The sequence below is a fragment of the Streptomyces sp. NPDC044061 genome, assembly GCF_056434305.1.
Map to the genome: position 1 here is coordinate 457,009 of NZ_JBWKFL010000004.1, position 45,396 is coordinate 502,404.

General features: G+C 71.5%; 35 protein-coding genes and 2 rRNA genes (1 of these 37 only partly in view). 19 read left to right on the forward strand and 18 right to left on the reverse strand.

The genetic code is table 11. The features are described 5' to 3' along the window. Nucleotides 1-245: the 3' portion of a bifunctional glycosyltransferase/CDP-glycerol:glycerophosphate glycerophosphotransferase gene (locus AC07CM_RS09290; RefSeq protein WP_478875709.1), read on the forward strand. Its footprint begins 1,978 nt before the window's first position; 245 of the gene's 2,223 nt are visible here — the last part of the coding sequence; its start codon lies off the left edge, out of view; its stop codon occupies nt 243-245. A gap of 30 nt (nt 246-275) precedes the next feature. Here the strand turns inward: AC07CM_RS09290 and AC07CM_RS09295 are convergent, their stop codons facing one another. After that, nucleotides 276-689, reverse strand: a complete 414-nt coding sequence (locus tag AC07CM_RS09295; RefSeq protein ID WP_478875710.1) for an organic hydroperoxide resistance protein — start codon at nt 687-689, stop codon at nt 276-278. A 111-nt stretch (nt 690-800) separates the two neighbouring features. On the opposite strand from AC07CM_RS09295, the gene AC07CM_RS09300 reads away from it, so the two are divergent. Beyond that, nucleotides 801-1,280 (forward strand): MarR family winged helix-turn-helix transcriptional regulator, encoded by a 480-nt coding sequence (locus tag AC07CM_RS09300; RefSeq protein ID WP_478875756.1) that lies wholly within the window; start codon nt 801-803, stop codon nt 1,278-1,280. Here the strand turns inward: AC07CM_RS09300 and AC07CM_RS09305 are convergent. Next, entirely contained in the window at nt 1,228-2,829 is a 1,602-nt protein-coding gene (locus AC07CM_RS09305) for a glycosyltransferase family 39 protein (RefSeq protein WP_478875757.1), read from the reverse strand. The genes AC07CM_RS09300 and AC07CM_RS09305 overlap by 53 nt on opposite strands. A gap of 280 nt (nt 2,830-3,109) precedes the next feature. On the opposite strand from AC07CM_RS09305, the gene AC07CM_RS09310 reads away from it, so the two are divergent. From AC07CM_RS09310 to AC07CM_RS09325, 4 genes are read left to right on the forward strand one after another with little or no spacing between them, the layout of a single operon-like run. Then, entirely contained in the window at nt 3,110-4,381 is a 1,272-nt protein-coding gene (locus AC07CM_RS09310) for a glycosyltransferase 87 family protein (protein ID WP_478875711.1), read from the forward strand. 43 nt (nt 4,382-4,424) lie between these two features. Further along, nucleotides 4,425-6,035, forward strand: coding sequence for a glycosyltransferase family 2 protein (locus AC07CM_RS09315; RefSeq protein WP_478875758.1), 1,611 nt, complete (start codon nt 4,425-4,427; stop codon nt 6,033-6,035). A gap of 60 nt (nt 6,036-6,095) precedes the next feature. Beyond that, on the forward strand, nt 6,096-7,076 hold the full coding sequence (galE, locus tag AC07CM_RS09320; RefSeq protein WP_478875712.1) for a UDP-glucose 4-epimerase GalE: 981 nt from the start codon (nt 6,096-6,098) through the stop codon (nt 7,074-7,076). Between the two features lie 9 nt (nt 7,077-7,085). Beyond that, on the forward strand, nt 7,086-8,042 hold the full coding sequence (locus AC07CM_RS09325) for an ADP-ribosylglycohydrolase family protein (RefSeq protein WP_478875713.1): 957 nt from the start codon (nt 7,086-7,088) through the stop codon (nt 8,040-8,042). A 64-nt stretch (nt 8,043-8,106) separates the two neighbouring features. On the opposite strand, the gene AC07CM_RS09330 is transcribed toward AC07CM_RS09325, so the two are convergent. After that, nucleotides 8,107-8,733 (reverse strand): TetR/AcrR family transcriptional regulator, encoded by a 627-nt coding sequence (locus tag AC07CM_RS09330; RefSeq protein WP_478875714.1) that lies wholly within the window; start codon nt 8,731-8,733, stop codon nt 8,107-8,109. Between the two features lie 202 nt (nt 8,734-8,935). Between AC07CM_RS09330 and AC07CM_RS09335 the strand changes: the two genes are divergently transcribed. The 4 genes from AC07CM_RS09335 (at nt 8,936) to AC07CM_RS09350 (ending at nt 14,673) form a co-directional block, all read left to right on the forward strand. Continuing rightward, complete coding sequence (locus tag AC07CM_RS09335) at nt 8,936-9,850, forward strand: ABC transporter permease (RefSeq protein ID WP_478875715.1); 915 nt, start codon at nt 8,936-8,938, stop codon at nt 9,848-9,850. Beyond that, the gene (locus AC07CM_RS09340; protein ID WP_478875716.1) at nt 9,843-10,715 is read left to right on the forward strand and encodes an ABC transporter ATP-binding protein; all 873 of its coding nucleotides are present in this window, start codon (nt 9,843-9,845) and stop codon (nt 10,713-10,715) included. Before AC07CM_RS09335 ends, AC07CM_RS09340 begins: the two co-directional genes overlap by 8 nt. Nucleotides 10,716-10,816: 101 nt before the next feature. After that, nucleotides 10,817-13,012 carry a CDP-glycerol glycerophosphotransferase family protein gene (locus AC07CM_RS09345; RefSeq protein ID WP_478875717.1) on the forward strand — a complete coding sequence of 732 codons (2,196 nt, stop codon included), beginning with the start codon at nt 10,817-10,819 and terminating at the stop codon, nt 13,010-13,012. Then, on the forward strand, nt 13,009-14,673 hold the full coding sequence (locus AC07CM_RS09350; RefSeq protein WP_478875718.1) for a glycosyltransferase family 2 protein: 1,665 nt from the start codon (nt 13,009-13,011) through the stop codon (nt 14,671-14,673). The genes AC07CM_RS09345 and AC07CM_RS09350 overlap by 4 nt, the downstream gene beginning before the upstream one ends. A gap of 212 nt (nt 14,674-14,885) precedes the next feature. Here AC07CM_RS09350 and AC07CM_RS09355 read toward each other — a convergent pair whose 3' ends face one another. The 3 genes from AC07CM_RS09355 to AC07CM_RS09365 form a co-directional block, all read right to left on the reverse strand. Beyond that, the gene (locus AC07CM_RS09355) at nt 14,886-16,361 is read right to left on the reverse strand and encodes a hypothetical protein (RefSeq protein ID WP_478875719.1); all 1,476 of its coding nucleotides are present in this window, start codon (nt 16,359-16,361) and stop codon (nt 14,886-14,888) included. Beyond that, nucleotides 16,342-16,818, reverse strand: a complete 477-nt coding sequence (locus AC07CM_RS09360) for a GtrA family protein (protein WP_478875720.1) — start codon at nt 16,816-16,818, stop codon at nt 16,342-16,344. Before AC07CM_RS09360 ends, AC07CM_RS09355 begins: the two co-directional genes overlap by 20 nt. 132 nt (nt 16,819-16,950) lie before the next feature. Next, the gene (locus AC07CM_RS09365; RefSeq protein ID WP_478875721.1) at nt 16,951-21,888 is read right to left on the reverse strand and encodes an NAD-glutamate dehydrogenase; all 4,938 of its coding nucleotides are present in this window, start codon (nt 21,886-21,888) and stop codon (nt 16,951-16,953) included. Nucleotides 21,889-22,511: 623 nt separating this feature from the next. Between AC07CM_RS09365 and AC07CM_RS09370 the strand changes: the two genes are divergently transcribed. After that, nucleotides 22,512-23,078, forward strand: a complete 567-nt coding sequence (locus tag AC07CM_RS09370; protein ID WP_478875722.1) for a DJ-1/PfpI family protein — start codon at nt 22,512-22,514, stop codon at nt 23,076-23,078. Between the two features lie 46 nt (nt 23,079-23,124). Here AC07CM_RS09370 and AC07CM_RS09375 read toward each other — a convergent pair whose 3' ends face one another. Together AC07CM_RS09375 and AC07CM_RS09380 are read right to left on the reverse strand one after the other, a co-directional pair. Further along, nucleotides 23,125-23,793 (reverse strand): HAD family hydrolase, encoded by a 669-nt coding sequence (locus AC07CM_RS09375; protein ID WP_478875723.1) that lies wholly within the window; start codon nt 23,791-23,793, stop codon nt 23,125-23,127. A gap of 67 nt (nt 23,794-23,860) precedes the next feature. Then, a complete protein-coding gene (locus AC07CM_RS09380; RefSeq protein ID WP_478875724.1) occupies nt 23,861-24,373 on the reverse strand; it encodes a DUF6912 family protein in 513 nt (170 codons plus the stop codon). A gap of 291 nt (nt 24,374-24,664) precedes the next feature. Between AC07CM_RS09380 and AC07CM_RS09385 the strand changes: the two genes are divergently transcribed. Beyond that, entirely contained in the window at nt 24,665-25,141 is a 477-nt protein-coding gene (locus AC07CM_RS09385; RefSeq protein ID WP_478875725.1) for an Rv3235 family protein, read from the forward strand. A gap of 144 nt (nt 25,142-25,285) precedes the next feature. On the opposite strand, the gene secA is transcribed toward AC07CM_RS09385, so the two are convergent. Beyond that, nucleotides 25,286-28,096 carry a preprotein translocase subunit SecA gene (secA, locus tag AC07CM_RS09390; RefSeq protein ID WP_478875726.1) on the reverse strand — a complete coding sequence of 937 codons (2,811 nt, stop codon included), beginning with the start codon at nt 28,094-28,096 and terminating at the stop codon, nt 25,286-25,288. Between the two features lie 251 nt (nt 28,097-28,347). Here secA and AC07CM_RS09395 point away from each other — a divergent pair, with 251 nt between their 5' ends. Continuing rightward, nucleotides 28,348-28,917: a GNAT family N-acetyltransferase gene (locus AC07CM_RS09395; RefSeq protein ID WP_478875727.1), complete on the forward strand. Its 570-nt coding sequence runs from the start codon at nt 28,348-28,350 to the stop codon at nt 28,915-28,917. Nucleotides 28,918-28,978: 61 nt separating this feature from the next. Next, nucleotides 28,979-30,154, forward strand: coding sequence for a winged helix-turn-helix domain-containing protein (locus tag AC07CM_RS09400; RefSeq protein WP_478875728.1), 1,176 nt, complete (start codon nt 28,979-28,981; stop codon nt 30,152-30,154). A 3-nt stretch (nt 30,155-30,157) separates the two neighbouring features. Here AC07CM_RS09400 and AC07CM_RS09405 read toward each other — a convergent pair whose 3' ends face one another. From AC07CM_RS09405 to mtnA, 7 genes are all read right to left on the reverse strand, one after another. Continuing rightward, on the reverse strand, nt 30,158-30,904 hold the full coding sequence (locus AC07CM_RS09405) for a response regulator (protein WP_478875729.1): 747 nt from the start codon (nt 30,902-30,904) through the stop codon (nt 30,158-30,160). Between the two features lie 202 nt (nt 30,905-31,106). After that, nucleotides 31,107-31,799, reverse strand: a complete 693-nt coding sequence (gene hpf, locus AC07CM_RS09410) for a ribosome hibernation-promoting factor, HPF/YfiA family (protein WP_478875759.1) — start codon at nt 31,797-31,799, stop codon at nt 31,107-31,109. Between the two features lie 314 nt (nt 31,800-32,113). Beyond that, entirely contained in the window at nt 32,114-32,983 is an 870-nt protein-coding gene (locus AC07CM_RS09415) for a ComF family protein (RefSeq protein ID WP_478875730.1), read from the reverse strand. A gap of 168 nt (nt 32,984-33,151) precedes the next feature. Next, the gene (locus AC07CM_RS09420) at nt 33,152-34,984 is read right to left on the reverse strand and encodes an LpqB family beta-propeller domain-containing protein (protein WP_478875731.1); all 1,833 of its coding nucleotides are present in this window, start codon (nt 34,982-34,984) and stop codon (nt 33,152-33,154) included. Beyond that, nucleotides 34,974-37,064, reverse strand: coding sequence for an MtrAB system histidine kinase MtrB (gene mtrB / locus AC07CM_RS09425; RefSeq protein ID WP_478875732.1), 2,091 nt, complete (start codon nt 37,062-37,064; stop codon nt 34,974-34,976). The genes AC07CM_RS09420 and mtrB overlap by 11 nt, the downstream gene beginning before the upstream one ends. 1 nt (nt 37,065) lies before the next feature. Next, nucleotides 37,066-37,755: a two-component system response regulator MtrA gene (gene mtrA / locus AC07CM_RS09430; RefSeq protein ID WP_478875733.1), complete on the reverse strand. Its 690-nt coding sequence runs from the start codon at nt 37,753-37,755 to the stop codon at nt 37,066-37,068. Between the two features lie 189 nt (nt 37,756-37,944). Beyond that, nucleotides 37,945-39,087, reverse strand: coding sequence for an S-methyl-5-thioribose-1-phosphate isomerase (gene mtnA, locus AC07CM_RS09435; RefSeq protein WP_478875734.1), 1,143 nt, complete (start codon nt 39,085-39,087; stop codon nt 37,945-37,947). Nucleotides 39,088-39,227: 140 nt separating this feature from the next. Between mtnA and AC07CM_RS09440 the strand changes: the two genes are divergently transcribed. From AC07CM_RS09440 to AC07CM_RS09460, 5 genes are read left to right on the forward strand one after another with little or no spacing between them, the layout of a single operon-like run. Continuing rightward, nucleotides 39,228-40,619: a DUF7847 domain-containing protein gene (locus tag AC07CM_RS09440; RefSeq protein WP_478875735.1), complete on the forward strand. Its 1,392-nt coding sequence runs from the start codon at nt 39,228-39,230 to the stop codon at nt 40,617-40,619. A gap of 4 nt (nt 40,620-40,623) precedes the next feature. Next, a complete protein-coding gene (locus AC07CM_RS09445) occupies nt 40,624-41,406 on the forward strand; it encodes a DUF4129 domain-containing protein (protein WP_478875736.1) in 783 nt (260 codons plus the stop codon). Continuing rightward, nucleotides 41,403-42,599 carry a DUF4350 domain-containing protein gene (locus AC07CM_RS09450; protein WP_478875737.1) on the forward strand — a complete coding sequence of 399 codons (1,197 nt, stop codon included), beginning with the start codon at nt 41,403-41,405 and terminating at the stop codon, nt 42,597-42,599. Before AC07CM_RS09445 ends, AC07CM_RS09450 begins: the two co-directional genes overlap by 4 nt. After that, the gene (locus tag AC07CM_RS09455; protein WP_478875760.1) at nt 42,599-43,588 is read left to right on the forward strand and encodes an AAA family ATPase; all 990 of its coding nucleotides are present in this window, start codon (nt 42,599-42,601) and stop codon (nt 43,586-43,588) included. The genes AC07CM_RS09450 and AC07CM_RS09455 overlap by 1 nt, the downstream gene beginning before the upstream one ends. Then, entirely contained in the window at nt 43,588-44,898 is a 1,311-nt protein-coding gene (locus AC07CM_RS09460; RefSeq protein ID WP_478875738.1) for a DUF58 domain-containing protein, read from the forward strand. Before AC07CM_RS09455 ends, AC07CM_RS09460 begins: the two co-directional genes overlap by 1 nt. A gap of 86 nt (nt 44,899-44,984) precedes the next feature. On the opposite strand, the gene rrf is transcribed toward AC07CM_RS09460, so the two are convergent. Next, a 5S ribosomal RNA gene (gene rrf / locus AC07CM_RS09465) occupies nt 44,985-45,101 on the reverse strand. A gap of 82 nt (nt 45,102-45,183) precedes the next feature. Further along, a 23S ribosomal RNA gene (locus tag AC07CM_RS09470) occupies nt 45,184-45,396 on the reverse strand; the annotation flags it as partial.

Here is a 45,396-nt window from a genome sequence, read left to right on the forward strand (position 1 = left end):
CGGGCCATGTCTCCCGTTCCTACCGGGAACTGGCCTGGCTCTTCGCCTCCGGGGCCTGGCGGGACGAGGAGGCGGCGCGGCTGCGGGCGGACTTCCGGGAGCGGTTCTGCGAGTTCGACGACGGCCGTGCCGCCGAGCGCGTCGTACGGACGTTGCTGCTCGGCGAGTCGATGCCCGCCGCCGGGCAGGGGGCCGTGCGCATCCCCGGCCAGAACGTCGGAGGTGACCTGCTGGCCCCGACGTGAGGCCGTGCAGGTCACCAGCGACCCAGGGTCCTACTCGATGACGAGGTCGACCTCGATGTTGCCGCGGGTGGCGTTGGAGTACGGGCAGACCTGGTGGGCGGTCTCGACCAGCTTGCGACCGGTCGCCTCGTCCACGGTTTCGGGCAGCTCGACGCGCAGCGTCACCTTCAGGCCGAAGCCCTCGCCCTGCTTGCCGATGCCGACCTCGGCGGTCACGGCCGCGTCGCTGACGTCCACCTTGGCCTGCCGGCCGACGAGACCGAGGGCACTGCCGAAGCAGGCGGCGTAGCCGGCGGCGAAGAGCTGCTCGGGGTTGGTGCCCTCGCCGTTGCCGCCCAGCTCCACCGGCGGGGCCAGCTTGAGGTCGATCCTGCCGTCGGAGGAGACGGCACGACCGTCGCGGCCGTGGGTGGCGGTGGCGACAGCGGTGTACAGCGCGTCCATGGAAGACCATCCCTCTCGGGTGTGCGGTTCGTTGTGAGCACAATTAGAGCACACAATTAAGTTGCGTACAACTTAATGGCCCACCAGAGCTATCCTGGGGTCATGACCGCCATGCCGACCCCCGGCGCACCCGAGACGGACTGGCTCCGCCTGGACCGCCAGATCTGCTTCTCCCTGCACGCCGCGTCCCGCGCCTTCAACGGCGTCTACCGGGTGCTCCTCAAGGACCTCGGGCTCACCTACCCGCAGTACCTGGTGATGCTGGTGCTGTGGGAGCGGGACGATCTGCCGGTCAAGAAGCTCGGCGAGCAGCTGCGCCTGGACTCGGGCACGCTGTCCCCACTGGTCAAGCGGCTGGAGGGGGCCGGTCTCGTCCGGCGTGAGCGCAGCGCGCAGGACGAGCGCTCGGTGCGGGTGCGGCTGACCGAGGAGGGCGCGGCGCTGCGCGAGCGGGCCCTCGAGGTGCCGCGCCGCATCGCGGCGGCCACGGGCTTCGAGCTGGCGGAGATCGGCGAGCTGCGGGACCGCCTCGACCGGCTCACCTCGGCGCTGGACTCGGCGGCGCTTGAAGAGGCTCAGGGCTGCGGCTGACGGTGGACCGGCGGACGTAGAGCCGCACGGTCACATCGCCCTGCACGGCCTCCTGTTCGAGTACGAAGTCCCGTGCGAGGACCACGAGTTTGGCCTGCTCGGTGGGGCTGCCCACGCGCCAGCGCCCGGCGAGCAGATCCCGGTCGGCCACCACCCACACCCGCTCGAGGCCGTCCACCCGGCGGTACAGGGTCCGCGCATCGACCTCCCGCCCGTACAGGCTTCCGGACTCGGACGCCGACTCCGCCAGCGCCACGTCCCGCACCCCGCGGAACGCCCCCGGATACGTGAGCGCCGTGCCGCGCGCCTGCGACGGCAGGAAGAGCACGTCACCCCCGGGCCGCAGGGTCCGCCCGGCAACCCGGGAGACGGCCGCGAGGTCGTCGGGGCGGCGGGCCGGGTCGCGGTCGTCGCGGAGGATCGGGAACTGCTGGGCGAGGGCGAGGAGGACGACGACGACACCGGCGAGCGGAAGCACGAGGGAGCCGCTTCTGCCGGAGGCCGACGGCAGCCGAGGGCGCGTGGGCGACACGCCGCGAGGGCGAGCGGACGCACCGTCACCCACACCGCGCCCACCACCCCACAGACGCCCCACGCCCCCCGCCACCCGCTCCACCCCGGCCGCCCCCACATGATGGCGAGCGGACACACCGCGGCCACCGGCCCGCAGGTGTCCCGCCCACACCGCCAACCGGTCCGCCCCGGCCGCCACCAGCAGCGGTGCGCCCGACAGGGCGTACAGCACGTACCGGTCGACGTACAGCGGCGAGAGCTGCGACACCAGCATCAACGCGACCGGCGGCACCACCGCCAGCGGCAGGGCGACCCCCGCGCAGGTCAGCTCCCCTCGCCGCCCCACCAACTCCACGAGCCCCATCACGGCCAGTCCGAGGCACGGCCAGTACACGCCGTTCGTCGGTCCCAGGAACGTGCGCAGCAGGCCGAGCGCCGTCTGGGGCGTCGGCTCCCGCAACCACGCCACCTGTGCCGACTGGGCACGCGAGACGACGATCATCGGCACCAGCGCCAGTCCCACCGCACCCGCCGTACACGCCCAGCCGCGCCACACCCGCGCCCCCACCCGGGCCGACGCCAGCGAGAGCGCGTGGGCGAGCAGCAGCAGGACCGCGAACTCGTGCAGCCAGCAGGTGAGGCCGAGGACGAGGCCGTAGGCCCACCAGGAACCTCCCCGCACGGCCCGTACGAACAGCAGCGTCGCGCCGGCGGCGCCGGCCGCGACGAGCGCGTAGGACCGGCCCTCCTGCGCGTAGTGGCCCGCCATCGGTGTGACCGCGTACAGCAGCCCGGCCCACAGTCCCGTGCGCGGCCGGACCAGCCGGGTACCGAGCGCGGCCACGAGGCCCGCGGTCAGCGCCGCCGCGCACACGGACGGGAGCCTGAGGACGACCTCGCCGGGGCGGACGGCGAGGACGACGTGCATGAGGAGGTAGTAGAGGCCGTGCACCGCGTCCACGCGGTGCAGCAGCCGCCAGATCTGCGGCACCGTGCGGCGCGCGACCTGGAAGGTGACGGCCTCGTCCCGCCACATCCCGCCGCGGTCCAGCCCCCAGAGCCCCAGCGTGAACGCCGTCAGAGCGGGCACGCACACGGCGAGAGTCCGCCGAACGCGCCACGGCTCCGGGCCCACCCCGCCGGGCGTTACGCCGATCGGTGCAACGGCCGGCGCTCCGGCCGTCCTGCGCGACCGCGGTTTCACAAGAGGCCTGAGGTTCACCACGGCCCGATCTTTTGCGATTAGCCAATATTTGTCGTTGATTGACGGCGTATCAGCACAAAAACACCATCCGCGCGGATTAGGCTCCCACGCGATGAACCGTCTCCGTGTCACCCCCGGCCCGGTCCTCGCTCTCACCGCCGTATGGCTCGCCACCCGTGCCCTGATGACGTGGCTGCTCACGCACGACAGTTCGCCCCTGCTGGGCGGGGGTTCGGTGCCGCGCGAGGTGTGGCGGCTCTACTTCCACTGGTACGGCGTCCTCTCCCGCGGCGCGTTCCCGGCGCACGACAGCACCTGGCAGTACCCCCCGGGCGCTGGCGCGGTGCTGCTGGCGCCGGGCCTGCTGCCGTGGTTGACGTACTTTCAGGCGTTCGTGGTGCTGACGCTGGCCGCGGACGCACTGATCGCGGTGACCCTGTTCCGCGCGGGGACACGCCCCGGGCACAGTCTGCTCGGCGCTGCCCTGTGGACCGGCGGTCTGCCGCTGCTGCTGCATCTGCCGCTCGCCCGGTACGACGTGCAGGTGACCGCGCTGGCCGTGGTCTCCCTGCTGACCCTGGCGCGCTCCCCGCGCGCGGCCGGTGTTCTGGGAGGCCTGGGCGCGCTGGTGAAGGTGTGGCCGGCGCTGGTGCTGCTGGGCACGCCCCGGGGGCCCACGACGCGGAGGTCGTGGGGGTGGGCGGCGGCCGCCGGGGGCGGCTGTTTCGCACTCCTCGCGGTGTCGTTCAACAATCCGCTGGCCTTCCTGTGGCAGCAGGGCGGCCGGGGCGTGCAGATCGAGTCGTTCGGCGGTACGGCGCTCAACCTGGCCCGGCACCTGGGCTGGTCCGGCCGGCCCCGCTACCAGTACGGCGCGATCGAGCTGGTCGGCCCGCACGTGCACGCCGTAGCCGCCGCCTCCCTCGCGCTCACGGCGGCCGCGTTCGCACTGCTGGTGCTGTGGAGGCTGCGGGCCCGGCACTGGAGCCCGGCCACGCCGTACGACGCCGCGCTGGCCGCGGTGCTGCTGTTCACGGCCACCAGCCGGGTCATCAGCCCGCAGTACATGATCTGGCTGCTCGGGCTGGCCGCCGTGTGCCTGACCTCGCGGCACACCAGCCAGCGCCCGGTGGCGGTGCTGATCCTCGCGGCGTGCGCGCTGAGTTCCGTGGCGTTCCCGATGTTCTACCGCGACGTGGTCGCCGGTACCTGGACCGGCTGTCTGCTGATGCTGGCCCGCAACGGCCTGCTGGCGGCCGCCGCGGCGCTGTCCCTGGTCCTGCTGTGGCGTTCCGCGCGGCCGCCGTCCGCGAGGCCCGTGCGCGCGAGGCAACCGCGACCGGATTCCGACCGGATTCCAGATCGAGCGCTAAGCATCTCTTAACAGGGTATTACCGAATATTCCTACGCTCCGGCCCGTGGACCCCATGCATCCAGACCCACGAGACCCGCGTCCGACGCCTCAGGTCGGTGTCGTCGTGATCGGCTACAACGACATCGAACACGTGGCCGACGCCGTGCGCTCGGCGCTCGGCCAGGGAGCCGCCGTCGGCGAGGTGATCGCCGTCGACGACTGCTCGACAGACGGCACCGGCGAACTGCTGGCCCGCCTGGCCGCCGACGAGCCCAGACTGCGGGTGCTGCGCCGGGACGTCAACAGCGGCGGCTGCGGCAGCCCGCGCAACACCGGGATCGACGCGGTGACGATGCCGTACGTGATGTTCCTCGACAGCGACGACGTGCTGCCTCCCGGCGCGGTGGACGCGCTGCTGACAGCGGCCACGGAGGCGCGCGCCGAGGTCGCGAGCGGCCTGTGCGTGCGCCGGGAACTGCCGTCCGGGCGCGAACAGCCCTGGCAGGCCCCCCTCTACACGGCGCGCACCGTCCTCGCGCGCCCCGCCCAGCGCCCCCGCCTGGTCCACGACACGCTGTGCGTCAACAAGCTGTACCGCACCGGCTTCCTGCGCGAGCACGGCATCCGCTTTCCCGAAGGGCGCTTCCTGTACGAGGACTTCGTCTTCACCGCGCGCGTGCTCGCCGCCACGCCGCGCATCGCCCTCGTGCCGGAGCGCGTGTACGTCTGGCACGTGCGCCGGTCGGCCGAGCAGTTGTCGCTCTCCCTGGACCGCGAGCGCATCGACAACTGGAAGGCGCGCACCGGCGCGTGCGCCCTGGCGTACGACATCCTGCTGGGCGCCGGACAGAAGGAGCTGGCGCGGGAGGCCCGGGCGAAGTTCCTCGACCACGAGGTGCGCATGTACGCGCGCGAGCTGGGGTTGCGTGACGCGGGGTACCGGCGCGCGTGGTGGGCGCACACGCGGGAGTACCTCGCGCGCTACGACGCCGCCGACTGGGAGCGGAACCCGACGGCGCCCGGCCGGCTGCTGGGGCGGGTCGTCCTGGAGTCCCTCGAGCCGTGCGACCTCCCCCGCCTGAAGGAGCTGGCCGCCCGCCCGGCCCGGCTGCTCCCGCCCTACGCCCGCACTCCCGACGGCACACCCGTCTGGTCCGCCGACCTCCCCCAGGTGGGCCTCGCCCCTCTCCTGACCCGCCCCACGGCGGTCCTGCCCCTCGCGGTGGACGCGGAACTGCGGCCACGCGCGCGCGACACCCGGCTGCGCCTGCGGCTGCACGAGCTGTACGGGCGGATGGCGGAGGCCGGGCCGCGGGAGGTGGATGTGCGGTGGCAGTCCCGGGAGCACGAGCGCACGGTGCAGCGCGCGTCGTCGGCGTTCACGCCCTCGGGCGCGGACCTGTGGACGGCGGAGGTGCCGGTCGACCTGGCCGCGCTCGGCGCGGGCACCTGGGACCTGCGCCTGACCGTGCGTTTCGCGGACGGCACGGCCCGGGACGTCACGGCGCACGCCCTCACGGGCGCCGGCCGCCTGCGCCGGCACGCCACGGCGAGCGCCCGGCACGGCGTGCTGCTGGCCCAGCCGTACGCCACCCACTCCGGCGCGCTGGCACTGCGCATGGCGGCCGGGATGCGCGGAGTCCTGGCAGTGGCCCGCGGACGGCTGCGCCGCCTGCTTCACTGAGAACCACGGGGAGAACGAAGCCACCGGCCACCAGGCCGACTGACGAGGGGACGGCCGTACATGACCTGGCTGATCACGGGCGGCGCCGGATACATCGGGGCACACGTCGTGCGCGCCATGACCGAGGCGGGCGAGCGGACCGTGGTCTACGACGACCTGTCCACGGGCGTCGCGGAGCGGGTGCCGGACGAGGTGCCGCTGGTGCGTGGCTCGACCCTGGACGCCGAGAACGTGGCGCGGACCCTCGCCGAGCACGAGGTGACCGGGGTGGTCCACCTGGCGGCGAAGAAGCAGGTGGGCGAGTCCGTGGACCGCCCGCTGGAGTACTACCGGGAGAACGTGGAGGGCCTGCGCGTCCTGCTGGAGGCGGTGACGCAGGCGGACATCCCCGCCTTCGTCTTCTCCTCCTCCGCCGCGGTCTACGGCATGCCGGACGTGGACCTCGTGACCGAGGAGACGCCCTGTCTCCCCATGTCCCCCTATGGCGAGACCAAGCTGGCCGGCGAGTGGCTGGTCCGGGCGACGGGCCGGGCGACGGGCCTCGCCACGGCTTCGCTGCGCTACTTCAACGTGGCGGGCGCGGCCACTCCCGCCCTGGCCGACACGGGCGTGGCCAACATCGTCCCGATGGTCTTCGAGAAGCTCACCGAGGGCGCGTCCGCCCGCATCTTCGGCGACGACTACCCGACCCCCGACGGCACCTGTGTACGCGACTACATCCACGTGGTCGACCTGGCCGAGGCCCATGTGACGGTGGCCCGCGCCCTGCGCTCGTCCCCCGGCCGCGACCTGACCCTCAACATCGGCCGCGGCGAGGGCGTCTCGGTCCGCGAGATGATCGACCACATCAACGCGGTCACCGGCTACAACCGCCCCCCGACGGTCACTCCCCGCCGCCCCGGCGACCCCGCCCGCGTCGTCGCCTCGGCCGAACGCATCGCCACCGAACTGGGCTGGCAGGCCAAGCACGACGTCCAGGACATGATCGCCTCGGCCTGGGAGGGCTGGGTACGACTGCACCCGGAGGCGGCGCGGTCGTAGGCTCCGCGGATGACCACTCCCCCGCTCGTCGAGCGCGCCGTGGGCGCCGTGCTCGGATCCGCCGTCGGTGACGCCCTGGGGGCACCCTTCGAGTTCGGCCCGGAGGGCGCCTTCTCGGCCCGGTTCCCGCGGCCCGGGCACGGTGGCGAGATGTGCGGGGGCGGCGGCTGGGAGCCGGGCGAGGCGACGGACGACACGCAAATGGCGGTCCTGGTCGCCGAGTCGCTGCTGGAGCGGGTCGGCCTGGATCTGCCCGACGTGTTCCGGCGCTTCCAGCGCTGGGCGGCGGCCGATCCGAAGGACATCGGCCTGCAGACGGAGGCGGTACTGACCAGCGGCGACCCCTGGGACACCGCGGCCGCCCTGCACTTCCAGGTCAGCCAACGGGCGGCCGGGAACGGCGCGTTGATGCGGGCGGCCCCCTCGGCGGTGTACTTCGCCCCCGAGGGCCGACAGGCCACCATGCGGGCTGCCCGCCGCCTCTCCGCGCTCACCCACGGCGACCGCGCGGCATGGGAGGGCACGGCGATCCTGCACGAGCTGATCCGGGCCGCCCTGTCCGGGGACGACCCGCTGACCGCCGTGCCGGACACCCTGACGGCGCTCCACCCCGGCCACCGGGACCGCTACGCGACCGTCCTCACCCCCGAGTGGCATCCGGACCTGGCCACGGAGTTCAACGGCGCGGTGTGGCCCTGCCTGGGCTCGGCGGTGTGGGCCCTGCGATCGACGGGGAGCTTCGAGGAGGCCGTCCGCGCCGCGATCGGCCTCGGCGGCGACACGGACACGGTGGCGGCGGTCACCGGGGCGTTGGCCGGGGCGGTGTACGGGATCGGCGCGATACCGGAGCGGTGGACCGAACCGCTGCACGTGCCCCTGCCGGGCTCCGGCGGACGGGTGCTGCGCGCCGGGGAACTGATCGAACTGGCGAAGCGGCTGCTCGGCCCGGGAGCCGTCCGCGGGTAGTACGTGGCCGGTCGCGTAGTTCCCCGCGCCCCTGGGGTGCTGCGGCGCCGTCGGCCGAAAGGCCTCACAGCGCCTTGAGGGCGCCCGCCGCGGCCCGGGCCAGGTCGTCCAGGTAGCCCTTGGGGAGCTTCGGGGAGCGGATCACCACCGAGCGCCAGTACAGGGGGCCGGAGATCAGGTCCAGGGCCAGGTCGGGGTCGACCCCGGCCCGTACCTCGCCCCGCTTCTCCGCCGCCGCCACGATCTTGCTGGCGACCCCTTCCTGGCCGTCCCGCAGCGCCTTCTGCATCGCCTCCGCGATGTCCGGGTTGCGGGCCGCCTCCGCCTGGAGGTCGGGAATGATCTGGGAGGCCACGGGGTGGCGCAGGGCGCGCGACGTCACCTCGTACAGGAGTCGCAGATCCCCCTCCAGGGACCCCGTGTCCGGCACCGGCAGCCCCAGTACCGCCATCGCGGACACCACGTCCAGCACCAGATGCAGCTTGGACCGCCACCGCCGGTACACCGCCGTCTTGCCGACGCCCGCCCGCCGCGCGATCCCCTCGATGGACATCCGCGCGTACCCGACGGCCGCCAGTTCCTCGAAGACGGCCGCGCGGATGGCCTCGGTCACGTCCTCCCGGAGCACGGCGGCCCCGGCGGGGGCCCGTCGGCGCGCGCGCTTCGGGGCCTCGTCGGCGTTCGTCGTCATGCCACCCAGCATAGGGCGTTACGACGAAACGGTTGCGTTCCGACGGTCGATGGTTCTACGCTCACGATGCGACGATACGGTCCCGTCCCGACGTAAGAGAACGTGAAGAGAAGCGTAAGGAAACACCGGGCGACGGACGGGGACCGCACAGACCCGGCGGCAGCCGGACGCACCCCCCTCCCCACGAGCGAAAGCAGCGGATGTGAGCCAGGTCCTCCACACACCGCCCCCGACCCAGGTCCCGGCCGACGACGACCTCGCGGCGCTGGCCGCCCGGCACGGTCTCTCGGTCAGCGGCGCCCGCCCCTCCCTGCCGGAGTACGTCCGCCAGCTGTGGGACCGGCGCCACTTCATCACCGCCTTCGCCACCGCCAAACTCACCGCGCAGTACAGCCAGGCGAAGCTCGGCCAGGTCTGGCAGGTCATGACCCCGCTGCTGAACGCGGCGGTCTACTACTTCATCTTCGGCGTGCTGCTCGGCACCAAGCACAACGTGCCGGACTACGTGCCGTTCCTGGTCACGGGCGTGTTCATCTGGACCTTCACACAGAGCTCGATCATGGCGGGCACCCGCGCGATCTCCGGCAACCTCGGCCTGGTCCGCGCGCTGCACTTCCCGCGCGCCGCCCTGCCGATCTCCTTCGCGCTCCAGCAGCTCCAGCAGCTGCTGTTCTCGATGGCCGCGCTGATCGTCATCCTGCTCTGCTTCGGCGTGCCGGTCGCCGTCTCCTGGGTGCTGGCGATCCCCGCCCTCGTCCTGCAGTTCACGTTCAACATCGGCGTGTCGATGATCATGGCGCGGATGGGCGCGAAGACCCCGGACATCGCGCAGCTGATGCCGTTCGTGCTGCGCACGTGGATGTACGTGTCCGGCGTGATGTGGAGCATCGACAAGCTCACCAAGAAGGACCATCTGCCGCACATCGTCACCATCCTGCTGGAGACCAACCCGGCCGCGGTCTACATCGACCTGATGCGGTACGCGCTGATCGACAGCTTCCACGCCCACCAGCTGCCCCCGCACGTGTGGGTGGCGGCCACCGGCTGGGCCGTGCTCGCCGGCATCGGCGGCTTCATCTACTTCTGGAAGGCTGAGGAGACGTACGGCCGTGGCTGAGCAGACCCCCGAGAAGACCGGCGAGAACATCCCCACCGTCATCGCCGACCGCGTCGACATCGTCTACCGGGTGAACGGCACCGGTGCCGGCCGCGGCACCGCCACCGCCGCCCTCAACCGCATCCTGCGCCGCAAGCAGGCCGAGAAGGCGGCCGGCGTACGCAAGGTGCACGCGGTGAAGAGCGTTTCGTTTGTCGCCTATAAGGGTGAAGCGATCGGACTCATCGGAACCAATGGTTCCGGCAAGTCGACTCTCCTCAAGGCGGTGGCCGGACTGCTCCCGGTGGAGAACGGACACATCTACACCGACGGCCAGCCCTCCCTGCTCGGCGTCAACGCGGCCCTGATGAACGACCTGACCGGCGAGCGCAACGTCCACCTCGGCGGCCTGGCCATGGGCATGTCCCGGGAGCAGGTCAAGGAGCGTTACCAGGACATCGTCGACTTCTCCGGGATCAACGAGAAGGGCGATTTCATCACGCTCCCGATGCGGACGTACTCCTCCGGCATGGCCGCCCGCCTGCGCTTCTCCATCGCGGCCGCCAAGGACCACGACGTGCTGCTGATCGACGAGGCCCTCGCCACCGGCGACCGCTCCTTCCAGAAGCGCTCCGAGGAGCGGATCCGCGAGCTGCGCCGGCACGCGGGTACGGTCTTCCTGGTCAGTCACAACAACAAGTCGATCCGCGACACCTGCGAGCGGGTGCTGTGGTTGGAGCGGGGCGAGCTGCGCATGGACGGGCCGACCGAGGACGTCCTGAAGGAGTACGAGGCCTTCACCGGCGACAAGACCGACAAGGTGAAGAAGCCCGCCAAGAAGGCGGCGCCGGACCCCGGAGCACCGAAGGTCCCGCTTCCCTCTTGAGGCTGTTCTTACCTCGGCCGAGGTTATCCCTTTCACCCATCTAGTGACAGTATGTTAAGAAAGGTCCCCCTCGAGACGACGAGTCGAAGGAGTTCCCTGCGATGCCCCAACTGAGCGTCATCGTCTACGGACCGAACACCCAGGGGCATCTGACGGAACTCCTCGACGCGCTGGAGACCCGCCCGCTCCCGGACGTCGAGGTGATCGTCGCAGCGGTCGGCGACTGGGCGCGGGAGACGGCCGAGGGCCACGCGCCCGAGACGGTCGTGGTGCCGCTGCCGGAGGGCACCGGTGACGCGGCGGCCCGAACGGCGGGGGCCGCGCGGGCGTCCGGCCGCTGGCTGCACTTCGTGCACGCCAAGGACGGCCTGCCCGCCGGGGCGACCCGGCTGATCGCCGAGCGGGCCGCCGAACTGGACGACACGGTCGACGTCCTCCTCTTCGACCACGTCACCACCACCTGGCAGACCGCCGCCGCCCCCTCCCGCGACGGCCGTTTCCTGGCCGGCGCCGGCCGCGCCGTCCAAGCCCTCGGCGACGCCGCCGACCTGCTGCGGCTCACCCCGCTGCTCGGCACCCGCGCCCTGCGCGCCGGGTTCTGGCGGGCGCACGAGGAACGGCTCACCACCGACGACGAGCCGCACGCCGCCTACGCGGCCCTGCTGTACGCCGACCGGGTCGCCTGCCTGAACCAGGTGGCGTACGAACACCGCACGCTGCGCCCGGAGAGTCTGCCGCCCCGCGCGCCCGAGGGCCGGTTCGCGCTCATCGACCGCTACGAGTCCCTGCTCCCGCTCGCCAAGGACAGCCGCGCCGCCCGCACCGTCATGTACGACCTGATGGTCCGCGACCTGGTGCGCACCTTCGCCGGGGAGAGCCTGCCCGACCCGGTGGCCCGCGAGTTCTTCCGCCGGGCCTCGCTGGCGGCGGTCCGCTGGCGCCCCGACGACCACCAGCGCCCGGCGGGCCTCGAGGGCGTCCGGCACGCCCTGCTCGAAGAGGGCGCGTACACCAAGTACCGCGCCTTTCAGGCCGCCAACCGCACCCGCCGCGCGGCCAGGAAGGCCGTACGGACCCGGAAGCGGCAGGTCGGCGCCAAGCTGCGCGAGCAGCAGTACCACAGGGCGCTCAGCCGCCCGGTCGACCCCGAACTGGCCGTCTTCGCCTCCTACTGGGAGCGCGGGGTGTCCTGCAACCCGGCCGCGATCGCCGCCAAGCTCGCCGAACTGGCCCCGCACATCCACAGGGTGTGGGTGGTGAACAAGGAGAACGCGGCCCTCCTGCCACCGGGCACGGACCACGTGATCCCCGGGACCCGCCGCTACTGGGAGACACTGGCCACCGCCAAGTACCTGACGAACAACGTCAACTTCCCCAACGCGGTGGTCAAACGCCCGGACGCGATCCACCTCCAGACCCACCACGGCACCCCGCTCAAGCGCATGGGACTGGACCAGATGGACCACCCGGCCGCCGCCAAGGGCCTGGACTTCGCCGCCCTGCTGGCCCGCGTCGACAAGTGGGACTACAGCGTCAGCGCCAACAGCCACACCACCCGGATGTGGGAGCGCGCCTACCCGGCCCGCTACACCTCCCTGGACTACGGCTATCCGCGCAACGACGTCTTCTACACCGCCACGGCGGCCGACGTCCGCGCGGCCCGCGAGCGCCTCGGCATCGCCCCCGGCAGAACCGCCGTCCTCTACGCCCCCACCCACCGCGACTACGAGGCCGGCTTCACCCCCCGCCTCGACCTGGCCGCCCTCGCCGACCGCCTCGGCGAGGACACCGTCCTGCTGGTCCGCGCGCACTACTTCTACGGCGGCGCCGCCTCCCCGCTGACGGGGCTGCGCCGTTCCGGCCGGATCATCGACGTCTCCTCCTACGACCCGGTCGAGGAACTCTGCCTGGCCGCCGACGCGCTGGTCACGGACTACTCGTCGATCATGTTCGACTACGCCAACCTGGACCGCCCGATCGTCGTCTACGCCGACGACTGGGAGACCTACCGGACCACCCGAGGCGTCTACTTCGACCTGATGGCCGAGGCACCGGGCCGGGTCGCCCGCAGCCAGGACGAACTGGCGGAGATCTTCACCTCCGGTGCCTGGCGCGACGAGAGCGCGGCGAAGGCACGGGCCGCCTTCCGCCGCCGGTTCTGCGAGTACGACGACGGGCGCGCCGCCGAACGGGTGGTACGACGGGTCTTCCTCGGCGAACCCGAGGAGGCGCTGCCGCCGGTGATCCCGCTCGAGGATCGCACCCCCGCCCCGACCCCCGAGGAGGCCACGGCATGACGACCCCCGACGTGACGGTCACGGTCATCGTCTTCAACGACGCGGCCCGGCTGCCCCGGGCGGTCGCTTCCCTGCGCGCCCAGACCCACGCCAACATCGAGATCGTCATCAGCGACGACCACTCCACCGACGAAACCCCCGAGGTGGCACGGAAGTTGGCCGCCCAGGACCAGCGCATCCGCTATCTGCGCCTGCCGGAGAACAGCGGCGGCTGCAGCGCCCCGCGCAACCGGGCCATCGAGATCGCCCGGGCGCCGTACCTGATGTTTCTGGACAGCGACGACGAACTACCGCCGCGGGCCGTCGAGTTGCTGCTGGCCGCGCACCGCGAGCGCGAGGTGGACTTCACCATGGGCGCGGTACGGCGGGTACGGGTGGACAACGGGCGGCGCTCGACCTGGATGCCGCACCTGGTCACCGAGCAGCGCACGCTCGACGGCATCGAGGCCGACCCGCGGCTGCTCTTCGAGCACCTGTCGACCAGCAAGATGTACGCCCGCGCGTTCCTCGACCGCCACCAGCTCCGCTTCCCCGAGGGCATCCACTACGAGGACCAGCTGTTCTCGGCACAGGCGTACTGCCTGGCGAAGGCGTTCACGATCATTCCGGACCCGGTGTACGTCTGGTACATCGAGCCCTTCGCGACCGCCGCCTCCGCCTCCATCTCCAACCAGCGGCACAAGATCTCCAACGTCCGCGACCGGGTGCACGTGCAGCGCCTCATCGACGACTTCCTGGTGGAGAACGGGCACGCGGCGCTGCGGGAGGAGAAGGACTACAAGTTCCTCAAGCACGACTTCCGGATGTACGCGGGCGACCTGCCCTACCGGGACGCCGAGTGGCTGGAGGCCTTCGCCGAGACCATGAACCCGTATCTGGAGACGCTCGCGGACGGCGCGTTCACCCGCCTGCCGCGCCCGGAACGGGTGGTGCTGCAACTCCTGCGCGACGGCCGCCTGTCCGACGCCCGGCTGGCGGCACGCGGCCTGGCTCACGGCGTGGCACCGAGGCACGTCACCACCGACGACTCCGGCGCCGGCTACTGGGGCGACATCGTCCCCTCCTCCGACCGGGCCCGCCGCGAACTGGACGTCTCCGACCTGGAGCTGGACACCAGGCCGTTCCCCACCGCGCAGTTCCGCCACGAGATCACCGAACTGACCCCGGGCCCCGGGGCCTGTGTCACCCTCGCGATCCGGACGTACGACCCCGGGCTGCGGCTCCCGGTGGGCCCTCAGCGCGCGAGTCTGGTGCTGGCCCCCGGCCGGCGCCGGCTGACGGTCCCGTTCCGGCTGGACCCGGTCCGCCCGGGCATCTTCGAGGGCCGCGTCCGTCTCGACCTGGCGACGGCGCCACTTCCCGTGCAGGGCTTCGACGGCGTACGCCATCCGCTGCTGCGCCTGGGTCAGCAGGGCCTCGCCCACTCGGGGCTGCTCCTGGCTCCCTTGGACTTCCCGTCCCTCACCGCACGCGTGGAGTACCGCTCCGGCGCCACCCCGCACGACGTCACCATCGAACCGGAGGGCCGCAACCCCGGCCGCCTGCAGGTCCGCTGGCGCCCGGTGGGAGTCACGGCCCGAGTCATCCGCCCGGTGGTCCGCAAGATGGCCCGCCCCAAGGTACGGAGCGCTGCGCGGCTTGTGGCGAGTGTGCTGAAGTAGGTACCTGACCGTTTCCGGGTGCGGGTGCGCGGGGGCCGGCCACGCGGTTCCCCGCGCGCCTGGGGAACCGCGGCACCGCCCGCCTCAACGGCTGCCCTGCACAACTGCGGGCGATCGTGCCTCCCCCCAGTGCCTCAAGGGCCTGGGCGGTACCCCCAGGGCGGCACGGGTGGGCGCGGCGGCCCCGCGCCCGCGCCCGGCAACAGCACCGGTCAGTGCTCCACTTGGTACAGCACCTGCCCGCCCGGGCCGGTGGCGACCTGCCTCAGCCACGGCTCGGCCGACCCCTTGCCGCCCACGACCCACCGCACCCCGTACCGCCGCAGTATGTCCCGCCGCAATCCACCGGAGGTATCCGCCGCGAAGTACCGCCGCACCGCCGCGTCCCGCCCCGCCGCATCCGGCAGGAACACATCGGGATACCCAGGAGCCACGGTGTACGGCCCGTACGCGGGGATCTGCCGGGACGGAAACGTACGGGCCATGACCACGTCCCCGTACTTCACCCACGGCGTGATCCACTGATACCCGACCCACGGCGGCCGGTACTTGGCCGCCACCGCTCCGGGCAGCGCGTCCCGCCCGACCACATACCCGAGCGTCCCCGCCTGCGCCCACGCCCCCACGGCCAGCGCGGCGCCCAGCGCACACGCCCAGCCCACCCGCACCGCCCGCTTCCCCACCGACACGACCTCCAGCGCGGCCGCGAGCTGCGCGGGGATCAGCACGGCCGGCAGGGCGCGCCCCCACGAGTAGTGCCCGGTCAGTCCGCCCGCGGCGAACACCAGCACACCGAGCGCGAAGAAGAGCACCAGGGGGTCCCAGCGGTCCCGTCGCAGACGCACACCCAGCGCCACGACCCCCAGCAGCACCAGCCCGAACCGCCCGGCCAGGTGCTCGTACAGCGGCCGGTGGATCGCCTCGAGATCCGCGCCCGCGGAGAAGAGCGCGAAGAAGTCGTAGTACGGCCAGAGCCACAGCAGCGCCACGGCCGGCAACAGCCCGGCGCCGAGCCGCAGCAGCAGCGCACGCCCAGGCCGTGCGGCGATCACCGTGGCCAGCGCGCCGAGCGAGGCCACCACCCCCGTGAACTGGTGGCACAGCAGGATCAGCCCCCACAGAAGACCCAGACCCAGCCACACCCCCCAGCCGCTCTCCCCGCGCAGCGCCCCGCTGAGCCAGGCCCAGAAGTGGAAGGAGAGGCCGAGGGCGAACACGCTGGGGTACGACACCGTCAGCGCCAGGGAGTTGAGGCCGAGGAAGCCGCTCCAGTTGAACAGCAGCGGACCCCACAGGAGGACCAGGCACAGGATCGCCAGGGCGGGCGCGGCACGGTGGGCGCTGAGCGTGCGGACGTACCGCCAGACGCCGCTGAACAGCAGTCCCAGCCCGACGAGCGCGCCGATCCGCAGCACGTCGAACACCGACAGGCTGGTGATCCGGGCGAGACAGCCCAGCAGCAGCATCCACGGCGAGTAGTACGGGCTCGGCGTGTCCGCGTCGACCAGCGGGTTCCCGGGGTGCAGCAGGCTGTGCCGCAGCCGTTGCACGGTCGCCGCGTGCATGCCGAGATCGCCCGCCCACGGCAGACGGACGATCACCAGGACCATCAGCAGCAGGACGAGCGCGGCGGCGGCCTGCGGCAGCGCCCGGCCGGCGCTCGCGCCGCTAGGCGGCGCGGCGCGCATCCTGCTGGAACACCCAGGTGCGGTAGACGAGGAAACGGAAGGCGGAGGCGAGCACGATCGACAGCGCCTTCACTCCATTCGACTCGAACGCGCCGTGCAGCCCGAGCCCGTGATAACCCGCCCAGAACAAGCCGCTTTCCAGCACCACACCGAGACAGCTGAAGGCGAAGAACAAGACGATCTGGCGGCGGGTGCGCGAGGCGCGGTCGCGATAGGCGAAATAGCGGAAGCCGAGGTAATTCGTCGCCATCGCGATACAACTGGCCAGGACCGTCGCGGTCATCGCCGGCCAACGCAGGCCGTGCAGCAGCAGGTTGAACACGAGGAAATTGACGAGGACACCGCTGCCGCCGACGACTCCGAATTTCACGGCTTCCAGCACCACGCGCGTGACCGGCCGGGCCGGAGCCGGCGCGAGCACTTCCGTCGGGCGGGTCTCGGTGAGGTTCACTGTCACAGCCCCGACCTTATCCGAAACGCACCGATTAGCAGGAAACGGTAAATTCACCGCACGTTTTCGGCTAAGGGTCGGCAAGAACAAAGGCGCCCCGGGCCTGGACCGGCCCGGGGCGCCCTCGTCGCCGTACGGCTACGAATGCGTGCGCAGCAGCGTCCGCATCGTCCGCATCGCCACCGACAGGTTGGCGAGGTCGAAGGAGTCCGAACCGCGGATCTCCTCCAGGGTGGTGCGCGCCCGGGACAGGATCGCCACGTTCTTCTGCTCCCACGTCGTGAACCGCTGCTCGGGCGTCGAGGTGCCGTTGCCGGCCGCGAGGACGTCCGCGGTGAGTGCCGCGTGGGCCGCGTACAGGTCCTCGCGGATGGAGGCGCGGGCCATGGACTGCCAGCGGTCGGCGCGGGGCAGCTCGATGATGCGGTCCATGAGCTGGGTGATGCCGAGGCGGTCGGCGAGGTCGTAGTAGACCTCGGCGACGTCCAGCGGCTCCTTGGCCATGCGGTCGGCCACCGAGACGATGTCGAGCGCCGGGAAGGCGGAGGAGAAGCCGGCCACGCGGGTGGCGAGCTCGTCCGGGACGCCGGCCGCGGACAGCTCGTCGTAGACGTGCTGGTACCACTCCAGGTCCGCGCCGCGCAGCAGCTTCGGCAGCTGCTGCCAGACCTGCTCGACCCGCTCGGCGAAGAACTCGACGGTCTCCGCGAGCTGCAGCGGCTGCGGCCGGTTGTTCAGCAGCCAGCGCGTGCCGCGCTCCACGAGGCGGCGCGAGTGCAGCCGGATGCGGGTCTGGACGGCCGCTTCGACCTTGTTGTCCAGCTCCTCGACCGCGTCCCACACCGGCGCCGAGCGGAAGATCGTGCGGGCCACGGTCTGGGCGCGGACGATCTCCTCGAGGGAGGCGCCGGTCTCCTCGCGCAGCCGGTGCAGATACGTCGTACCACCGGTGTTGACCGTGTCGTTGACCAGCACGGTCGTGGTGATCTCGCGGCGCAGCGGGTGGCTGTCCACGGCGTCCGCGAACCGCTCGCGCAGCGCCGTCGGGAAGTAGGCGTGCAGCAGGCCGCGCAGGTACGGGTCGTCCGGCAGCGAGGTGTGCAGCAGTTCCTCGGCCACCGTGATCTTCGTGTACGCCAGCACGACGGCCGTCTCCGGGCCCGTCAGGCCCTGGCCGTGGCCGAGGCGCTCGCGGATCTGGCGGTCGGTGGGCAGGAACTCCAGCGCCCGGTCCAGGTGGCCCTCGCGGCTCAGGTGGCGGATGAACCGCTGCTGGGCGTGGAGCATGTCCTTGGCCTGGGACAGCGCGTTGGCGAGCGCCGTGTTCTGCGCGTAGTTGTTGCGCAGGACCAGCGCGCCGACCTCGTCGGTCATCTCGGCGAGCAGCTTGTTGCGCTGCTTGACGGTCATGTCGCCGTCCGTGACCAGGCCGTTCAGCAGGATCTTGATGTTCACCTCGTGGTCGGAGGTGTCCACGCCGGCGCTGTTGTCGATCGCGTCGGTGTTGATCTTCCCGCCGTGCGTCGCGAACTCGATGCGGCCGAGCTGGGTCAGGCCCAGGTTGCCGCCCTCGCCGACCACGCTGACGCGCAGGTCGGCGCCGTCGACGCGAATGGCGTCGTTGGCCTTGTCGCCGACGTCGGCGTTGGACTCCGCCGACGACTTCACGTACGTGCCGATGCCACCGTTCCACAGCAGGTCGACCGGCGCATGGAGGATCGCCTTCATCAGGTCGGCCGGGGTCATCTTGGAGATCTTCTCCTCGATGCCCAGGGCCTCACGGATGTGCGCGTTGAGCGGAATCGCCTTGGCGGTGCGCGGGAAGATCCCGCCGCCCGCCGACACCAGCTCCGTGTTGTAGTCGGCCCAGCTGGAGCGGGGCAGCTCGAACAGGCGGCGGCGCTCGGCGTAGGAGGTGGCCGCGTCCGGGGTGGGGTCGATGAAGATGTGCCGGTGGTCGAAGGCGGCGACCAGGCGGATGTGCTCGGAGAGCAGCATGCCGTTGCCGAACACGTCACCGGACATGTCACCGATGCCGACGACCGTGAAGTCCTCGGTCTGCGTGTCCACGCCCAGCTCGCGGAAGTGCCGCTTCACGGACTCCCAGGCGCCGCGCGCGGTGATGCCCATGCCCTTGTGGTCGTAACCGGCCGAGCCACCGGAGGCGAAGGCGTCGCCCAGCCAGAAGTTGTACTTGTTCGCGACCTCGTTGGCGATGTCGGAGAACGTCGCGGTGCCCTTGTCGGCCGCGACCACCAGGTAGGTGTCGTCCCCGTCGTGCCGCACCACGTCCTGCGGCGGCACGACCTCGCCGGCCACCATGTTGTCGGTGATGTCCAGCAGCGCCGAGATGAACGTCTTGTAGCTGGCGATGCCCTCGGTCAGCCAGGCGTCGCGGTCGACGCTCGGGTCCGGCAGCTGCTTGGCGACGAAGCCGCCCTTGGCGCCCACCGGCACGATGACGGTGTTCTTCACCATCTGCGCCTTGACCAGGCCGAGGATCTCCGTGCGGAAGTCCTCACGCCGGTCGGACCAGCGCAGACCGCCTCGGGCGACCTTGCCGAAGCGCAGGTGCACGCCCTCGACCCGCGGCGAGTACACCCAGATCTCGTACGCCGGGCGCGGCGCGGGCAGGTCCGGGATGGCCTGCGGGTCGAACTTCATGGACACGTACTCGTGCGGCCGGCCGCCGAGCGCCTCCTGGAAGAAGTTCGTGCGCAGGGTCGCCTTGATGACGGTCAGGAAGGACCGCAGGATGCGGTCCTCGTCCAGGCTGGCCACCTGGTCCAGGGCCGCGTCCAGCTCCTCCAGCAGGGCGTCCACGATCTCGAGACCGGCCTTCTGCCGGTCCGGCGACATCCGCGCCTCGAACAGGGAGACGAGGAGCCGGGTGGTGTGGACGTTGTTGCGGAGGGTGTCCTCCATGTAGTCCTGGCTGAAGGTGGAGCCGGCCTGCCGCAGGTACTTGGCGTACGCGCGCAGCACCATGGCCTGCCGCCAGGTCAGCCCGGCGCTGAGGACGAGGGAGTTGAAGCCGTCGTTCTCCGCCTTGCCGGTCCAGGTGGCGGCGAACGCCTCCTGGAACCGCTCACGGGCGTCGTCGCCCAGGTCCCCGCCGACGCTCGCCGACTTCGGCATGCGCAGGCCGAAGTCGTAGATCCAGGCGGTCGTGCGGTCCGCGCAGCGCAGCTCGTACGGCCGCTCGTCGGTGACCTCGACGCCGAGGCGGCTCAGCACCGGCAGCACGTGGGACAGGGAGACCGTGCCGCCCTTCTGGTAGATCTTGAAGCGGCGCTCCTCGGGCGCGGCACCGACCGGCTCGTACAGGCTGAGCGAGAAGGCCTTGTCCTCGCTCAGCTGCTCCAGGTGGACGAGGTCGGCGACCGCGGCACGCGGGGAGTGGTCGGCCTTGTAGCCCTCGGGGAAGGCGTTGTTGTAGCGGCGCAGCAGCTCGGCGGCGCGCTCCTCGCCCAGCTCCGCGGTCAGCGCCTCGGCGAACGCGTCCGTCCAGGAGCGGGCGGCCTCGACCAGGCGGGCCTCGATGCGGTCCTTGTCGGCGTCCGACAGCTGGGGCAGCTCGGTGCCCGGCGGGACACGGACGACGAAGTGCAGCCGGGACAGGATCGACTCGGTGTTCCAGGCGGTGAAGTCGACGCTGATGCCGCCGAGCTCCTCCTTCAGGATGTCGATGATCCGCAGCCGCACGCCGGTGGTGTAGCGGTCGCGCGGCAGGTAGACGAGGGCCGAGTAGTAGCGGCCGTACTCGTCCTGACGCAGGTACAGCCGGAGCCGCCGGCGTTCCTGCAGGTAGAGGACGCTCGTCGCGATCGCCTGCAGCTCGGCGGCCGGGGTCTGGAACAGCTCGTCGCGCGGGTAGGTCTCCAGGATCTGGAGCAGGTCGCGGCCGTCGTGGCTGTTGGGCGAGAACCCGGCGCGCTCGAGGACCTCGTCCACCTTGCGGCGGATGACCGGGACCCGGCGCACGGACTCGGTGTAGGCGGCGGAGGAGAACAGGCCGAGGAAGCGGCGCTCACCGACGACGTTGCCGTCCGCGTCGAACTTCTTGACGCCGATGTAGTCCAGGTACGACGGCCGGTGCACGGTGGCCCGGCTGTTGGCCTTGGTCAGCACGAGCAGCTTGTGCTCGCGGGCCTTGGCGCGGGCGTCGGCCGGCAGCCGCTCGAAGGAGGGGCTGACCGGGTGCTGGTCGTCCTCGGCGTGGTGCGGGTCCGAACGCAGTATGCCGAGACCGGTGCCGGGCACGGCGGCGAGCGTGTCGTCGTCGCGCAGCTGGTACTCGCGGTAGCCGAGGAAGGTGAAGTGGTCGGTGGCCAGCCAGCGCAGCAGCTCGCGGGCCTCCTCGACCTCCGGGCCGGGGAGGTCGGCCGGCACGGGCTCGCTCTGCAGGTCGTCGGCGATCCGGGCCGCCGCGTCCCGCATCTTCTCCCAGTCCTCGACGGCCTCGCGGACGTCGGACAGCACGCGCAGCAGGTCGGCGGTGATCTGCTTCAGGTCGGCGCGGTCGGTCTCCCGGTCGATCTCGACGTGGATCCAGGACTCGATGTGCGCGTCGTGCGGCAGGTCGCCGGTGGGCGAGGTCGGCAGGACCTCGATGAGCTTGCCGGTGAGGTCGCGCCGCACGACGAACTGCGGGTGGATGACGACGTGGATGCCACGCCCCTGCCGGGTCAGCTCATTGGTGACCGAGTCGACGAGGAAGGGCATGTCGTCGGTGACGACCTCCACCACGGTGTGGCTGCAGGTCCACCCGTTCTCCTCGACGGTCGGGGTGTGCACCCGGACGTTCGCGGTGCCCTGCGGACGGGTCTCGGCCAGCCGGTAGTGCGAGACCGCGGCGCTGAACACGTCGACCGGGTCGCGGTCTGCGAGGTCCTCCGGGGCGGTGTGCAGGTAGTAACGCTGGAGGAACGCGAGCACGGCTTCGCTGTCGGGGATGCCGGCCGCGCCCTCGCCCGTCGTCCCGGTCGGTAGGTGCCCCCCGACCGGACTGTTCTCAGCTACCCGGGCGGCCCGTTCGAGCAGCTCGGCCTTGGCTTCGTCCAGCTTGGTCTGCATTGTCCTCTGGCTCCTGTCGCGCGCCGTTGCGTGACGTAGAAGGAAATTCGGTCTCTTTCCCTCCGGCTCGACGCCACGGCCCGGGGTCTCCGGTCCGATCCGACGCTATGCCGCGAGGTGAGACGAGCGGGGGGTATTCGGCCATTCTCGGCACGCCTGTCGGATGTGACGCTGCTCTCGGCACCGCCCCGTCCCGGGCCGCCGTCGGCGTCCTGGGGGCTTCCGCGCCCCCGTCCCGCGCGTGAAGACCAGCGACCGCCGCCCGGTCACGGAGATGTTCCGTGCAACCCGGGCGCAGGGCAGGAGCAGCATCGCTCCCGCGAGATATCGCGCTGATCACGCCACAAGGCTATCGCTCCTCACCCGGGGCCCGTCATGAGCCGTATGTGTACAAAACAGGGGGGTGAAGTTTGACGTTCTGCACAGCGGCGTCGCGGGGCCGGGTGGCGTATCCCGGTCACGCGTCGTTCGCATCCGGTGGCACATCCGGTCGCGCCGGGCCGCCCCGGGCCGCACCCTGAAAGCGACGGGCCCTCTTGGCAAGCGCGCCCTGCCGAGGCACGTTGCCCCTGAACAGTGCCCGTCCCCCGCGGAGGGGACAGTGCCGCCCGGGAGGAGCCGACATGCCCGCGAAGATCCTCATCATCACCGGCGACGCAGCGGAGTCCCTGGAAGTCCTCTATCCCTACCAGCGCCTGCGCGAGGAAGGCTACGACGTCGACATCGCGGCCCCCACCCGCAAGACGCTCCGTTTCGTCGTCCACGACTTCGAGCCCGGCTACGACACCTACACCGAGAAGCCCGGCTACACCTGGCCCGCCGACCTCGCCTTCTCCGAGGTCGACCCCGGTCAGTACGCGGCCCTGGTCATCCCCGGCGGCCGGGCTCCCGAGTACCTGCGCAACGACCCCGAACTGCGCAAGATCCTCAAGGCGTTCTTCGACGCGGACAAGCCGGTCGCCCAGATCTGCCACGGTCCCCTGCTCACCGCGGCGATCGACAGCCTCCGCGGCCGCCGCGTCACGGCGTACCCGGCACTGGAACTGGACATGCAGTCCGCCGGAGCCCACTTCGAGGACAGCGAGACGGTGGTCGACGGCACCCTGGTCTCGGCCCGTGCCTGGCCGGACCATCCGGGGTGGATGCGGGAGTTCCTCACGGTGTTGCGGGCGAAGGCGCCGGTGAGCTGAGCGAGAGCCGCACGGGTGGCCCCGGGCCGCACGCGCCGGCCCGCGGCTACGCCGCCAGGCGCTGCGCCTCGGCCACCGCCTCGGCCAGCGTGTCCACCACGGGCGCACCGGCCTCCTCCAGGCTGGCCCGGCTGTGCGACCCCCCGGTGTAGAGCACGGCCCGCGCCCCCACGTACCGCGCGGCGACCGCGTCGTCCGCCGCGTCCCCGATCACCACGGTGCGCGCGGGCTCCACCGCCTCCGTGAGCGCCTCCAGGTGCCGCACCATGTGTTCGGCCTTGCTGCCCCCGGACGGCCCCGTACGCCCGTCGACGCGTATGAAGTGCGCCTCTATCCCGAACCCCCGCACCAGCGGCACCAGTTCCTCGTGCCCGTACATGCTCAGCAGCGACTGGCTGTGCCCCGTCGACCGCCACCGCGCGAGCAGCTCGGCCGCGCCCTCGGTGAGCCCGCAGCGCACCCGGTGCTCCGCGTAGTACCGGTGGAAGACCACGTCCATCAGCTCCCACTCGGCGTTCGTGGGCAGCCGGCCCAGCAGCCGCTCGTAGAACTTCGGCACCGGCACGCAGTACAGCGTCCGGTACTGCTCCAGCGTGATCGGCGCCAGGCCCAGCTCGGCGAAGGCCGCGTTCGTCGCCCCGATGATCGCGTCATTGTCGTGGAACAGGGTCCCGTTCCAGTCCCAGACGATGTGCGCGCTCTTGTGCATCCCCATGCAAAGACCGTACCCGCCCCCACTGACAATCACGTCGGCGAGCAGGCCGGGCGGGGACACCGCCCCGTCAGACCCGGTCCACCAGGCTGGGGATCTCCTGCGTGGCGAACCACAGCAGCTCGTGGTCGTCGGCCTCGTCCACGACGAACTGCGCGTCGTCGTCCCCGCCGTCGGCCGCCTCCAGCGCCTGGGCCGCGGCGGCCACGTCCCGCTCCGCGTCGTCGGCGTCGACGTGCACCGCCGCCGCCTTCGCGAGCCGCACCGCACCGGCCACCGACACCTCGCCGAGCGCGGACGGGTCGAGCCCGCGGTCCGGGTCGGCCGTGGCGGTGCCGTCGGGCACGTCGACGGCGACGACAACCCGGCGCCGTACCGCGTCCGAATCGGCCGCCAGCAGCCGCAGGGAGGCGAGCGCGGCCCGGCTGAGCGCCGCGTACTCCAGCTCCTCGATGTCGTCCGAGAGGTACCACTCGCGCAACGCCGGCGTGACGGCGTACGCCACGAAGGGGCCGGTCCCCAGCTCACCCGTCTTGTGCGCCTCGGCGAGACCGGGAAGGGTCAGGGGGACGTAGACGCGCATGGCTGGCCGCTCTTTCCTGGTCACCGACGGGCCTTCAGGATACGTGCGGCCGTCCCCTTTCGGGTCCCCGCCCACACCCCCCGCGGCGTCCACCCGCCGCCCCTCACCTCACCCGGTCCCACCGCTCGCCCACGGGGTTTCCGGGGCTCCGCACCACTCGGATAGGTGAACATTCCCGGGCCCTCGCCACGCGCCCCGCCTTCCTTGCAAGGACAGCCCCGGCACCCGTACAAGATCCCCACCAGCGAGTTACCGCCCGGTACGTTCCGGGCCCGCCGAACGGGGACCCCCATGAACAAGGTCATGAGCCGCGCCGCGCACCCCCGCCCGCGCCACCGTCCTCCGACCCGCCAGGACTCCCGCCGTCCCGGCAGCACACCGCCACGCAACCCCGTGCGCGGCAGGGTCCGTACGGCGCCGGAGACGGCCGTGGCGCAGCCGCGCCCCACCGACCTCTTCGCCGACCGTCTGCTGGCCGTCCTCAGCGGCCAGCGCCCCGTCCACTGGATGCTCCGGTACACCGCGGGCCGCGCCTACGACGAACTGGCCCGGCTCGCCGAACGCGGCCCCCTGCGCACCCGAGGAGCCCGCCCCGTCGTCCGCGACATCGGCTACTACGTCCCACGCACCGGCGCACTGGAGGTCTTCGCCCGTATCGCCGCCGGCAACCAGCTCCGCGCCATGGCCTTCCGCCTGGAACAGGGCCCCGACCACCGCTGGCGCTGCACAGCGATCGAACTGGGTCCGAGGCCGGCGCAGCCGGCGTAGCTGCGGGCAGCCGTCAGAGCGGCGAGCGGGCCCCGTCCCCGCCCAGCAGCACAGGGCGCCGCAGCAACGCCCCAACAGCGCATGGCAAAGGGCCGGGCCCCGAAAGGGAACCCGGCCCCGAGTCAAGCGCTGAAGCGCCTCAGGCTACTTCTTGCGGCGCCGCCCGCCCTTCGCCTGCCGACGACGCTCCGCCCGCGTCAGTCCATCGGACTCGGAGCGAATCGGCTCGTCGTCCTCGAGGTCGCGCTCCACGATGCCGCCCTCACCGTCCACGCTGGGGGCGGAGAAGTGCAGATCCCGTCGCTGCGGGACATCCAGCCCCTTGGCCCGGATCTCCGGACGCGCGCCCGCCTGCGCCGGCACGGTGTCCTGGACACCCTCCGCGACCGGCTGGGCCTCCTCGACCGGAACCTCCTCGACCTGCTGCTCGACCTGGACCTCCAGGTTGAACAGGTAGCCGACGGACTCCTCCTTGATGCCCTCCATCATCGCGGTGAACATGTCGAAGCCCTCGCGCTGGTACTCGACCAGCGGGTCCTTCTGCGCCATCGCGCGCAGGCCGATGCCCTCCTGGAGGTAGTCCATCTCGTAGAGGTGCTCGCGCCACTTGCGGTCGAGGACCGACAGCACGACCCGCCGCTCCAGCTCCCGCATGATCTCGGAGCCGAGCTGCGTCTCCCGGCTCTCGTACTGCTCGTGGATGTCGTCCTTGATGGACTCGGAGATGAACTCGGCGGTCAGACCGGCCCGGTCACCGGCCGCCTCCTCCAGCTCCTCGATAGTGATCTTCACCGGGTAGAGCTGCCGGAAGGCGCCCCACAGCCGGTCCAGGTCCCAGTCCTCGGGGAAGCCGTCGGCGGTCTCCGCGCCCACGTACGCGTCGATGGTGTCGTCCGTGAAGTGCTGCACCTGCTCGTGCAGGTCCTCGCCCTCCAGGACGCGGCGGCGCTCGCCGTAGATGACCTCGCGCTGCCGGTTGAGCACCTCGTCGTACTTCAGGACGTTCTTACGGGTCTCGAAGTTCTGCTGCTCGACCTGCGACTGAGCGGACGCGATCGCGCGCGTGACCATCTTGTTCTCGATCGGCACGTCGTCGGGCACGTTGGCCATCGACATCACGCGCTCGACCATCTGGGCCTTGAACAGCCGCATCAGGTCGTCACCGAGGGAGAGGTAGAAGCGGGACTCGCCCGGGTCGCCCTGACGGCCGGAACGACCGCGCAGCTGGTTGTCGATGCGCCGCGACTCGTGGCGCTCGGTGCCCAGCACGTACAGGCCGCCGAGGTCCTCGACCTCTTCCTTCTCGGCCTTGACCGCCTGCTCGGCCTTCTCCAGGGCGGAGGGCAGGGCGTGCGCCCACTCCTCGATGTGCTCCTCGGGGTCGAGGCCGTGCTGGCGCAGCTCCGCCTCGGCGAGGTCCTCGGGGTTGCCGCCGAGCTTGATGTCCGTACCACGGCCGGCCATGTTGGTCGCCACGGTCACGGCGCCCTTGCGGCCGGCCTGGGCCACGATCGACGCCTCGCGCTCGTGGTGCTTGGCGTTCAGCACCTCGTGCTGGATGCCGCGCTTGCTGAGCTGCTGGGACAGATACTCCGACTTCTCGACGGACGTCGTGCCGACGAGGATCGGCTGGCCCTTCTCGTGCTTCTCGGCGATGTCGTCGACGACCGCCTCGAACTTGGCCACCTCGGTGCGGTAGATCAGATCCGACTGGTCCTTGCGGATCATCGGCTTGTTGGTCGGGATCGGGACCACGCCGAGCTTGTAGATCTGGTGGAACTCGGCGGCCTCGGTCATGGCCGTACCGGTCATGCCGGAGAGCTTCTTGTAGAGGCGGAAGAAGTTCTGCAGGGTGATCGTGGCGAGCGTCTGGTTCTCGTCCTTGATGTCCACCCCTTCCTTCGCCTCGATCGCCTGGTGCATGCCCTCGTTGTAGCGGCGGCCGGCGAGGATACGGCCGGTGTGCTCGTCGACGATCATGACCTCGCCGTCGATGACGACGTAGTCCTTGTCCTTCTTGAAGAGCTCCTTGGCCTTGATGGCGTTGTTCAGGTAGCCCACCAGCGGGGTGTTCACCGACTCGTAGAGGTTGTCGATGCCCAGCCAGTCCTCGACCTTGGAGACACCGCTCTCGTGGATGGCGACCGTGCGCTTCTTCTCGTCGACGTCGTAGTCGCCGGTCTCCTCGAGGCCCTTGAGCGGGTTGCCCGCCTCGCCCTTCTTCAGGCGGATGACCAGCTTGGCGAAGTCGCCGTACCACTTGGTGGCCTGGTCGGCCGGGCCGGAGATGATCAGCGGCGTACGGGCCTCGTCGACCAGGATGGAGTCGACCTCGTCGACGATGGCGAAGTTGTGGCCGCGCTGCACCAGCTCGTCCTGCGACCACGCCATGTTGTCGCGCAGGTAGTCGAAGCCGAACTCGTTGTTCGTGCCGTAGGTGATGTCGCACGCGTACTGCTCACGGCGCTGGGCCGGGGTCATGTTGGCGAGGATGCAGCCGACGTTCAGGCCCAGGAACTTGTGGACGCGGCCCATCATCTCGGAGTCGCGCTCGGCCAGGTAGTCGTTGACCGTGATGAGGTGGACGCCGTCTCCGGAGAGGGCGTTCAGGTACGCGGGCAGCGTGCCGACGAGGGTCTTGCCCTCACCGGTCTTCATCTCGGCGACATAGCCGAGGTGGAGGGCGGCGCCACCCATCATCTGCACGTCGTAGTGCCGCTGGCCGAGGACGCGCTTGGCGGCCTCGCGGACGGTGGCGAACGCCTCGGGGAGCAGGTCGTCCAGGCTCTCACCATCGGCGTAGCGCTGCTTGTACTCCTCGGTGAGGGCCCGCAGCTCGGCGTCGGAGAGGTCGACGAAGTCCTCTTCGATGGAGTTGACCTGGTCCGCGATGCGGTGCAGCTTGCGCAGGATCTTGCCTTCGCCTGCACGCATGATCTTCGAGAGGACGGACACGGGGGCTGGTCTCCTTGCCGGTCGGGCCTGGGACGGTCGGTTTTCCTTTGACGTACTGAGCAACGGCCATCGTATGCGAGGACCTGGCTGCGCCGGGAGGCCCGGCGGCCCGACGGCTGCTTCACTCGGTCCAACGGACGGGACACACGGATAGTGCCGCATGCCGCGAGTGATTGAGCGAATCGTGATCACCCGCTCACTCACCGCGAAACCCGCTGGCGCCGCGGGCGTCACACGACCAGAATCGGCCGATGGAACCCGTCACGCTGACCACCGACCGTCTCGTTCTGCGCACCGTCGGCCCCGGCGACACCGAGGCGGTGTACGAGGCCGCCCAGGACCCGGACATCCAGCGCTGGACCACGATCCCCTCGCCCTATCTGCCCGAGCACGCCCGTGGCTTCACGGAGCAGATGGTCCCCGACGGCTGGTCCGAGGGTTCGATGTTCACCTTCGGCGTGTTTCCGGCGGGCGAAGCGCTGGCCGGGATGCTCGGCCTGACGATGCGCGCGCTCGGCGTGGCCGAGGTCGGCTTCTGGTCGGCCAAGGAACATCGCGGCCGCGGCTACGTCACCGAGGCCGTGCTCACCGCCTGCCGGTGGATCTTCACCGAGGTCGGCGTCGACCGTGTCGAATGGCGGGCCGAGGTCGGCAACCACGCCTCCCGCGCGGTGGCGGAGCGCGCCGGATTCACCATCGAGGGCACCCTGCGCTCGGCCATCAACAACAAGGGGGTACGCCGGGACTGCTGGGTGGGTTCCCTGCTCCCGTCGGACCTGGGCCTGCCGTCGACGGCGCCGTATCTGCCCGCCCGGATCTGACCAGCAGGACGAAACCGCAGGTCGTCCCGCGCTGTCAGTGCCACGCTCTATCGTCCGACACATGACGACCCTTCCGCGCCCCACCACCACGCTCACCGCGGACGACGCCCGGCGTGTCGCCCTTCGGGCCCAGGGCTTCCTCGGTACGCCCGACCGGCGCTCCGGTGTCCGCGGGGTGCTCCGCCACCTCGGCGCGGTCCAGCTGGACACCATCTCGGTCCTGGCCCGCTCGCACGAGCTGGTGCCGTACGCCCGACTCGGCGCGGTCGGCCGCAAGACCGTCGAGGCCGCGTACTGGCGCGACACCCACGCCTTCGAGTACTGGTCGCACGCGGCGTGCATCCTCCCGGTCGAGGAGTGGCCCCACTTCGCCTTCCGCCGCCGCGCCTACCGCGACCGCCCGCACTGGAACCACCAGCTCCCGGACGGCGTGTACGACCAGGTCGTCAAGCAGCTGCGCGCGGAGGGCCCGCTGACCGCGACGGAGCTGGGCGGCGCGAAGAAGACCAGCGACTGGTGGGACTGGTCCGGCACCAAGGTCGCCGTGGAGCGCGCGCTCATGTACGGCGAGGTGGTGTGCGTCGAGCGCCGCGGCTGGAAGCGGGTGTACGACCTGGCCGAGCGCGCCATCCCGGACGCGCTGCTGCACGACGAGCTGGACGACACCGAGTGCGTGCGCCGTCTGGTCCGGCTCGCCGGTGAGTCCCTCGGCGTCGGCACGCGCGCGGACATCGCCGACTACCACCGCCTCAAGGGCGAGCAGGTCGACGCGGTGATCGCCGACTCGGGTCTGGTGCCGGTCGAGGTGGAGGGCTGGTCCAAGCCGGCCTGGGCGGACCCGGCTGCCCTCGCCGCACCGCCGCGCGGCCGGCACCGCACGACGCTGCTGTCCCCGTTCGACTCCCTGATCTGGGAGCGGGCGCGCACGGAGCGGATCTTCGGCTTCAGCCATCGTCTGGAGGCCTACGTCCCCAAGCCGAAGCGGGTCCACGGCTACTTCGCGATGCCGGTGCTGGCCGGCGGCCGCCTGGTCGGCCGCGTCGACCCGGCCCGCGAGGGCCACACGCTGGTGGCCAGGCAGGTCACCCTGGACGGCCCGAAGGCGGTCCAGGCGGTGGCGCAGGCCCTGACAGAGGCGGCGACCTGGGTGGACTGCACAGACGTCCGTGTGGAACGCGTGGACGCGCCCGAACTCCGCGAGCCCCTCACCAGGGAACTCGCCCTCCTGCTCGGCTAGGGCCTAGCGGATCTCGAGGATCTTCTCCCGCATCGCGTAGACCACCGCCTCCATCCTGGAGTGCAGCTGCAGCTTCTCCAGGATGTTGCGGACGTGGTTCTTCACGGTGTTCTCGGAGATGAACAGCTCCTTGGCGATGTCCCGGTTGTTCATGCCCGTGGCGACGAGCTTGAGGACCTCCAGCTCGCGGTCGGTCAGCCGGGGCGCGGGCACCAGCCGGCGCTCGTCGGTGCGCTGGATCATCGACTTGAACTCGGTGAGGAGCTTCGACGCCATGGAGGGGCTGATCTGCGACTGCCCGTCGGCCACGGCGCGGATGGCGGTGGCCACCTCGTCGGTGGAGATCTCCTTGAGCAGGTATCCGGTCGCGCCCGCCTTGATGGCGTCGTAGAGGTCGGCCTCTTCGTCGCTGATCGTCAGCATGATGATCTTCGCGCTGGGGGCGACCTCCTTGATGGAGGTGCAGGCCTCGATCCCGCCGCGCTTGGGCATCCGCACGTCCATCAGCACGATGTCGGGCAGCAGGTCCGCGGCCTTGTCCACCGCCTCCGCGCCGTCGCCCGCCTCGCCGACGACCTGGATGTCCTCCTCGGCCGCGAGCACGATCTCCAGGCCGCGGCGGAAGAGGGCGTGATCGTCCACGACCAGGACTCTGATCGGCTCCTGACGCGAAGAGCCCGTGTCCGGACTCACGCCGATGACACCGTCGCCGTCGTCGGCGTCCCGCATCGGTCCGAAGGTGTCCGCCATCGTTCCTCCCCCTGAGGCTGTGGCCTGTGGTCCTGTGCCATCGCCAACCCAAGGCAGCGGCCCACCGGTTGGGCCGGTACGGTCATGATTCCATGCCCGGACGACACGCAGGTGACGTGCGGGGCGCGAAGTGGTCGCACACCGGTGCCCCTGGGGGCGCACACGCGCTTCCAGGGGCACGGGCTCAGCTTCGGCCGGGCGGTCAGCCGCCCAGCGTGCCCCCTGCCGCCGGGGGCTGCGCCTCAGTGACCATCGGGTCCGTGCTGAGGTGGATGACGCCGTAGTCGTAGGCGTGTCGCCGGTAGACGACGCTCGGCTCCTTGGTCTCGGAGTCGACGAACAGGTAGAAGTCGTGGCCGACCAGTTCCATCTCGTAGAGGGCCTGGTCGAGGCTCATCGGGGAGGCGACGTGGGTCTTCTCGCGGACGATCAGGGGCCCTTCGCCCTTGACCTCCAGCGAGCCGATCTTCTTGGTCGGCACTCCGTCCGTCTCCTCTTCGTGGACGGGTAGGCCGTTGCCGTTGAGCGTCGCCGCGCCCGGGACGTGGTCGGGAACCTCGGCCGCCGAGATCCGTCGTGCGCCGCGTCGCGAGAAACGCTTGTCGTGCTGCTTGCGCAGCCGGGCGTCCAGCTTCTCGGCCGCCAGGTCGAGTGCCGCGTACGGATCGCTGGCCGCCGCCTCCGCCCGGATCACCGGACCGCGGGAGCGGAGCGTGATCTCCACTCGGTCACAGCGGTCGGCCTGACGCGGGTTGGGCTCCTTGGACACCTCGACGTCGAGGCTGATCACCTTGGCATCGAGCCTCTGGATCTTCTCCAGCTTCAGCTTCTCGGCCACGTGCTTGCGGAACCGCTCGGGCACCTCGGTCTTGCGGCCTTTGACGACGATGTCCACGCAGAACTCCGTTCCCGGATCGCTCCGCTCCATCGGCGGAGCATCTCCCTTTTGCACCAGGTCCCGGTGAGCCCCGGGACCTCGGACTCGGTGACTTCCACCTCCTCCTCCCCCATGGGCAAGATCTCCACCCCACCGGCGCGGGTGATAGCGGAAAACCCGCAGCACGGCATTCGGATATGCGAGGCGTGGCCTGCACCTTTCCTCACAACCGAACATATCTCGCCCGGACGGATGTCGTCACCCTCTACTGCCGCGTACCTCCGTTCAGGTGAATTGAAGCACTCGCTACCTGCAACGATGCAAGTCAGCGCTCAGTTCCTGTTTATTTCGAAAGAATCCCGCGGAGCGCCGATCACAGCGGCTCGAAGCGGCTCTCCTATGGCGTTCGGCACCGCCTTTTCAGGTGCACCATGCACCGAGTTCCCCCTCTCCGGTCGTGCACCGCTCGGTCGTTCCCCCCTTCCTTCCCGACTTGCGGCCGTGTACACGGCCGATACGCCATCACGGCGGGATACCGCCGCCTCCCGCAGGGCCCGTGCCGCCTCCGCGAGGCTCGCGCCCGTCGTGATCAGGTCGTCGACGACCACGACCCGGCCACCGGCGAGCAGACGAGCCCCGCCCGCCGTCACCTCCAGCGCACCCGCGAGGTTCGCCAGGCGCCCGCGGGCGTCGAGCCCCGCCTGGTCCGCCACGGACCGCCGCTGCCGCAGCACGGCGGCCACCCGGACCGGCGTGCCGGTGCGCCGCAGCTCCCCGGCCGCCGCGAGCGCCATCCGCCGCACCGGATCGTGCCCGCGCGCCCGCACGGCCCACCGGGCGGAGGGCACGGGAACGAGCAGCACGGTCCCGGCCACACGCCGTACCGCCGACACGTCACCGGACCCGTCGGGCCCGAGGCCCGCGCGCACGGCCCCCGCCAGGGCCGTGCCCAGTGCTGCCGCGAGCGGCAGCGCGCCGCGCTCCTTGTGGGCGAGGAGAAGGGCCCGCACCTCCCCCGCGTACGGAGCCGCCGCGTGCACCACCGGCAGCCCGGGCGGCTCCGGCGTGGGCCGCACCCGGCGCGGCACGGCTCCGCCCAGAGCTGCACGGCACCGCGGACACAGGTCCGTACGAGGTGCGCCGCAGCCCGCGCATTCGGCCGGCAGCACCAGGTCGGTGAGGTCGTGCCACCAGCCCCGCATGCCCACCACTGTGCCGACGCCCGGCACCACCTGCCACCCCTGTGGAAAACGCCCTGTGGACAGCGCGGAGCCACACCCGCCGCTCATCACCCGCACGAGTGAGGGCCGTACGGCCATCCGCCCGGGCGTGGACCCCCGGCCACCACAACCGTCGGCGCGATGACGGCCTCAGCCCGGATAGATCGGCGCCGTCCCGTCCTTGTCGACCTTCTGCCACTGCGCCCCGGACGGCAGTCGAACGATCCCGTCCTCCGAATAGGCCACCAGCGGGACCCGCTCGTCCTCGGACGCGGCGATCGCCTTCACGCCCGACAGCGCCGCGGGCGCCGGACCGTCCAGAGTGGAGCCGTCGACCTGGACGTACCGCATCTGGTGCACGCCCCCCTGCTCGAGGCCGACCACGACCAGCCGGCTGTCCCCCGCCCAGGACATGGCGGTGACCTGCTCCAGATCGGGGGCGGCCGGGCGCGGCTCGACGACTCCGGGACGCTCCCCCGACTTGTCGTCGCGCTCGATCCGGCCGATGAGCAGGGACTGCCTGCCGTCCTTCTCCACGACCAGCGCCACCCGCACCCCGTCGGCCGCCACCCGCACGTCCCGGATGCGTCCGGGCAGGTCCGGGATGGTGACCCGCACCGGCTTGCCGCCGCCCTGCTCCAGGACGTACAGCTTCGGATCACGAGGATCACGGTCGGCCACCCACAGGTCGCCGTGGGCGTCCCAGCTCGGAGTGGTCAGCCGGTCGGTCTCGGTCGCCCCCTGGCTGCTGACCACCGGGTCCCCGACCGACGCGTCCGACGCCAGCGAGGTGACGTAAAGCGCCTTGCCGTCGGCGCCGACGCCGGCCACGGTGTGCTCGTCCCGCGAGACGGCCACCGACTGCAGCAGCTTGGCGCCCTCGCCCAGCGGGCCCGGCACCGGAATGGCGCTGGTCCCCGGGCTCCCGGTCGGCAACCGCACGAGCCGGTGCTTGCCGTCGAGGAAGTACAGGTAGTCGGGTCGCTGGGCCGAGGCGTGCCAGGCGGCGGTGTCGGCACGCTCCCCGGGCAGGTCGCACAGCCGGTGCCCGCCGGGCCCCAGCAGCTCGACCGACTCCAGCGTCGGCGTCAGGTTCCGCAGCGTGAACAGCAACTGGGTCGCCATCTCCATGCACTTGGTCGACCCCGCCCGGGCGACCTTGGCGTTCAACGGCACCGTCAGCCGGTTCTGGTCGTCCGGCGCCAGCCCCGACACGCCCTTCTGCAGGGCCGTACCGGTCGGGAAGCTGGACCTGACCACCGGCCTGAGCCACCTCGTGGGGCCGCTCAGCAGCGACCGCACCACCTGGGTCATCGGGTCCACCTTGCTGCGGACGAACACCGGGTCGGCGACCGCCACCGGCTGCCCGGTCGCCCCGACCGCCGTGCCGGAGGCGAAGTAGTACTTGTTGACGGACGTGTAGTTGCGCTGGAAGTCCGACTGGCCCATGACGACGCCCGGGGGCAGCGCGTCGATGCGCCACTGCCCGGACTTGGCGTCCTTCGTGAGGTGCACCTTCTTGCGGTAGTCCCCGTCGGCCGGCGCGTACGCCTGCTGTGCGTCGACGGTGGCCACTTTGCTGCCCGTCAGGGTGAAGGTGAGGCTGTCGGACGTGGCCTGGCCTCCCGGCTGGTTGCCGGTCACGACGCTCGGCCCGTTCGCGAGCACGGTCGCCGACTCCTCCGGCCGCCAGCGGCGCGCGGCGTCGGCGGTCAGGTACTTGCGCGCGGTGTCGTACTGAGGATCGTCGCTGGTCAGGGCCTCCAGGAAGCCCTGCATGATCTCGGGCGCCTGGGCGTCCTCGGCGGGCGGCATGGCGAACACGCGCACCCCGGTGTCCTGCCGGGGCGTGGACTCGACGTCCCGCAGATCGCCGCTGTCGGGCATCGAGGCGCACCCCGCCAGCAGAACGACCCCCAGGGCCGAGTAGGCCACCGCGCGTCCCAGCGTGCGCCGGACGCCCCCCTCGCGGTCAGCGCCCACGAAATGCCTCCCCTGACTCGGTCGAGTCCTCGCTTCCGGCCGTCTCGGAACGGCCCGTGCGCGGGTCGGGTGCCGGACCGGCCGCGCTCCTGTCGTCGGGGCGCCGTGCGGCGCCGGACGGCCGCGGAACGACGCGCGCGCCGTTGCCGTTGCCGGGCAGTGCCGTCGGGTCGGCGGCGGGGCTGACGGAGGCCAGACGCGGGGAACGCGCGGGCAGCGGCGACACCTGGCCACTGCCCGGCTGCACCGGAACGGTCGCCCGCTTCTCCTCGCCGCCACGGGGCAGGCCGGCGTCGTCGAGTCCGCGGTTGCGCCGCGAGTCCTTGGGCTCCAGCGGTATCGGCGAGCCGCGCAGCGGTTCGTCCGCGGTCCGCGGCAGCGTCAGCCGGAACTGCGAGCCGCCGCCCGGCTCGCCCCAGGCCTGCAGCCAGCCACCGTGCAGCCGGGCGTCCTCCAGGGCGATCGAAAGCCCGAGGCCCGTACCGCCGGTGGTACGCGCGCGTGCCGGGTCGGCCCGCCAGAAGCGGCTGAAGACACGGGTCGCCTCGCCGGGCTTGAGCCCGACGCCGTAGTCCCGCACCGCGACGGCGACCGCGCCGCCCGCGGCGGCGAGCTTGACGATGACGTCCTTGCCCTCGCCGTGCTCGACGGCGTTGACGACGAGATTGCGCAGGACGCGCTCCACACGCCGGGCGTCGGCCTCGGCGACGACGGGCTGCTGGTCGCCGACGACACGTATGCGGGTGCCCTTGCGCTCGGCGAGCGGCTCGGCACCGCCGACCACCCGCCGCACGACCTCCCTGAGGTCTATCGGCTCGGCCTCCAGCGCCGCGGCGCCCGCGTCGAAGCGGCTGATCTCCAGCAGGTCCGCGAGCAGCGACTCGAACCGGTCCAGCTGGTCGGCGAGCAGCTCGGCCGACCGGGCGGTCACCGGATCGAAGTCCTCGCGGGCCTCGTGGATGACGTCGGCCGCCATCCGCACGGTGGTCAGCGGGGTGCGCAGCTCGTGCGAGACGTCGGAGACGAACCGCCGCTGCATCCGCGACAGGTCCTCCAGCTGCTGGATCTTCAGCTGGAGGTTCTGCGCCATCTTGTTGAAGGCCTCGCCCAGACGCGCGATGTCGTCCTCGCCGGTGACCTTCATCCGCTCCTGCAGGACCCCCGCGGACAGCCGTTCCGCGATCCCGGCCGCCATCCGCACCGGCGTGACGACCTGCCGCACCACCAGCCAGGCGATCGCGCCCAGGAGTACGACGACGAAGAGCCCGGCGGTCGCCAGCGTGCCCTTGACCAGGCTGAGGGACTTCTCCTCCTGGGTGAGCGGGAAGAGGTAGTACAGCTCGTACGGGTGGCTGTTGGGGTCGTTGACCTGCTTGCCGATGACCAGCGCCGGCTGGGACTCCTTGCCGGTGGAATAGACGATCCGCGTGTAGCTCTGGGCGGCCGTCGTACTGCTGTTGATCCGGTCCCGCAGGGCCGCGGGCACACTGGAGGAAGGGTCGACCTTTCCTGAGCCGCGGGGGCTGCGCCCGCCGCCGCTGTCGTCGCCCACGGGCAGGGTCACGACGTCGAAGGCGCCGGCGCCACCGCTGGAGAGCGACTCCACGAGGTCACTCATCCACGGGATGACGTTCTGCGACGGCCGCCCGTCGGCGTCGGCGGTGCCGTCACCGGTGCCGGTACCCGTACCGGCGGCAGCCTCGTCGGCCTTCTGCTTGGCCACCGCGAACCCACCGGTGGCCTGGCTCTGCGACGCCTTCACCTTCGCGTCCAGCAGGCCGTTGCGCACCTGCCCGATCACTACGAAACCCAGCAGCAGGACGACGCCCAGCGACATCAGCAGGGTCGTGGCGACGACCCTCAGCTGGATGTTGCGCCGCCACAGCCGCATGACGGGCAGCAGCGGACGCCGCACCCAGCGCATGAACAGCCGGACGACCGGGCTGCCCTGGACTCCTCCCTGCAGCAGCCCGCCCTCGAAGAGGCGTCCCCAGCGCGAACCCGCCGCCTTCCGGCCGACAGACCGCCCCGGACTCGCCCCGGACCGGCCGGGAGCCGAAGCGGCGCTGTCCCCGGACACGTCAGCTCGGTCCGGCCTTGTAACCGACACCACGTACGGTCACCACGATCTCCGGCCGCTCCGGGTCCTTCTCGACCTTGGAGCGCAGCCGCTGGACGTGCACGTTGACCAGGCGGGTGTCGGCGGCGTGCCGGTAGCCCCACACCTGCTCGAGCAGCACCTCGCGGGTGAACACCTGCCACGGCTTGCGGGCCAGCGCGACCAGCAGGTCGAACTCCAGCGGGGTCAGGGCGATCGACTGCCCGTCCCGCTTCACCGAGTGCCCGGCCACGTCGATCACCAGGTCACCGATGGTGAGCTGTTCCGGCGCCGGCTCCTCGGACCTCCTGAGCCGCGCCCGGATCCGGGCCACCAGCTCCTTCGGCTTGAACGGCTTCACGATGTAGTCGTCTGCGCCCGACTCCAGGCCCACCACGACGTCGACGGTGTCGCTCTTGGCCGTGAGCATTACGATCGGCACCCCGGACTCCGCCCTGATCAGGCGGCACACCTCGATGCCGTCCCGGCCGGGCAGCATCAGGTCGAGCAGCACCAGGTCGGGCTTGGTCTCACGGAAAGCGGCCAGCGCCTTGTCGCCGTCGGACACGAAAGACGGCTCAAAACCTTCACCACGCAGCACGATGCCGAGCATCTCGGCCAGTGCGGTGTCGTCGTCGACGACAAGGACTCGTCCCTTCATAAACGACATCATCCCATTCTCGTAACGACGACAGAGGCGCAGGTGAGGCAGGTCACTGGCCTGTGACGATAGTCGTACGGAGCCGTCACTGTCTGCCCCCGGACCCGGCCCGGGCGGTCGCACCCGCCGACACGGCCCCTTCCTCCGCGCCTCAGCGCGAGGAGAGGGGCCGTGTTCGCCGACGGACGCGGCATCGCCGCATCAGCTGGGCGCCGTCCGGCGGGTGCCGGCGGACAGCTCCGCGAGAGCCTCGGCGGTCACCGGCGAAACGGCACCCTCCTCGGTCACGATCGCCGTCACCAGCTCGGGCGGCGTCACGTCGAACGCCGGGTTGTACGCCTGGGTCCCCAGCGGTGCCACCGGAATCCCGCCGCCCGGCCCCGTCGTCGGCACCTGGGGAGCCGGAATCTCGGTCACCTCGAACCCGGGGCGCTGCTCGACCTCGATGGACGCCCCGTCCGGAGTCCCGGGATCCACCGTCGTCAGCGGTGCCACCACGATGAACGGCACATGGTGGTACCGCGCGAGCACCGCGAGCGGATAGCTCCCCACCTTGTTCGCCACCGAGCCGTCGGCCGCTATCCGGTCCGCGCCGATCAGCACCGCGTCGACCTCTCCAGCCGCGAACAGCGAGCCGGCCGCGTTGTCGGTGAGCAAGGTGTACGCCATACCGTGGCGGGCCGCCTCGTACGACGTCAGCCGAGCGCCCTGCAGCAGCGGACGCGTCTCGTCCACCCAGAGCCGCCGCAACTGGCCCATCCGGTGCGCGGCGAGTGCCACCGCGAACGCCGTGCCCTCCCCGCCCGACACCAGCGATCCGGAGTTGCAGTGGGTCAGGATCCGGTGCCCGCCCCCCGGCAGCAGCTCGTCCAGCAGCGCCAGGCCATGAGCGGCCATCCGTGCGCTGGCCTCGGCATCCTCCCGGTGCAGCGTCCGTGCCGCGGCCAGCGCCGCCGTCGCCGCCGCGGTCGGATCGCCGGTCCTGGCGAACGCCACCCCGTAGGCGGCCTCGGCCCTGCGCACTCCGACGGACAGGTTCACCGCGGTGGGCCGGGCACCCTCGAGCGCCCGGGCGGCCTCCTCCACGTCGAAGCCCCGCGCGGCGGCGAGCGCGACGCCGTACGCCCCCGCGATGCCGAGCACCGGTGCCCCGCGGACGGCGAGCGACCGGATCGCCTCCACCAGCGCAGGCGCGTCCGTGCACACCAGCTCGACCTCCTCGGCCGGGAGCCTCGTCTGGTCGAGAAGGACCAGTACGGGACCTTCGGGTGGTTCCTCCCATCGGAGCACAGGTATCTCGGTCGGCCGCTTGTCCTCGCCGGGTTGCGCGTACTGATCAGCCATGCGGTCAGTCTGCCCCGGATCCCGCGGACAATTGAAGGAGTCCAGCCCCTACCGCGCCCGGTCACATGGTCACCACCCCATGGCACGATGTCTGCCAACCTGCCACCGCGACCGCGGACGGGCATCGTGAAGGAGCTTCGATGACTGACACTCCGGGCTGGGCCTCGCCCGGATCCGACCCGTCGTCCGACGGGCGGGAACCCGGCGCGTCCGGCCCCGCCGAGCCCACTGACCGTCCCGCCCCCGCCGAACCGGCCGCGCAGCCCGGAACGGACCCTCAGGGCCCGGGCCCGAAGTGGTCCAACGAGCAGCCGCCACCCGGCCAGTGGTCCGCTCCCACGGGTCCCCCGAGCCCCGGACAGGCCCCACCGCCCCCACCGCCCGGTCCGGGCTGGGGCGGCGGACAACCCGGCGGACCCGGCGGCTACGGCGGCACTCCCGGCGGTTACGGCACCCCTGGCGGTTACGGCACTCCCGGCTACGGCACCCCCGGCGGCCACGGAGCCTGGGGCGGCGGCTGGGGCGGTCCCCCGCCCGCCGCCAAGCCCGGCGTCATCCCGCTGCGGCCGCTCGGCGTCGGCGAGATCCTCGACGGCGCCGTCTCCACCATGCGCACCTACTGGCGCACGGTCCTCGGCATCTCCCTGACCGTCGCGGTCCTCACCGAGCTCAGCGTGCTCCTCCTGCAGGGCTTCATCCTGAAGGACACCGCGACCACCAGCGCCCTCAACGACCCCAGCGCCTCGGCCGACGAGGTACTCCGGGCCTTCGGGGCGGTCATGGCGGGCGCCGGTGTCGTGGCCGTGGTCACCGTCGTGGGCACCATAGTCGCCACCGCCCTGCTCACGACCGTCACCAGCCGCGCCGTGCTCGGCAGGCCGGTCAGCGCGGGCGAGGCCTGGCGGGACGCCCGCCCGCAGGTACCGAAACTGTTCGGTCTGCTCTTTCTGCTGGGCCTCATCTCCGTCGGCGTGATGCTCTGCGGCGCGCTTCCCGGCACCATCGTCGCCATCGCCGGCGGGAGCGAGGGAGCCGGCATCGCGCTGCTCGTCCTCGGCCTCCTCGCCGCCCTCGTCGTCATGGCGTGGCTGACGGTCCGCTTCTCGCTGGCCTCCCCCGCACTGATGCTGGAACGGCAGAGCATCGTGAAGTCCATGAGCCGCTCCACGAAGCTGGTACGCGGCTCCTGGTGGCGCGTCCTCGGCATCCAGCTGCTCGCCGGGATCATCTCCAACATCGTCTCGTCGCTCGTCGTGATCCCCTTCGCCCTCATCGCGGGCGCCGTCAGCGGCGACGGCACGGCGGGTTTCCTGGCCACCGACGCCCAGAACACCGGCTGGACCTTCCTGATCATCAGCGGCATCGGCTCGGTGATCGGCTCCATGATCACGCTCCCGATCAACGCGGGCGTCACCGTGCTCCTGTACATCGACCAGCGCATCCGCCGCGAGGCCCTCGACCTCGAACTGGCCCGCGCCGCCGGTGTCCAGACCCACGCCACCACCGCCCCCGGCCCCGTCCCGGGGAGCTGATGCGGTGAGCCTGACGGGGGGAGTTCTCGCGGCGGCACCGGCCCTGCCGGGCACCGCCGGATCGGCCGTACACGGCCTCCTGGGCGCGGCCCACACGACCGTCCTCGCGATCGGCGGCTCGGGCGACGGGCCGCCGGTGACCATTCCGCGCGGTCCCGCACGGGAGGCGGCACGCCGCGAACTGTCCAAGCGGATGTACCACGAGAACGACCCCAGCCTGCTCCAGCGCGCCCTGAACGCCTTCTGGAACTGGCTCGACCGGCTGCTCAACTCCGCCGCCTCGGCGACACCGGGCGGCACGTTCGGGCTGCTCGTCGTCGTCCTGTTCGTCGTCGCCGTCCTGGCCGCCCTGTGGTGGCGCCTGGGCGCTCCGCGTCGCGAACCGGTCTCCGCCCCGGCCCTGTTCGACGACCGCCCCCGCAGCGCCGCCGAACATCGCGCGGCCAGCGAGGCACATGCCGCCCAGGGCCACTGGAACCAGGCCGTCCAGGAACGCATGCGGGCCATCGTCCGCTCCCTGGAGGAGCGGACCCTGCTCGACTCCCGGCCCGGCCGCACCGCCGACGAAGCGGCCGCCGAGGCCGGCCGCAGCCTCCCCTCGCACACGGACCGACTGCGCGCCGCCGCCGGCGAATTCGACGACGTCACATACGGCGGGCGCAGGGCGAGCCAGCAGTCGTACCTGCGCATCGCCGAACTCGACCGCGACCTGGAGCGCACCCGGCCGGTACTCACGAACAGCTTCACCGGCGCGGACCACAACGCCCGCCAGGGGGCCGCCGAATGACCACCGAGGTCACGCTGCCGACCACCTCCACCGCGCCCACCACCCGCCAGGTCTGGACCCGCACGCGAGGCATCGCACTCGCCGTCGTGCTGATCCTGGTCGCGGCCGTCGCGATGGCCGCCGCCCGCTCCCAGACCCGGCACGGCGAACTCGACCCGCGCTCCGCGGACCCCTACGGCAGCCGTGCCGTCGCCGAACTCCTCGCCGACCGGGGCGTCTCCACGCGCGTCGTCACCACGCTCGGCGCGGCACGCGCCGCCGCCGGCCCGGACACCACTCTCGTCGTAGCCGTCCCCGACCTGCTGACCCACCGTCAGCAGACCGTGCTGCACTCCGCGACGGCGCACTCCGGCGGACGCACCGTCCTCGTCGCCGCCGGCAGCTGGTCCGTCGAGCGACTCGCCCCCGGGGTCACCGCGGACCCCGCCACCAGCTCCGACTCGACGCTCGATCCCGGCTGCACCCTGCCCGAAGCCCGGCGCGCGGGCAGCGCCGACACCGGCGGCATCCGCTACACCACCACCCACCTCGACGCCGACTCCTGCTACCCGAGCCAGCGCCTCGCCACCCTGCTCCGCCTCCCGGCGACCTCCGGGAGCGGCGACACCGTCGTGCTCGGCGCGCCCGACATCCTCTACAACAAGCGACTCGACAAGCAGGGCAACGCCTCGCTCGCCCTTCAACTCCTCGGCTCCCGCCCCCATCTGGTCTGGTATCTCCCCTCGCTCGCCGACACTTCCGCCACCGGCAACGGCGAACAGAAGAGCTTCCTCGACCTGCTCCCCTCGGGCTGGCTCTGGGGCACCCTGCAGCTGTTCATCGCCGCGGCCCTCGCCGCCTTCTGGCGGGCACGCCGCTTCGGCCCCCTCGTGCCCGAAAAACTCCCCGTCGCGATCCGCGCCTCCGAAACCGTCGAAGGCCGCGCCCGCCTCTACCGCAAGGCCAACGCCCGCGACCGCGCGGCCACCGCTCTTCGCTCCACCACCCGCACGCGCCTCGCCCCCCTCGTCGGCGTCCCCGTCGCCCAGGCGCACTCGCCCGAAGCCCTGCTCCCCGCCCTGTCCGCCCACCTCCACGGCGACGGACAGGCCCTGCACTCCCTCCTCTTCGGACCGCCGCCCGGCGACGACGCCGCGCTCATCGCACTCACCGACCAACTCGACGCCCTCGAAAGAGAGGTACGCCGTCCATGATGGACCCGACCACTGACAACGCCGGGAACACCGGGGACGCGGGCAGCGCCCGAGCCTCCCTGGAAGCCCTGCGCGCCGAGATCGCCAAAGCCGTGGTCGGCCAGGACCCCGCCGTGACCGGCCTCGTCGTCGCCCTCCTGTGCCGCGGACACGTCCTCCTCGAGGGCGTCCCCGGAGTCGCCAAGACGCTGCTCGTCCGCGCACTGGCCTCCACGCTCGAACTCGACACCAAGCGCGTCCAGTTCACGCCCGACCTGATGCCGAGCGACGTCACCGGCTCACTCGTCTACGACACCCGCACCGCCGAGTTCTCCTTCCAGCCCGGCCCGGTCTTCACCAATCTGCTCCTCGCGGACGAGATCAACCGCACCCCGCCCAAGACCCAGTCATCTCTCCTGGAAGCCATGGAGGAACGCCAGGTCACGGTCGACGGCACCCCGCGCCCCCTCCCGGACCCGTTCCTGGTCGCCGCGACCCAGAACCCCGTCGAGTACGAGGGCACCTACCCTCTCCCCGAGGCCCAACTGGACCGGTTCCTGCTCAAGCTGACGATCCCTCTGCCCTCACGCCAGGACGAGATCGACGTCCTCACCCGCCACGCCTCGGGCTTCAACCCGCGCGACCTGCACGCCGCAGGCCTACGCCCGGTCGCCGGCCCGGCCGACCTCGAGGCGGCCCGCGCGGCAGTCGCCAAGACGACCGTCTCCCCCGAGATCACGGCCTACGTCGTGGACATCTGCCGCGCCACCCGCGAGTCGCCCTCCCTCACCCTCGGCGTCTCCCCGCGTGGTGCCACCGCCCTCCTCGCCACCTCGCGCGCCTGGGCCTGGCTGACGGGCCGCGACTACGTCATCCCCGACGACGTGAAGGCCCTCGCCCTGCCCACCCTGCGCCACCGCGTCCAGCTGCGCCCCGAGGCCGAGATGGAGGGCGTCACCGCCGACTCCGTCATCAACGCGATCCTCGCCCACGTCCCGGTCCCCCGCTGATGGCGCTCACCGGACGCGCCGCCCTCGTCGCGGCCCTCGGCTCCATCCCCGTCGGCATCCTGGAACCCGGCTGGACGGGCATCCTCGCGGTCAACGGCCCGCTCGCCCTGGCCTGCGCCTGCGACTTCGCACTCGCGGCACCCGTACGACGTCTCGTCCTGTCCCGCTCCGGCGACACCTCCGCACGCCTCGGCGAGACCGCCGACGTCACACTCACGATCACGAATCCGTCCAGGCGCCTGCTGCGGGCCCGCCTACGGGACGCATGGCAGCCCAGCAGCTGGCAGCCCGGCACCGAGATCGAGGGCTCCCGGCACCGCGTCACCGTCCCGGCCGCCGAACGCCGACGCGTCACGACCCGGCTGCGCCCCACCCGCCGCGGTGACCGCCAGGCCGACCGCGTGACAATCCGGTCCTACGGTCCGCTCGGCCTCTTCTCCCGCCAGGGTGCCCACAAGGTGCCCTGGACGGTACGGGTCCTGCCCCCGTTCACCAGCCGCAAGCACCTGCCGTCCAGACTCGCCCGGCTGCGCGAACTGGACGGACGCACCAGCGTGCTGACCCGCGGTGAGGGCACCGAGTTCGACAGCCTGCGCGAGTACGTCCCCGGCGACGACACCCGTTCCATCGACTGGCGCGCGACCGCCCGCCAGTCCACGGTGGCCGTCCGCACCTGGCGACCCGAGCGCGACCGCCACATCCTGCTGGTCCTCGACACCGGACGAACCTCGGCCGGCCGCGTCGGCGACGTGCCACGCCTCGACGCCTCCCTGGACGCGGCCCTGCTCCTCGCGGCGCTCGCCTCCCGCGCCGGCGACCGCGTGGATCTGCTCGCCTACGACCGCCGGGTACGTGCCCTCGTCCAGGGCCGCTCCGCCGGCGATGTCCTGCCGTCCTTGGTCAACGCGATGGCCACGCTCGAACCGGAGCTCGTGGAGACCGACGCCCGTGGCCTCACGGCGACGGCTCTCCGTACCGCTCCTCGACGATCCCTGATCGTGCTGCTCACGACGCTCGACGCGGCGCCCGTCGAGCAGGGCCTCCTGCCCGTGCTGCCGCAGCTCACCCAGCGCCACACGGTGCTCGTCGCCTCGGTGGCCGACCCGCACGTCGCCCAGATGGCGAAAGCCAGGGGGAACGCGGACTCGGTGTACGAGGCCGCCGCGGCGGCACAGGCCCAGAGTGAACGCCAGCGCACGGCGGAACAGCTCCGCCGCCATGGGGTGACGGTTGTCGACGCGACACCGGACGACCTGGCCCCGGCTCTGGCGGATGCGTACCTCGCTCTGAAGGCAGCCGGCCGACTCTGATCCGCCGCTGCCACCCCCTCGGGGGGAAAAGCTCCAGAACGCAGAAAACCCCCGCATCTTTCGATGCGGGGGTTTTCCCAAAGATTGTTCGGCGGCGTCCTACTCTCCCACAGGGTCCCCCCTGCAGTACCATCGGCGCTGTGAGGCTTAGCTTCCGGGTTCGGAATGTAACCGGGCGTTTCCCTCACGCTATGACCACCGAAACACTATGAAACTCTCAACCGAAACGCCCCGAAAGGCGACGTGGTCGTGGTTTCAGAACCAACACAGTGAACGCGAGCGTCTGAGGACAAGCCCTCGGCCTATTAGTACCAGTCAACTCCACCCGTTACCGGGCTTCCATATCTGGCCTATCAACCCAGTCGTCTACTGGGAGCCTTACCCTCTCAAGGAGGTGGGAATACTCATCTCGAAGCAGGCTTCCCGCTTAGATGCTTTCAGCGGTTATCCCTCCCGAACGTAGCCAACCAGCCATGCCCTTGGCAGAACAACTGGCAC

Bases quoted from the DNA above. Each gene is read 5' to 3' on its own strand.
- AC07CM_RS09295 (WP_478875710.1), bottom strand. From the start codon at position 689: ATGGACGCGCTGTACACCGCTGTCGCCACCGCCACCCACGGCCGCGAC.
- AC07CM_RS09300 (WP_478875756.1), top strand. From the start codon at position 801: ATGCCGACCCCCGGCGCACCCGAGACGGACTGGCTCCGCCTGGACCGC.
- AC07CM_RS09305 (WP_478875757.1), bottom strand. From the start codon at position 2,829: ATGTGGCGGGACGAGGCCGTCACCTTCCAGGTCGCGCGCCGCACGGTG.
- AC07CM_RS09310 (WP_478875711.1), top strand. From the start codon at position 3,110: ATGAACCGTCTCCGTGTCACCCCCGGCCCGGTCCTCGCTCTCACCGCC.
- AC07CM_RS09315 (WP_478875758.1), top strand. From the start codon at position 4,425: ATGCATCCAGACCCACGAGACCCGCGTCCGACGCCTCAGGTCGGTGTC.
- galE (WP_478875712.1), top strand. From the start codon at position 6,096: ATGACCTGGCTGATCACGGGCGGCGCCGGATACATCGGGGCACACGTC.
- AC07CM_RS09325 (WP_478875713.1), top strand. From the start codon at position 7,086: ATGACCACTCCCCCGCTCGTCGAGCGCGCCGTGGGCGCCGTGCTCGGA.
- AC07CM_RS09330 (WP_478875714.1), bottom strand. From the start codon at position 8,733: ATGACGACGAACGCCGACGAGGCCCCGAAGCGCGCGCGCCGACGGGCC.
- AC07CM_RS09345 (WP_478875717.1), top strand. From the start codon at position 10,817: ATGCCCCAACTGAGCGTCATCGTCTACGGACCGAACACCCAGGGGCAT.
- AC07CM_RS09350 (WP_478875718.1), top strand. From the start codon at position 13,009: ATGACGACCCCCGACGTGACGGTCACGGTCATCGTCTTCAACGACGCG.
- AC07CM_RS09355 (WP_478875719.1), bottom strand. From the start codon at position 16,361: ATGCGCGCCGCGCCGCCTAGCGGCGCGAGCGCCGGCCGGGCGCTGCCG.
- AC07CM_RS09365 (WP_478875721.1), bottom strand. From the start codon at position 21,888: ATGCAGACCAAGCTGGACGAAGCCAAGGCCGAGCTGCTCGAACGGGCC.
- AC07CM_RS09370 (WP_478875722.1), top strand. From the start codon at position 22,512: ATGCCCGCGAAGATCCTCATCATCACCGGCGACGCAGCGGAGTCCCTG.
- AC07CM_RS09375 (WP_478875723.1), bottom strand. From the start codon at position 23,793: ATGGGGATGCACAAGAGCGCGCACATCGTCTGGGACTGGAACGGGACC.
- AC07CM_RS09380 (WP_478875724.1), bottom strand. From the start codon at position 24,373: ATGCGCGTCTACGTCCCCCTGACCCTTCCCGGTCTCGCCGAGGCGCAC.
- AC07CM_RS09385 (WP_478875725.1), top strand. From the start codon at position 24,665: ATGAACAAGGTCATGAGCCGCGCCGCGCACCCCCGCCCGCGCCACCGT.
- AC07CM_RS09395 (WP_478875727.1), top strand. From the start codon at position 28,348: ATGGAACCCGTCACGCTGACCACCGACCGTCTCGTTCTGCGCACCGTC.
- AC07CM_RS09400 (WP_478875728.1), top strand. From the start codon at position 28,979: ATGACGACCCTTCCGCGCCCCACCACCACGCTCACCGCGGACGACGCC.
- AC07CM_RS09405 (WP_478875729.1), bottom strand. From the start codon at position 30,904: ATGGCGGACACCTTCGGACCGATGCGGGACGCCGACGACGGCGACGGT.
- AC07CM_RS09415 (WP_478875730.1), bottom strand. From the start codon at position 32,983: ATGCGGGGCTGGTGGCACGACCTCACCGACCTGGTGCTGCCGGCCGAA.
- mtrA (WP_478875733.1), bottom strand. From the start codon at position 37,755: ATGATGTCGTTTATGAAGGGACGAGTCCTTGTCGTCGACGACGACACC.
- mtnA (WP_478875734.1), bottom strand. From the start codon at position 39,087: ATGGCTGATCAGTACGCGCAACCCGGCGAGGACAAGCGGCCGACCGAG.
- AC07CM_RS09440 (WP_478875735.1), top strand. From the start codon at position 39,228: ATGACTGACACTCCGGGCTGGGCCTCGCCCGGATCCGACCCGTCGTCC.
- AC07CM_RS09450 (WP_478875737.1), top strand. From the start codon at position 41,403: ATGACCACCGAGGTCACGCTGCCGACCACCTCCACCGCGCCCACCACC.
- AC07CM_RS09455 (WP_478875760.1), top strand. From the start codon at position 42,599: ATGGACCCGACCACTGACAACGCCGGGAACACCGGGGACGCGGGCAGC.
- AC07CM_RS09460 (WP_478875738.1), top strand. From the start codon at position 43,588: ATGGCGCTCACCGGACGCGCCGCCCTCGTCGCGGCCCTCGGCTCCATC.